The sequence below is a fragment of the Nonlabens dokdonensis genome (genome assembly GCF_002162835.1).
Taxonomy (GTDB): Bacteria; Bacteroidota; Bacteroidia; order Flavobacteriales; family Flavobacteriaceae; genus Nonlabens; species Nonlabens dokdonensis_B.
Map to the genome: position 1 here is coordinate 1 of NZ_MAAX01000154.1, position 57,280 is coordinate 57,280.

The window sequence follows — 57,280 nt, forward strand, 5'->3', positions numbered from 1 at the left end:
ATCGCAGCGACCATTACTTCTATTATCATTGCGTTTTTCTCTGGAGTTATTCCTGCCGTAAAAGCAGCAAAACTTGATCCTATCGAGGCGCTGCGCTATGAGTAGCATCATTACTTCTAGTTATAAAAGTCCTGTAGGAGAATTAATTTTAGGCGTTTATGAAAATAAACTATGCCTAGCCGACTGGAAATACCGAAAGATGCGAGATGCGATAGATACTAGGCTAGCAAAGCATTTAGCTACTGATTTTGCACCAGGGACGCATGATCTTCTTGACGAAGCTGCGAGACAACTTCACGACTATTTTAATAAGAGTTTAGAAAAATTTGATTTGCCTCTCTTGCTTGCTGGTACCAGTTTTCAAGTAAGTGTTTGGGAAGAATTGCAAAATATTCCCTATGGAACGACTTGTAGTTATATCTCGCTTTCGCGAAAGCTAAAAAATGAAAAAGCTATTAGAGCCGTTGCAAGTGCAAACGGTGCAAATGCCATTTCTATAATCGTTCCCTGTCATAGAATTATAGGAGCTGATGGTTCCATGACTGGTTATGCGGGCGGAATTAAAGCAAAGAAAAAGCTGCTGGAGCATGAAGGTGTAAATCTTCATAACGGCCAGCAACTTTTATTCTAATTTTTTAATAAAAATTACTATTTACTAGGCATAAGAACCGCTACTAAGTCTTCATTTTGTTCAAAAAGATTTGTAGTGTCTTTTAAGAATACTACATTTTTAATAGATGCGTTTCCTATTTGATCTGTATAACCTTCTTCTTCATTCCAGTTGTGAAACGACCAATTTGTGGCTACCGGAATGCCTTCTATGTTTTCTATCTTATTGTATTTAGCAAAGTGCGGCTCTTCCTCTGCTTTTTCAAGATCTTTACCATAGCTTACAATATACGCAACACCAGCAAGTACATTGGTATCAGGGTTTTTATAAACTACGTACCAGTCTTCTGAGGTATCTCCTACTCCATTTTCAAAAGTTAATCGAGATGTAGGAAATTCATTTTCTCCAAAACTGAGGTTTCTTTGATTACTCCACTGCGTCCCTGGATCGTTTAATTTATAGGGTAAGGCAAAGAAATAAGACCACGTATAAGCGTGAAATCGCGTCACGGCGTTATCAGCTATTTCAGGCGATGAAAAGACTTAATCTTGGTCGGCTAGGATCATAGTACCATCTTGATTATCAATACGTACCATAGAACCATCTGTTTTTTGAGTAATTTTCGCGTCCAATAGTACATTACCTCCAAAGCTTACCTGAAAATCATATTGAACCGCATCATTTTTAAGGAAAGTACTTTTATGGTGAGCTTCCTCAATGCTTTGAGTAAAAGCATTTTCTGTTACCGCTTTTTTAGTTTCGGTTGCCTCTATAGGCTTTTCTGTGACAACATTATCGGTTGTAACTTCTTTACAAGCAATGGATACAGTCAATACTAGTGATAATAAGAATATTTTTTTCATTGTACTATTGGGGTTTAAACGATTGTTGATGTAAACTTCTTTTTTGGATTATTGTTATTAAACAAAATTAGAATTAAGGATTTTAATAATCTGCTAATTTTAAAATCTATAACATTTAATAAGAGCTAAAGAATAATTATAACGCCTTACCTATTTCTATAAATGAAAGGAGTAAATTTTTAAGATTTTATAATTCACTATTTTCAAAACCTTACTTTTGAACATGCCTAACTTTTGTAATTATGCTTACTAACGTTATATGTTCCCAATGCAACACACCTATTACAATAGACATAGATCTATACTTAAAAGGCCAAGTTTATAATTGCTCTAATTGTAACCATAAAATAGGCGTGGAAGAAGAAACAGACCTTGAACCAGAAAAAATCTTACTTTTCAAAAAGTTTGCGAAAGAAAAAAGAGGTGATGCTACAAAAATACCTTGTCCTGACTGCCGTACAATGATAACTTTTCAGTCTAAGGACATAAAAAAAGGTAAAGAAGTCACATGTCCTAATTGTAAAGTAGTCGTTACTTATACTGGTTAGATCCAGATGTAAAAACGTCGTCGACAAGCTCAGACTGGCAATTTTATTCTTGTAAACATTGCGTAAACCTGAGCAATTCCATAAACTCGTTTCAGACTAGTCGGAGTTGGTTTTGAAATCAAAAAACAATTCTCTTTCAAAACTGCGCTGATCGCTGTTTAGTTATAATTCGACTTATAAAAAATAGAAACCCTTTCCCTAGCTACTTCGGTAAACTAAGCACAACGCCTAAAAGGTGAGATTTCTATACCGTTTATAACACTCGATATTCGGTATTCGGTATTCAATATTCGATGTTCACATTTTCAAGTTCAATTTCATGTTCATGTTCAACTCCTAATCTCTTCCCTACCATCGCTATGTAGAGCAAACCTTCCTTTATTGCGATCGTGAACTTGCTCTTGCTCTGGCCATGGCCAGCCACCGAATTGTGTTTGCTGGTAATCTGCAAAGGCTTCTCTTATTTCTTGTTGTGTGTTCATTACAAATGGACCATGTTGCGCCACTGGCTCGTTGATAGGTTTTCCTTGCAGTACAAGTAGAAAAGCTGCCTCTTTACTGGTATTTTTTAATTCTAATTCTTCAGTAGATTTTACCTCAATAGAATGATTTACAGTTACAGCAGTATGATCTATTTCAATAGTATTCCCACGATAAAAGTACAAAGTTCTTTTTGCCTCGCTGCTTACTGCTTTGGGTAAACGATATGATGCTCCTGCATCCATTTGTATAGTAGCTACCAGCACTTCGTTTTCTGGATGCGCCGCCCAAGAATTAGGTGTTGGCTCAAGGGATGTGTGCGATCCTAACATCCCAGCGATTAGATCTATAGTAGTTGTATTTCCTGATTCATTTGTATGAGTAATAACAGGAACATCTTCACTCCACAGCATTTTAAAATGTGGTGGCACCATTTTACTCACTCGAGGTAAGTTGAGCCATACCTGAAAAATTTCTAGAGTGTTTTTCTTATCGTTGTGTAACATAGGAAACATCTCACTATGCAAGATTCCTTTTCCAGCGGTCATCCATTGTACGTCTCCAGCTCCAAAACGTCCAGCGCCACCCAAGGAGTCAGAATGATCTACAATTCCTTCTTTATTAATGGTTATCGTTTCAAAACCACGATGCGGATGGTAAGGAAAACCTGGCACATGACTGCCATGATACATTCTAAAACCATCTTTAAGCATAAAATCTTGACCTATATTCCTACCAGACTTCAAATGATCAGGAATTCCCAATTGCTCATCTCCTGATGGATATAAATCCCTATGATGCGCACAAAATAAAAACGGATCTTGGGTTTGCCATGGGAAACCTAATTGCTGCAAACGTATAATTGTTGAACTCATAAACCTTATTTTTACTCAAAAATAATGATTTTAATCTCGCTTTCGCGAAAGCGGAACCTTCCATACATTCCTACTTATTAAACGTATTCTTAAGTTTAAATTAGGATACATCCATTTATTCCATATTACTATTAGGTTTATCTTTGACAAGATTATTGCAGTCCCTTAAAGTTCATGGAACAAATACGAGAATATCTAGAAAGCATCGCTCACATCTCTGACGACGACTGGGAATTTTTTACCTCAAAATTGTTTCAACAAACTGTTCCTAAGAAAGAGGTTTTTTTAAAATTAGGAGAGGTAGAAAATCACATCTCTTTTATTCAATCTGGTATTGTGCGATTATTTATCCCTAAAGAGAATGATGAAAATGATATTTCTTTTGGCTTTAGTTTTGAAAATCAGTTTATAAGCGCCTACGATTCCTTTCTAACCAGAACACCTTCTTTATACCAGCTGCAAGCACTTACAGAGACTACGTTATTGAGTATTACCTATGATGACTTGCAAGAGGTGTATCAAAAAACACAAATAGGAAATTTAATAGGAAGACTCACTGCAGAGCGTTTATTTTTATTAAAATCAAAACGAGAACAAAATCTTTTAACTCTCACTGCCGAAGAACGTTATCTCAAACTTTTTAAAGAAAGACCGCAACTCATACGCCTCATGCCATTAAAATATATCAGTTCTTATATAGGTGTTACTGCGCAAGCTTTGAGTCGTATAAGAAAGAGAATTTCTTGACTTAGGTTCATTTTTTAAGCTTATTACCGGCTTTACCTTTGTAAAAAAAAGTTCATGGCGGTTATTTTGTTCGTTTTAATATTGTGGTATGGAGGTTTATTCTTCCAGTCCTTCTTTTTACATAGATATGCTGCGCACCAAGTTTTTACTATGTCTAAAACTATGGAGCGCATCACTTTTGTACTTACTTGGATTTTTCAAGGTTCTAGTTATCTAAGTGCTTATGGATACGGAATTATGCACCGTATGCACCATGCTTACACTGACACTGAAAAAGATCCTCACTCACCTAAATACGATGACAATTTATTTGCGATGATGTGGAAAACAAAGACCATCTATCAAGATATCAATAAAGATCGTATAGCGGTAGACGCTAGGTTTACTAAAAATGTTCCGCAGTGGAAATCTTTTGACCGTTTTGCAAGTTCTCGCTTTTCACGTTTATTGTGGATTACATTATATATATTGTTCTTTGTGTACTTTGTAACAGCCTGGTGGCAATGGTTGCTTTTACCTATTACTTTTTTAATGGCTCCTATTCATGGCGTTATCATCAACTGGTTCGGTCATATTTATGGTTATGTCAATTTTCAAATGAAGAATACCAGTAAGAATTTGTTCCGTTTTGATTTCTTAATGATGGGTGAAGGTTACCATAACAACCATCACAAACATGCAAACCGAGCTAATTTTGGTGTGAAATGGTATGAAATAGACATCACATACCTAATCATTAAATTGTTGAATAGCGCAGGTTTGATACGATTAAAAAGAGCTTAAATTAAGTTGGTTGATTTAATTATATTTCCTCTTATAGAATGAGAATCTGTAAGAGGATTTTTTTTGCTTACTATAGCAACGAGGTAATTGAGAAACTTATAACCTAAGGCAATCTTTCAAAGGTCTAGCATAAGAAATCATTAAGGAATAGAGTGCCATTGTAGTATCGAGAACTACTACTTCTTCTTGCGACGTTCTTTTCTAGCTTTTTTCTTATTGTACTCTCTTATACGTTTTGCTCGAGCGGCTAGCTGTATGCTATCATATGTAGGTGGTAAGTTGCGCTCATAGTTTTTCCAGTTGCTGCGTGCTTTGAAATAATCAAACTCAATGGCTGGATCTTGATCTTCTAGCTTGTCATCAATAATGTGATGAAGTAAGATATCTTCTACATAAAAATCATCTACAACGGTCTCTGGTAAATATTCTTCTTTAAGAGATAAATCAAAGAGTCGTGCCGTCTTATCAAACCAGAACGCGCTCCAGCCACTACGCAATCTTTTTAAAAGCGCATAAGCGGTATCACCTGTTTGCCGGTGAATCAATTTAATAAGAATCTGGCCTTCAGTTTTGGTTAGCTTTTTGAGCTCTGCATTGAATTCATCTTCAATATACTTCTCCACCATCTTAGCATACTTTTTCTTTTCGTTTTTAGTACGCAATGTTGCTAGCCGTTGATCTAGAACTGTAAGCCGCTCAGCTGCCATTTTTGCATAAGGCCATACTTTTAAAACTTTGCGTTTTAATCTTAAGTACCTAATGCGCTCGTACCTGCTATCAAAATTGAGGTCTTGCAATAACATTACTTTGTCCAGCTCTATAGAGCTTACTGAGTCGCCATCTATATAGTAGTACTCTGCGGTGGCGTTTGAAATAGAGTCCTTTTTTTTGGATGAAGATGTAGGTGGTTGTTGCGCTTTCGCGAAAGCGAGAACACAAAAAACACTTAACAAAAAGCTGACTATTTTATTCATAAATAATGTAGTGCCAAAAGCGTTCCAAAAATAAGAAACCGCTCACAATACAAGCGTTTTTAAAAGCATATTATTATCTTCACATTCTAAATTTAATAACATGGCTGAAACTAGCATTTTAAATAAAAAATCACTCGATTTTCTTGAAGAATACCTTAATACTGCTTCTCCTACTGGATATGAATGGAATGGTCAAAAGGTGTGGATGGACTATCTAGAACCTTATGTAGACGACTTCATTACAGACAACTATGGAAGTGCCGTAGGAGTAATTAATCCTGATGCAAAATTTAAAGTAGTTATTGAAGGTCATGCAGACGAAATCTCGTGGTACGTGAATTACATTACTGATGATGGTCTTATTTACGTGGTACGCAACGGTGGCTCTGATCACCAGATTGCTCCTTCTAAAAAAGTAAATATACATACTAAAAAAGGTATTGTGACTGGTGTTTTTGGCTGGCCAGCAATTCATACACGTAGTAAATCAAAAGAACAACCACCTAAATTAGACAACATTTTCATAGACTGCGGTTGTGAGACTAAAGAGGAAGTACTAGAACTAGGTGTAGACGTAGGTTGTGTAATCACTTATCCAGATGAGTTCTTTGTATTGAACAAAAACAAATTTGTATGTAGAGCTCTAGATAACCGTATGGGCGGTTTTATGATTGCTGAAGTGGCCAGATTATTGAAGGAGAATAAAAAGGAATTGGATTTTGGACTTTATGTTACTAACTCTGTTCAAGAAGAAATAGGACTACGCGGTGCAGAGATGATCACTCAAACTATCAAGCCTAATGTAGCTATAGTGACTGACGTGACACACGACACGACTACTCCTATGATTGATAAAAAGACTAATGGTGACGCGGCGATAGGAAAAGGTCCTGTCCTAGCCTACGCTCCAGCAATACAAAACAACCTGCGCAACCTGATCATGGACGCAGCAGATGCTAACGAGATTCCATATCAAAAAAGAGCTACATCTCGTTCCACTGGTACGGACACAGATGCTTTTGCTTATTCTAATGGTGGCGTACCAAGTGCTTTGATATCACTTCCATTGCGCTACATGCATACCACCGTAGAAATGGTTCATAGAGACGACGTAGAAAACGTTATCAAAATGATTTATGAATCGCTTTTAAAAATTCAAAACAACCACGACTTCAATTATTTTAATAATAAAAACGAAGGATTGTTTTAAATGAAATTTGAATTTAAAAGTAATGGAAATCCCTGTTTACATTTTGTGAATGGGGATTTTTTAGTTAAAAACTAATTCTAGTTTGTATTTTTTACTAGTAAGCTATTGATTAATTCCACCAAATAAGGAATTATCAAATCTGGATTCTTCCAGGCGATTTCATGACCTCTTTCTGGAAATGATACAATTTTATGGTTAGGGAAATTCTTCTTAGTAAACTCTATATTTTGATAAGGTACAATATCATCCTTATCATCGTGCAAATGATAAACAGGAATTGTCATCTTAACCCAGTCGTCTTTAATTAAAGCTAGTTCTTGTGCGTGCACTTTTTTCTCATCACCAGCAACACGATAACTAGTTGGCACGAGCCATCTAGTCAGTTTCCATCGTGTAAATCGCGATGCCCAAATATCATTTTCATTTTCTGGATCTATGGCTGGTGAAATCATTACAATTGCTTTTACATTTTCATTTAAGTAACCTATTCTCGCGGCTAGTGGACCACCATAAGAAGAACCTATGGTTAACACGTTTTTCAATTCTTTTTGTTTTATCAAAGCGCTCATTATTTGAGCTTGTAATTGGATAGATGTCATTTCATTTCCAAAATCAGAATATCCGTAGCCTGGCCGGTCTATAGCATAAATATTAGCTTTTTCTCTCAAAGTCGAGTCTAAAGCATAAGCATCCCAAGCAGATAACGAACTGGGCGAACCATGAAAGAAAATAAGATTGATAGAGTTATCTGGCTCAGTAACAGCCTGAATTCTCACTTTCAGATTTAAACTATCAACTTTGAAATAAGAAATATCTGCATTTACATAACTCTCTTCAAACTTCTCTTTTATTTCTTGATCAGAACTGCGCCATTGAAGAACTGTACAAGAGCTCAGACAAAGTCCAAGAACAAGAAGAATAGAAATTTTAGTAAAAGTAACAGATTGTATTCTCATAGAATTGTAAAGTACATCATCTCTTCAACTTTACATTTATAATTTGTAAGATATTTACTTACATGAAAACCATTTAATTGTATATTGGTGTATATTTACACCAAATCGATTGTTATGTCTAGACAAAGTATCTCCTTTACCGAACCAAATGATGAATGGCTGAAGTCTCAAGTCGCTAGCAAAGAGTATTCTAGTAAAAGCGAAGTAGTTAATGACCTTATAAGACAAGCCAGAAATCAAAGAGCAGAAATTGATTTCATAAGAATGAAGCTCGAGAAAGCTGAAAAAAGTGGAATTTCAACAAAAACGAAAGAAGAAATCTTAGAAATAGCCAGAACTAGAGCAAATGTTAAGTTATAAGCTGACAACTATTGCAGAGGATGATATAATTAGAATATATGATTATGGTGTCTACCGATTTGGAATACCGCAAGCTGAAAGTTACTACGACAAACTATATGAATATTTTGATGCCATTGCTCGAAACCCCTATTCTTTTCAAGCAGCAGATGATATTAAATCAGGTTATCGCAAATGCGTTTGCGGCTCTGATGTCATTTACTACAGAATTATGATTGATTATATAGAAATTAGCAGCATTATCGGTTCTCAAGATTTTCAAAACTTTGAATAAACAAAACATAAACAATAGAATCCTCTTTGAAGACAATCACCTTATCGCCATCAATAAAGAGTCTGGCGATTTAGTGCAAGGTGATAAAACTGGTGATGAGACTCTACCAGATTTGATTAAAGACTACATTGCTGTAAAATACGATAAGCCCGGCGCCGTATTCCTAGGCGTGGTACACAGGCTGGATCGACCTACTAGTGGTGTCGTTATTTTTGCGCGTACTTCAAAGGCCTTACCTCGTATGAACAAGCTTTTTGCTGAGCATAAAACTAACAAAACTTATTGGGCAATAGTGGAAGGAAAAGTACCTGAAAAAAGTGCCCGATTAGAGCATTACTTAGTTCGTAATCCTAAACAAAATAAGAGCTATGCGCACGATCACGAAGTCCCTAATTCTAAAAAAGCAGCACTCTCCTACTCTGTTTTAAAAGAACTCGACCGTTACACATTGCTTGAGATACAACTGGCAACAGGACGTCATCATCAAATCAGGACACAGCTTGCAAAAATAGGCTGTGTAATAAAAGGTGATTTAAAATATGGTGCAAAACGCAGTAATAAAGACGGTAGCATTCATTTACATGCAAGGTCTTTAGCCTTTGTGCATCCAGTGAGAAAAGAACCTGTTAACATTATTGCTCCTGTAAATAAGAAAGATGCTATCTGGAAACTTGTAGCAGATTTATAAACCGATTTTAATTCTGAAATTTTTTTGCTTAGAGATTGAGCAACTAACGCGCAACTCATTCTAACATAATTTTTGGTGAATCTGCTGTGAAGTACGCTATTTTAGTAATTCTAAAAATAGCTTATTCATGACTTCACTTAAAATTGCTCTAGACTGGACACCTAATGCAAATCATATCGGTTTTTTTATTGCACAAGAATTAGGTTACTATACTGATGTAAATTTAAAAGTTGAAATTCTAGATCCTAGTGCCGATAACTACAAAACCACACCAGCTAAGAAGGTAGAACTAGGTCAAGTGGATATGGCATTAAGTCCTCTAGAAAGCATCATGAGCTATCAAACTAAGTCCAAACCTTTTGACCTTATAGCAATAGCTGCTTTATTTCAAGAAGACTTAAGCGCCATTGTGTGTAAAAAAAGTAAGAGAATCAGTTCTCCTAAAGAATTAGATCATACTACTTATGCTTCTTACGATGCGCGTTATGAAGATGCGATAGTAAGACAAATGATTAAAAATGACGGAGGCAAAGGAATTCTGGAATGTGTGTATCCTGATAAGTTAAAAATCTGGGAAGCGATGGAAGAAGGCATTGTAGAATCCACATGGATATTTACGAATTGGGAAGCTGTTCAAGCCCAACAAAATAATATGGACCTGGAATATTTTAAACTTAAAGACTACGGTATTCCCTATTCTTATTCTCCGGTAATTGCCTGTTCTCAAACTTTTATAGAATCTAATTCAAAAGCATTACAATCTTTTCTAGAAGCAACTAAAAAAGGTTTTTATTATGCCCAAGAACATCCTGCACACGCTGCAGAAATATTACAAGGACTAGTTCCGCAAAAAGATCAAAACATGGATTTAGAAACCGCTATCAACTTAACTTGTAAGGTTCTCGGTGATAAAGAACATTGGGGTAAAATGAATCCTAACGGTATTCAGACATTTTTACAATGGTTGCAAGACCAGAAACTAGAAAAACACCATTTAAAGTCAGAATCACTTTACACTAACAATCTATTATAACTCATGCAAGTCAAAGAACTCCATCAAACGCAAATAGATTTCTTTAAAAGTCGCACAACTATTGATATCAAATACCGTGTAGAAAGCTTGCAGCGACTTAAAAACACCATTGAGAAAAGAGAAAATGATGTTTATGCAGCTCTTGAAAACGATCTTGGTAAAAGTGAGTTCGAAGCATTTCTTACCGAATATAATGTGATTATAGCTGAGTTAAAGAAATTTATTTACCGCACTAAAAAGTGGTCGCAGCCCATTAAAGTTTCCTCTTCCATTCTTAATTTTCCTAGTAAGGCTAGAAAATATCCAGAGCCTTATGGCAACGTATTAATTATATCGCCTTGGAATTATCCATTCCAGTTAGCGCTGGCTCCTTTGATAGGTGCTGTTGCCGCTGGGAATACAGTAGTTTTAAAACCTAGTGAATTTTCCACCGCAACAAGTTCTTTACTTCAAGAAATTATTGAGGAAGCTTTTGACCAAGAACACGTTTCTGTGCAACTAGGTGATGCAAACGTAGCCCAAGAGTTAACTGCCTTATCATGGGACTATATTTTCTTTACAGGTAGTCCTGGCGTAGGTAAAAAAATCTATCAAGCCGCTGGAAAACATCTTACTCCAGTAACTTTAGAATTAGGCGGTAAAAACCCATGTGTGGTACATGAATCTGCAGCGATTAAAGTCACCGCAAAACGAATTGTTTGGGCAAAATTTCTTAATGCCGGACAGACTTGTATAGCACCAGATTATCTGCTAGTGCATCATTCTATCAAAGATCAGTTAGTTACTGAGATAAAAAAACAACTGAAAGAATTCTTTGGACAAGAAATTAAAAAATCTCCCGATTACCCTAGAATCATAAGAGAAGCACACTTTGACCAGTTGCTTGAAATGATATCTGGCGAGTCCATTTTAACCGGTGGTACTCATGATAAGGCATCGCTTTATCTTGCACCTACTTTGATTGATGAGCCATCACGAGATTCAAAAGTCATGCAAGACGAGATCTTCGGCCCTATTCTTCCAGTGATAAGTTACAAGACCCAGCAAGAATTAGAAACCTGGATCGAGAGCTATGAAAAACCATTAGGCGCCTATTGTTTTACTAATGATTCTAAATTTGAAGATTGGTTTGTACAGCGATTCTCCTTCGGTGGTGGCGTGATTAATGACAGCATTGTACAGTTCATTAACGATCGTTTACCCTTTGGTGGCGTGGGCAATAGCGGGATAGGGTCTTACCACGGTAAGCATAGCTTTGAAACTTTTTCCCATTATAAAAGTGTGGTGCATCGTGGCACGTGGATTGATCTACCAGTAAAGTACGCACCATATGCTAATAAATTAAAATGGGTTAAGAAGCTCATGAGCAAATTATAAGTAAAACAGGCTCAGCTCTTAAAGTTCTATTAATGTGAGGTTAATATGTTGTTAGCACGCTTTCGCGAAAGCGGTATCGCATCTATCTTTAAAGAAAAAATCATGATTAAAGAAGGAACAAAAGTTAAATGGAACTGGGGAAATGGAACTGCAGAAGGAAAAGTACAGTCTACATTTACTAAATCGGTAACCAGAACCATTGATGGAAACGAAGTGACTAGAAAGGGTGAAGAAGGCAACAAAGCCTTATATATCAAACAAGACGATGGTGATAGTGTTTTAAAACTTGAAAGTGAAGTAGAACGTGTAGATTAATCAATTTTATTGATTAAATTTATCAAATAAATAATCCCTCTTGAATTTATTACAGACCATATCTCAACAAGTATTACAATCCAGCATTAGTAACATGATAGGGATGATATTCCTTACTATTGTTGTAATTGCTGCATGGTACTGGTTTGTCAAGAATCACAAGTCAGATGCTGATGATGCAAAAAGCAGGCTTGCCATAAAGATAGATCGCAACGGTAAACACCGTTATGAGGTGATACCTAATTTTGGGAATAGTAATCTCAAATTTTGGATCAAGATTGTAATTGCAATTATTGCTTTATTATTTTTATGGTTGCCGTTTAAACTTTTATTCCAACCTCAATACTAGTTGCCATGGCAGAGCTTGTTAAGATTTACGAAGATAACCCCAATCAAAAAGAGTTAGCACGCATCGCCAAAGCCATGAAAAATGGTGCATTAGTCATTTACCCAACAGATACAGTGTATGGATTAGGTTGCGACATCACTAATAAAAGTGCTCTAGAAAAAGTAGCCCGTCTTAAAGGTGTAAAATTAGAAAAAGCCAACTTCTCTTTTATCTGTGAAGATCTAAGTAATTTGAGCGACTACGTAAGCCAGATAGATTCCAATACATTTAAAATTCTTAAACGCAACTTGCCTGGACCATATACTTTTATACTTCCAGGAAATAATAACCTACCTACAGTTTTTAAGAAAAAGAAAACGGTAGGTATACGTGTTCCCGATAACAAAATTGCTGTAGAATTAGTGAAATTACTCGGTAATCCTATTATCTCCACCTCTATTAAAGATGAGGATGAGGTAATTGAATACACCACAGACCCTAGTCTTATTGTTGAAAAATGGGAACACCTAGTAGATTATGTTATTGATGCCGGTTATGGTGGTAATATAGGTTCTACGATTATAGATCTTACTGGAGACGAACCTGTTTTAGTAAGAGAAGGAAAAGGATCAACTGAATTATAGATTTGCTATCTAAGTTTCATAAAATAGAGTTTTTTTCAAGTGCTATCTTTCTGTTTCTAAGCTTTTTTCTATTCTTGTACGTCTATGGCTATACATTGAGTTTAGCAGATTCTACTATAGATCTCAATATACATGATACTTACTTTGTAGTTGAATCCTACGATGCATTCAAAACTTTTTTAATCTGCGGAATCACTATAAGTGGCCTATTATTTTTTTTAAGTCAGAAGAAGTTCTCAAAATTCCATTTTCTTTATGCCATTCTGGTATTGTTGAAATTATTATGGGTATTTGCATACATTAAGACTTATACTTTTTTCTCTCCAGACCATTTTCCATCTAGGTATTATACCAATTCTGTTTTAGAATTAGAAATGGTTTATCAAACAGCTAGTATTCTCATTGTTCCTATTTTACTATTTCTAATATTGATCCTAGTTATTGTCAAGCTTTTTAGTTTAAGAAAAAGACATAAATTATAGTGATCTGATTATTTATTTGGTGAAACGATTCTCATCTAACTATAAGTCTTAATTTCATACTATTTCACATTTTCTTACCACACTCTTAAGTGGTAATGTTCTAAATTTATTGTGATTAAAAATTATAAAAATGCCATACTTGGAAAAAACAACAGCACAAAAAGACGCAGACGTTAATATATACTACGAAGACCACGGCAGTGGTAAACCTATCATCCTTATTCATGGATGGCCATTAAGTGGCGCTATGTGGGAATATCAAGTCCCAGCGCTCATAGAGTCTGGACATCGAGTGATTACTTACGACCGTAGAGGATTTGGAAAATCATCACGTCCTTATACAGGTTATGATTATGATAGTATGGCAGAAGACCTGCACGACCTGATCAAAAAATTAGACCTAAGAGATGTTATTCTTGCTGGTTTTTCTATGGGTGGTGGAGAGCTGGCACAATATGTAGGTACCTTCGGTACGAGTAGAATAAGCAAGTTGATTTTTATAAGTTCTATTGCTCCTTTCCTTTTAAAAACAGAAGACAATCCCGATGGTGCTCCTGACGACGTATTCAAAGGAATGGAAGACAATGTAAAAAATGACCGCTTGGGATTCTTAAAAGGTTTTGGTGAAGGTTTTGTAAATTATGAAGATAACAAAGACCGCATCTCTCAAGGGCAGCTGGACTATAATTTCCAGATTGCCGCAGCAGCAAGTCCTAAGGGAACTCTAGACTGTATCAATGCCTTTGGTAGAACAGATTTAAGAGACGCACTTAAGAAAATAGACGTTCCTACCCTATTTATTCATGGCGATGCCGATAATATCGTACCTATAGAACCTAGTTCTAAACAAGGTCACGAGCTGGTAGAAGACTCCAGATTAGAAATTATCAAAGACGCTCCTCACGGATTATATGTCACACATACTGAAGAACTGAATGAGATCTTACTCGATTTCTTGAAATAGACTCCTTTCCCTAAAGGTAAAAACCGCTTCATCTCTATTAATGAAGCGTTTTTTTTATGCCTTGAAACGTTGCGGTGTTGGTAGTGCATCCGCTTTCGCGAAAGCGCAATCACATCCATCATCCTGCCTTTATTTTGCATTTTACACAAATTAAAAATTATAGATTACTTGATTTGCGCAAATTGAAATCTGTAAGATGCTTATAGATTTGGTAGGACTTAAAAGGATGAATTATGAATATTCCAAAAGCTTTGATATTTTTTAGATTACTGCTAGCTCCTATAATTTTGAGCCTTGCTTATTTTATAGGCGACACTTCAAAAACAGTAATTGTGGTATTGATGTACTTAGGATTGATCTCTGATATCTTAGATGGCATCATTGCTCGTAAACAAGGTGTTTCAAGTGCTCAATTGAGAAGAATGGACAGCCAGACCGATATGGTGTTTTGGCTCTCGATAGGTTTTGCAACTTGGATCTTGTATCCAGAACTTATTGCAACTCATGCCACGGCTATTTATGCCATTCTCGCAATGGAAGTCGCTTGTTATGTGATAAGCATTGTCCGGTTTAAAAAAGAAACTTGTACGCATGCCTTTTTATCAAAATTATGGGGAATTACACTATTGATAGCTTTTACCTCGTTAATAGGTTTTAATCATGCTGGGATACCATTTACCATAGCTATAATTATGGGATTGATCTCTCACATTGATCGCATTTTGATCACGCTTATACTACCTAAATGGACGCATGATATTCCAAGTGCCTATCATGCTTATTTGATAAGAAAAGGAATAGATTTTAAAAGAAACGACTTACTTAACGGTTAATAAATGCTCGAATTATGAAAAAACTAGCCCAACAATACTACGCGATAATAAGTGATAAAGTATGTACAGCCACATATGCCACATTATGGACCGCATTGCAACACAAACTAGGTGTCACCTATCTTGATTTAAAAATGGAGCAATTTGACAAGCAGAAAAGAAGAGAATTGCTCTCCTTAGTTCCTAAACACATTAAAAAAGGAAAACAATCCATTTTAAGCATACAGCTTACTAATTCTAGAATCAAAGAACTAAGAGAGGTTCTTACTGAATCTGGATTATCAGTTATTAAATTAATACGAATTCCAGCAAATATGAAAGAACAAGAACTGGCGATTCCTTCTCACATTATGAGAGATTTGTTCTAACTATTCGGCTAGAAGTTCTTCTATAAACGAATAAAATTCTTGCTGAAACCTTTCATGCTTACTGCCTGTTGCAAGACCGTTATATCCAGTGTGAATGCGTCTTACCTTTCCTGTTTTATCTATATAAATACTTGTAGGATAAGATAATACATGATTGAGCATCGGTAACTTTTCATTTGCTGTTGTTTTATCTGTTGTACCATATTGAGCTAACAATATAGGATACGTGATATCTTCAGATTTTATTAATCGTTGAATAGAATTCATTGCCGCTTTTTCACTACGTGCATATTCAAAGGCAAGTCCTATAAATTTTACATCATTATTTTGCTGGTTCAAATATTCTTGATAAAACCTAGTTTCTTCTAGACAGTTAGGACACCAAGTTCCTAATAGTTGTACGATCACAACTTGATTCTGGAATTCAGAATCATTGATACTTACAACTTCTCCATCTACATTTTTAAAACTAAATTCTATGGTATCATATCCTTCTTTGAGATACGTCAATTCCTTTGCGTCAGGTAGTTCATAATTGTTGTTTAACCTTGCTTGAAAAGGTTCTTTCCAGTGATTACCGCTATAAAAATCTCCTATGATCGTACTATCGGTGATTGCTGCCTCAAAGAGAAAGGCGTGTGCACCATCAAAAGTGGATAGTTTTAAAGAATCATTTGTAACGATTCCTTCTAGAAACCTATAATCACCAGTAGTGGTCTCAAAAGTTCCTGTTACTTGATTACCTGTTTGAGTAAAAACACCTTTGGCAATGTAGCGATCGGTATCATTATTAGGACTGAAAACAGTCTCGTAGCTTCCGGTTATATTTTTAACGACAGGTTTAGAAGAGACATTTTCAAATCTCGCAGCCTTATTTGCTAGCATCTTAAAAGGTACTACTCGATCTAGACTAGGTTTGATATGAACGCCGGTAATCAAGTTCTTTGATTCAAATTTACCTTTAAAAACACCTTCAAAAACTGGTGGTTGAATAAATATAGAATCTTGTTTTATAGAAACTTCTGTCACGACTATTTCTTCACTAGCGTTTTTAATGGTAATGCTTTGATCTTTATTTACAATAACATTTACCGGTAATTGTTTACCAGATCCTAAGTCTAGTACTAAACGCCAATTTCCTTCTTCTAATTGATATGTAGCCGGTTGATTCTCGCAAGAGTATAAAAATAGAACCGAAAGTAGTAAGATGATCTTTTTCATAATGCAAGATTAAAATTAAATTATCACGTAATTATCATACATTATTTTATTAGTAATTATTTAGCACTTGTGTGATAATTCAAGACCTTTGCCACATGAGTCACCGACACTTTTTAATCTACAAACCTTATAAAATGCTCAGTCAGTTCATGACTAACGATAGGCATCAAAAAAACAAAAAGTTTTTAGGTGATTTACACGATTTTCCAGGAGGCAGCATGGCAGTAGGAAGACTGGACGAAACCAGTGAAGGATTACTACTCATCACTACCGACGGCCAACTGAGCAGCCATATCAACAAAAAAGGAAAAGTAGAAAAAGAATACTACGCTCAAGTAGATGGAATCATCACCGAAGAAGCCGTTCAAAAAATGACCTCTGGAATCGAGATCAGCATTAATGGTAGTTTATATCAAACTAAAGAGTGTAAAGCACAAATTTTAAAAGAGGTTCCCAATCTACCAGAAACGCATCAGCGTATTAGAGATGAGCGCCATGGTCCTACTTCTTGGGTTTCTGTAACATTAAAAGAAGGGAAATTTAGACAAGTGCGTAAAATGTGTGCTGCAGTTGGTTTTCCCGTATTGCGACTGGCTCGTGTACGGATAGGTGATTTTACTCTGGAAAGTTTGGATGACAAAACCGTAAAAGAGGTTACTAATCAAATGGATTGATTTGGTTTACAACCCAAAATAAGGATTTATCTACTTATCATTCTTTAAAATAATCAACGTAGCTCGTACACCAGATGCAAGATTCCAGATGTTTTGTTGCACTACTTTGCCTTTCATATCCATCACCTTAAACTCTGCAGTGTTGGGTCCTGAAGTCCCTTGATTTAAGGCTTCGATTTCTAGTTTATTAAATCCATCTTTCAGCGGTATTCCTACTCCTTGATAAGCGTTACGTAGATAGATTTTATCGACTAGGATTTTATCATCTTGCCAGATGCGCACCATATCGCCATCTTCAAATTGGTGATCTCTACAAACTAATCTTAGAATTTTCTCACCAGTTCTTATCTCACCTAAAAAGGTATCACTTCTAAAACCAGCACCTACCGGAGCATCTTTCTTGAACTTTTGATTTTTGTATTTGATGCCTGGATCTACAAGATCTGTCTCCATACGCATCTTGATCTCGTTATTTTCTTTAGGTCTCGTATAGGTCTTAGACTCGGTCTTTTCTGGAAACAGCATAGAACCGCCACTTTTAGTTTGTGGTACAGGTTCTATAGTTCTAGGTGTGGTTTTAGGCGTCTCTTGCGCCATGGAAACACCGAGTGAAAGCATAAAAATAAATACAACTAACTTTTTCATACTTGCAAGTTATCAAATTCCTTGCCCAAAGTGATCACAAAGAAGTTATTTTTAGTTAAAGCTTGTGTTCTAAGTACATCATCTTCAGCTTGCCTAACTTAAAATACAAGAGATGGCATCACTTTCTAAATTTGGAAATAGTGTTTTAAAATAAAAACACCTGTTATGGAGTGGCTACCATTACAGATGTTTCTATATATTCTTATGCTTATATGTATCTCGCTTTCGCGAAAGCGGAAACCTAAAACACTTAGTCTAAACGAGTGATCTTTGCTCCTATCGCCTGTAAACGCGTGTCTATGTTTTGATAACCACGGTCTATTTGCTCAATGTTGTGGATGGTGCTGGTACCTTTGGCACTTAAAGCAGCGATTAACAACGAGATTCCGGCGCGTATGTCTGGGCTGGTCATGGTTGTTGCTTTTAATTGCGACTGGAAATCATACCCTATAACACTCGCTCTGTGCGGATCACAAAGAATAATTTTGGCACCCATGTCGATCAGTTTATCAACGAAAAACAATCGGCTTTCAAACATCTTCTGGTGAATCAACACACTACCTCTAGCCTGCGTTGCTACTACTAGAACAATACTCAATAAATCTGGCGTGAAACCTGGCCATGGCGCGTCAGAAATAGTTAAAATAGAACCGTCGATGTAATTCTGGATCTCATAACCATCGGTATGTGCAGGAATATGAATATCATCGCCCTGACGCTCGATGGTGATTCCTAGCTTTCTAAAAGTCGCTGGGATAATTCCCAACTCGTCATAAGAAACATTTTTAATCGTGACCTCAGATTTAGTCATCGCAGCAAGACCTATCCAGCTACCTATCTCGATCATATCTGGCAGAATGCGGTGCGTGGTACCACCTAATTTCTCAACTCCTTCTATGATCAACATGTTAGAACCTATTCCAGAAATATTTGCGCCCATGCGCACAAGCATGTTACACAATTGCTGTAAATACGGCTCGCAAGCAGCGTTGTAAATGGTGGTTTTTCCTTTGGCAAGAACGGCAGCCATCACGATGTTTGCTGTTCCTGTTACTGATGCTTCATCGAGTAGCATGTAAGCACCATGAAGCTCGTCTGCTTCTACACCGTAGAAGTATTCTTCTTTGTTGTATCTGAATTTTGCACCTAGTTTGATAAAACCTTCAAAGTGCGTGTCTAGACGACGACGACCGATTTTATCACCACCAGGACGCGGAATATATCCTTTTCCAAAACGAGCCAGTAATGGCCCAACTAACATGATAGAACCACGCAAGCCACGACCTTGGATTTTATATTCTTCAGACTGTAACCAGTCCAAGTTGATATTATCGGCTTGAAAGGTGTAGGATTCTTTACCGTTTTTAGTCACTTTAACGCCTAGATTGTTGAGTAAAGCGATCAATTTATTGACATCTATAATGTCAGGAACGTTATTGATTTCTACTGGCTGGTCGGTTAATAAGACTGCACAAAGTATTTGAAGCGCTTCATTTTTAGCACCTTGAGGTTGAATTTCTCCTTTTAATTGATGTCCACCTTCTATGATAAATGTTCCCATGAATAATTTTAATTGTAATTTTTAAAAATAAAGAACTTGGAGTGGTTTGTAAAGCGATCTACTGTGAAGTATTCACAAGTAATGAACAGTTGAAAGTCTCAGTTTTTAGTGGCAGGATTTAGTATTCAGTTTTCAGTGGCAGTAGGCAGTAATTAGTAGTTAGTAGTCAGATTATTAAATTGTCATCATGCTGCATAGCGGAATCTCTTTGGGTCTTTCGCAAAATATTTAAGATGAAATGAATGCCGCTGTTTGTAAACCCTTTTTTAAGACGTATATCAACTAGATTTTAAACGCTTTACAACTACCTACTAATGGGTATTTCTACCCAATTTTTAATCAAACGTACGAAATACCGCTCTTATTCAATTTAATTGCTATAAATTTCAAGAATCATTTGCTGCTGCAATGCTCCTTATTACGGTTTCCCGTAAAGGATATGGATTTTGAGGTTGTACTTTGGGCGGTGGAATGGTGAGTTGAATGTGCGCCTATCCCGGTAATTGATATAGGATAAAGTGTACGTTTGGGATTGTATAACGATTTAGCAATAATTATAGACGAACATTGTAACTTAAGGATAAATCAATTTACAAAACAAATTATGGGATTATTAGATGATTTAATGAAAAGCACGGAAAAAATGATTGATGAAATGGATTCTGGTTCTGAAAAGAGCAGAAGTCAATCTTTTCTTGAAGAATTCTGGGACAAGCGAAATGAGTTGCAAGACGCAAAAGACACTAGTTACGGAAATGAAAAAAAAGGAATAAGCCAACTTCTTGATTTATTCAACAGAAAAGGAAGAGACAACGATATGGAACCATATTAGGAATTGACAAAAAGAAAAATGACTTTTAAATATTAAATATGGCAGAAGAAATAAATAAAGGAGTAATTATGAAAACTCTGGATTGGACTTACGATAAAGCCGTAAGTGGTTTTCCAGGAATAGATTCCGCCTATGAAATGGCTGAAAATTACTTAAAAAATCAACCAGACAAAATAAAGGCAGCGGATAGTTTAATCCGCTGGCAAAATACTAAATCCGGTACAAGTGGGTTTTTAGCAGGACTTGGAGGATTTATAACTTTGCCTGTAACTATTCCAGCAAATTTAGCAAGCATAATGTATATTCAAATTAGGATGATTGCTGCAATCGCAGTTATTGGTGGTTATGATTTGAAAGATGACAGAGTTAAGTCATTAATTTATGCTTGTATGACTGGTAACGCTGCTAAAGAAATTATTAAGGATGTTGGACTTGCAGCTGGTAAAAAATTTGCTATAGTTGGAATTAAGAACATATCAACCAAAACAATTATTGCTATCAATCAAAAGGTTGGTTTTAGATTGATAACTAAATTTGGCGAGAAGGGAGTTGTAAATTTAGGGAAAGCCATACCGATTGCTGGTGGAGTAATTGGTGGCGCAATTGATTCCTACACTACTAACGTAATTGGTAACATAGCGAGAAATACCTTCGTAGGAAAAAAAGTTAAGTATTATCCGTATGTCACTATTTTTGGATATGATATTACTTACTAGGCGAAAATAACTGTTGCTAAAAATGTATAAAAACAATAAGGCAATTGTAGCAAAACCGAATGGTTCGGAAACATTTGCAAGGTTGCCAAATTTTTAAATTTGGCTTATTCAGAAAAAAAAGATTATAAGAAAAATTAGAAATATGGCTTGTGCTAAACCGAGGTTTAGTGCTTCTTAATCGCCTACTTTTCATATACTAACCGTTGCCATTAATTAGAACTAACTTTATGAAAACAATATTTCTTTTTCTTTTTAGTCTGCTGATTTTTACCACAAATAATTTTGAGATTAATAATGGGGAAGTTCTCTGGCGCAAAGTTAATCAACAATCGATTTTAATTGAAACTCTTGAGGAAACTATGATTAAGTCTGGTAGATTTACTAATCTCACTATAACCGAAAATTTAATAACTGCTGAAATACAAAACTTACCAATAGATTACAAAGGTGCTGGCGAATCCGAAATGTCAATACCAATGTACATTGCTCGCAGTTCTATTAATGCTTACATAGTGATTGAAATAAAAGAAAACAGATACAGAGTAACAGTCAAAAACATAAAACTAGTTCAAAATTATTCAGATGCTTTGAGCGAGCAAGGCGAAATAACAGCTCTTGAAGTTTATGCGTTGCGAAAGAAAAATACTGAGTTCAAAAAAGGATTTATGAAAAAAACTTCCAGAATCCTAGATCATACTTTCGAAAAGCTAATAGTGTTTGAAAATGATAATGGTAAGTGGTAATTAATGAATGTGCTACAACAACATAAAAAAATAATAGGCAATAAGTGCTTAATCAAATGAAAAAGGCACTTTTACGAGATCGCCAAATTTTTAAATTTGGCTAAAGAAAGATTAAAATAAAGCGATAATAAGAACTGAAAATATTGAAAATAATAGTCAAAGAAATATCAAAAGGGTTAGATGACAATAATTGGTTTAAAGAAATCACAAATTCTTTACAAGGTTTAGATTGTAAAAAATATGTTGAAGGACTAATAAATTTTTCTCAAAAAAAACAGAAGAGAAAAGTCGCTAAATTGCAAAATTTTATATTAAAAATTCTAGAAGAACAGTTTGTAGACTTTCAATGGCAAACTGAATTTAAAGTTAGTGAAAAAAGAGACGCAATTGATATTTATGGAAAACGTGAAAATGATATTTTAATTATTGAATTAGATAAATGGAGAGCGGATCAAGTCGCAAAAAAACTAATTTCAAGAACTGCACTTTTAAAAGAAAATAATATAGGTTTTGTATCTTTATGTTATGCAGGAACACCAAGTATGAATAAGTCTGAATGTTTAAAATATTTTCAGTATGGAAATATAGTTTTAACTGAACTAAATAACTATTACGCTGGAATGATAATAGAATAACTAACGACTAAAACGTATTAATCAAATATATCGTTAGTCACATAGTCAAAGTTAAGGTCTAATTCAAAAGAAGCCAAATTTTTAAATTTACCGATTTTCAATAGAAAGATAAATAGTAAAAATTGAAAAATTCGGCTTGTGCTAAATCGAAAAGTCAGTACATTTTTAAAAGCTACGAGCCATATGCAGAGATGTTTTGCTTAAAACCTAAAATTATCAAATAAAACAATTGTGAGCGAAGAAAAAGATGAACTAATAGATAAACTAACCAAACTCAGTGAAAAACCTGGAGGAAAACAAGCTGTGAGATATATCCTAAATACATTAGGAGCAGTTCCATTTGCTGGTGGAGCAATTGCTGGAGCTGGACAACTTTGGGGAGAAAAAGAACAACAAAAATTTAATGACACATTGGCTGAATGGGCTGCAAAAACAGATAGTGATTTAAAAATAATCACTAACAATATTGATAAATTACTTCAGACACCGACTAGAGCTAAACTGAGTTTATTAATGGGAGAAATTTTAGGAGATGAATTAGCTAAAGGTTTTTTATCAAAACCAAATCAATACATACCAATTGCTTTACATAATCAAACTCTTAACGAATTAGAACCTTTTATTGAAAAGAGTTGGATTAAAATTCAACCTACTCACAGTACCGTTCAAATGGGCGGTGGAAATCGAGTTGGAAATAACATTGAAGAATTAAAAAGACCATATGGTTTTGGTAGTACTTTTAATATCCAAATTAACGAGTCATATTTTAATGATTAAAAAGAAAAAAACTTAAGCGCAATAATGGCGCGAAGTAATTGCTTGTTCTCGCCTACTTCTTAAAATCCTCGCGGATTTTCAGTTTGTTGCGTACTGGCTGAGTTTCGTGTTAACCCATGTAGCTACACATAGCCGAGACCTTTTAATGCAATTTTAAAGAAATATCGTGTATTTATGAAAGAGAAAATAATTTATTTGACCGTCATATTTGGGTTACTCATTTTTATAGGATTTTTGATAGAAGTTGTTTTTTACGTAAATACTGCCTTGAATGATTTTGTGAGATTTCTGTTTGTATTACCTTGGATTTTAATAATTGGATTTTTCGTATACCGATTTATTAACAAAATTGATGATATTACCATTGGTACATTTGCAGGGGCATCTGTTTTAATAGGATTGCTATTATCAATCGTTACATTGATTTTAAACTTGTCTTTAGGTCTTGATAAAATAATTGAAAAGAATTATGTGGCAGTTTATGGAATAACAACAGGTTTTGATAGCCGTTCTGATAGCGAACAAGACATCAAACATAAAACAAACGTATATAAAATTAACGATAGCAGAGCGAAAAGGGAAATTAATAAAATGGAATATGTATATGAAGATGCTTCGACAAAAGAATTCTTGTTTTGGCAGACAGCATTTGCAAGCGGATTTGAACCAATCAATATATCGGAATACAATGGCTCAAATTCCTTTGGTAAAATCATAACCTTATTTTTTACCGTAGGACCAATATTTATTCTTGAACTATTTATAAACGCTATTATGAGTTCTTGGATTTTATTTATAATACCGATTATAGGATTGTTTTTTAAGAGAATGCTTTTTGAAAAAGAATTGAAACCTTTTACAAACTACTTTACAAACAGTGTAAAAAAAACTGCATAGAACAATGTATCTAAAAAATAGCGCAAGAAATTACAAAAAAGGTAACATGCACATTTCCAAGGCAACCAAATTTAAAATTTGGCTAATTGAAAAAATGATAATAAGAAAAGTAAAAAATACCGCACGTGCTTAATCCTAAAATCATTTTATAATTTACACGCTACGAGAAATATACAAGACCTTTGTCATTAATAAACATCAAACATGAAACATCTTCTAACACTTTTGATTTTATTTAGCACTATTCCCATAATAGCAAATGGACAAAATTTTGTCTTTATTGGTGAGAACAGCTATCCAAGTACTAAAAAGTATACTTTAAAATCTAATTCCGATGATGAGAATATCAATGATTTAAAGCTTGTTTTCGCCAAGGATGGCGAAAAGGGACTTATCGTTGTTAGTTCAAAACTAACTGACGTTGTTAAAATCGCAAATAAACTAATTATATATCTTGATGATGGGACCGTAATCTCTTGTATTGACAGAGGTATTAATGACAATGTTGATGATATCGCAATTTCTGCATATAGTTTAACAAAAGCAGAATTTACTAAAATTAAATTTAGTAATATTAATACAATTAGATATCAAATTGTATGTTCTGTATGCGGACCATTTAATTCATGGGAAGGCACTTACTCAGCATCAAATAAAGGAAACTCGAAGACCGACTTTACTGTAGTTGTCTCTAAGTTTTATGAAAAATAAAATAATATGGGAAAGAAACTTACAGTTTACATGATTGACGGAACTGCTTATGGACCTCGTTTGAGCGAAATTGGTAATTGGGTCGGTAAAGCAATCTATTCACCTAGAGCATCAGTCAACAAAATAATGAATCGCCCTGAATTTGACAATCCTGGAATCTATTGTTTAAAAGGTGACCCAACAGACGATGCTTTTGATGAAAAAATATATATCGGCGAAGCAGAAAATATTAAGACAAGATTAAAGCAGCACCTAAGTGATTCTAATAAGGATTTTAAAGAGCTTATCTTTTTTGTAAGTAAGGACGAGCTGCTGACTAAAACTCAAATTAGATACTTAGAATCTAGACTTGTTCAAATTGCATTAGAGGCAAAAACGGCACAAATAGACAATGGCAACTCACCTAGTTTACCAACACTTCATGAAGCGGATATTTCTGACATGGAATATTTTCTTGAGCAGATCAAACTGATTCTTCCAGTAATGGGTTTTAAATTTTTAATTTCTTCAACTGTTTCTGCGAATAGTAAATTAGAATCAAATAGTAAAGGAGAAGTACATGAGACTTACTTGATTAAAACGAAAACGTTTAAAGCAACAATGATTGAAACGGATCAAGGATATATTGTCGCGAAAGGAAGTGAAGCTAAGAAAGACCTGTCCCCTTCTTGCACAGAAACTTATCGAAATATGAGAAGAAAGCTAATTGAAACCAAAATCATGATTGAAAATAAAGATAAAATGATTTTTACGGAAGATGCAGTTTTCAATAGTCCAAGTGCAGCATCAAATATGGTTCTAGGTCGTAATTCAAATGGTTTTACAGAATGGGTTACGAAAAAAGGGGAAACATTTAAGAAAGTTCAAGAAAAAATAAATAAATAATGCTTAACAAAGTACTATGGTAAAAAACAAATAAATCCTGATACGATACAAATAAGGAGCCGTTATTAAACATTAAAACAGAGATAAAAAAATGGGACTATTTAATAAATTGATGGGAAACGCCAGTGAAGTTTCTTCTGAGAAATTGAACGAAAAATACGGTAGACTCCTTATAGAAGGTGAAACTATAGAATTAGGTTTTAAGCTATTGCGTGATACGTTTATGTTTACCAATAAAAGGTTGATATTAATTGATGTACAAGGACTCACAGGAAGCAAAGTAGAGTATAAATCTTTACCTTATAAAAGCATTTCAAGACTTTCCTTAGAAACTGCTGGAACATTTGATCTGGACGCTGAGTTGAAAATTTATATCTCAAGTGAAAACATACCTTCTGTAAGTAAAAAGTTCAATAAAAGCATTGATGTTTATGAAGTCCAAAAATACCTAGCGTCGAAGATCATGTAGGGAATGAAAGGTGTGTTTAATTTATCCGTTTAGCAATTCATAATTAATTCATGCAGCACAAATCGAGCGAGTATTGTCCTTGTTGTGGTTATAACAGGTTTGACCTAGAAGACAGATTAAATTATTCTATTTGTCCCATCTGTTTTTGGGAAGATGATCCAGTTGCTTTTAAGGACATCAATTATAAAGGTGGAGCAAATAGAGTTTCATTAAGACAAGCACGAGAGAATTATAAAGCATTTGGAGCTTGTGAAGTTTCTATGATTCCTAATACAAGAAAAGTAACTGGTAAGGATATTTTAAATCCTCAATGGAAAGCTCAATAAAGCATCAATTTTTCTTCAAAAAGAACTATACCTTATCAAGATATAAATTACTAACAGTCCTAATAATCCAGTTGTGACGTAACCAAAAAAGATGCTTACTAAAAGCAGTAAGCACAATATCAAAGTAATGATTTTTAAAACTTTGCTGGTATTATTAGTAGAAGCAGTTTCATTTTTTTTAGGACTCGTCATTTGATTAAAAAACAACTCGTCAGATTTTTTAAGGTAATATTGAATTTGGGACTCCTCTACTCCATCTTCTTCCAGCTTTTGTCTTATCTCGCTAGAGCTTAATCCTTTCTTGCGCAATGACACGATATCGTTTAGTTGGCTCATGTAGCTCTAGAATTATGACAGGTAAAGAATAGCATTTGATTCAGTAGTATTACTGGCCTTAAGTAACTGCTGGTAACGTCTATCTGTCGCTAAAATAAACTTAAGTCTTGATAGGCACAAATTTGTTTATTATATTAAAGTTGTATTAATTCATTTTGACATATCGGTAATTATAGATATGTTTGCGGTATGAATTTAAAACACGCTACCGAAATAGGAAAATGTTTATCTAATCAAACGAGATTTCAGATTATGGAATGGCTCAAAGAACCAGAAAAGCATTTCCCACCACATGAAACTTTAAAACATTTTAATGATGGTGTTTGCGTCACATATATTCAAGAGAAGACAGGATTATCACAATCTACCGTATCAACCTATCTCACAAATATGGAAAAATGCGGTCTTCTCATTTGCACCAGACACGGTAAATGGTCGTATTTGAAAAGAAATGAAGAAACTATAAAGCTGTTTACAGAATTCTTAAAATAAAAAATTTAAATAAACATATCGATAATTCGCAATATAACAAAATATGAAACTACTTATTGATGTATTGGGTTGGTCAGGATCTTTATTTGTAATTATGGCTTATGCTTTAACCCTAATAGAAAACTAAAAATACTTAAATTATGCGAAGTATTTAAACTTGTTAGGTGGTTTATTTATAGCAATAAACTGTTATTACTACAATGCTATTCCATCTTTTGTAACTAATTTAATATGGAGTGTAATAGCAACTTTGACAATTTACAAAGCAAGAAACAAGAATCAACATTGCAATAAAAATCAATGTCTAACATAAAACAATAACAATGAAAATTTTAATAATAGGTGGAAATGGTACCATAGGTAAAACGGTAGCTGCACACTTCAAAGAAAAGAATGACATCTTAATTGCTGGACGTACTAATGGAGATGTTACGGTAGATATAGCTGACAGTAATTCTATAAGAAATATGTTTGAGAAAATCGGTAAACTGGATGCAATCATTTGCATCGCAGGAGAGGCAAAATGGGATGATTTTAATAACCTAACTGAAGATGATTACTATATAGGTTTAAAAAGTAAATTAATGGGACAGGTTAATCTTGTACGTATAGGACAAGATTTTTTGAACCCTAAGGGCTCGATCACTTTATCTACAGGTATTCTAGCAGATGATCCTGTAGTTAAAACAACAAGTGCATCAATGGTAAATGGCGGTATTCATAGTTTTGTACAAGCCGTTGCTCTAGAAATTGAGAATGGAATAAGAGTGAATGTAGTTTCTTCTGGTATGGTAGAAGATGCTTATGAAAAGTATAAAGACTACTTTCCAGGACACAATCCTATTCCTATGACTAAGGTCATTAATGGCTACGTAAGAAGCGTAAAGGGAAAAGGCAATGGAGAAGTCATCAGGATTTACGATTAAAACGCAATTACCTATATACATTAGATGCTTACAAATGACAAAAGCAACCTTAACTGATCAAAGAATTTAAAACCGTATTTCTCTTAAAATAGATGGTAGAGTGAAATGCTTATTTAGGTAAAATAGGTGATTATATTATAATTTTTGTAATAGAGCGGATTTAAAGTGCATTGAGACTTACGACTTATATTGAAAAGCAAATTGGATATAAATCTTTCGCGAAAGCGAAACTATTACCATAAAAAACGCCTCTATAAAAGAGGCGTTTTTTAAGTTAATGACTATAAATCAGTTTAATACTGCTCATCTTCATTAGGAAAGTCAACTGCTTTCACATCTTTAACATAACTAGCAACCGCATTACCCATATCTTCATAGAGATTCAAATAACGACGTAAAAAACGTGGGTTGAACTCGTGCGTCATCCCAAACATATCGTGAGAAACCAGTACCTGACCGTCTACATTTGCTCCTGCTCCTATTCCTATGACAGGAATGGTAAGCTGGTCTGCTACTTTTTTTGCTAGTGCTGCTGGCACTTTTTCTAGAACTAAGGCAAAACAACCCCAGCGCTCCAGCGCTAGTGCATCTTCTACTAGTTTTGCCGCTTCTTCTTCTTCTTTGGCTCTTACTGTGTAGGTACCAAATTTATAAATGGATTGAGGTGTAAGTCCCAAATGTCCCATTACCGGTATACCAGCATGCAGGATGCGTTTTATGGATTCCTTTACTTCTCTTCCACCTTCTAGTTTTACAGAGTGGCCACCGCTTTCTTTCATGATACGTATCGCACTGCGCAATGCTTCCTTAGGGTCACTTTGATAACTACCGAAGGGTAAATCTACCACTACAAGAGCACGCTCTACAGCACGCACAACACTACTGGCATGATAAATCATCTGGTCCAGCGTTATAGGTAAAGTGGTCTCGTGTCCTGCCATTACATTACTGGCACTATCGCCTACAAGAATGACGTCTATTCCTGCGCTATCGATAATCTTTGCCATGGTATAATCATAGGCAGTTAACATCGATATCTTTTCATCGTTGCCCTTCATTTCTACAAGGGTTTTAACGGTCACTCTTTTATATTGCTTCTTTGCGGTAGACATAAAACTTATTTTAAGTCTAGCAAAAGTACTAATATTACAGTTCAAATTAATTGAAACCCTATGAGACTTCTATTTACTGTTATTTGTGTTCTCGCTTTCGCGAAAGCGTACTCACAACAACCTATCGCACAAGATTCTACCGTTGTAACTATTAAAAAACCTAGTCCTGTAGATGCGGTGAAGACCTTTTTTAAGAATTTTCACGCACAAGATACAGTGGCGTTAAAAGAGTCCATTCTAGCAGATATAACACTCACGTCGCTATCAATAAGAGGAGATGAGCGCAGGATAAGCAACACTCAAATAGCTGGATTTTTAAAAGGCATTGCGAGTATACCTGATAGTATTCCTTTTGAGGAGCGCCTTATTGAGATAGATTACAGTAATGATACTCAGGTAGCAACGGTTTCTACCACCTATGAATTTTATTACAATAATAAATTATCGCACATAGGAACAAATAAGTTTACCCTATTTTTTATAGATGATAAATGGGTGATCGTAGGTATTGCAGACACGCGTATTTATGGGTCGTAATTTAAATTTAAGTTTAAACTTAAGTTGAAGTTGAAGCTGAAGTCTAAGTCTAAGTCTATGCTAAAAATCAAGTTGAAGTTGAAGTTGAAAATTGCCGTGCAAGCAGATTCAAGGCTTCTTTCCTTAAAATATTCTGTAAAGCGCTTTTATTACTTGCAGCAATGCGCATTGCAAATTCAATTAGTTTCAACGTAGCACAGATGTGCTCGACATAAATCGTAATTTAAATTTAAGTTTAAACTTAAGTTGAAGTTGAAGCTGAAGTCTAAGTCTAAGTCTATGCTAAAAATCAAGTTGAAGTTGAAGTTGAAAATTGCCGTGCAAGCAGACTCAAGGCTTCTTTCCTTAAAATATTCTGTAAAGCGCTTTTATTACTTGCAGCAATACACGTTGCAAATTCAATTAGTTTCAACGTAGCACAGATGTGCTCGACATAAATCGTAATTTAAATTTAAGTTTAAATTTAAACCTCAACTTAAGTTAAAGTTTAAGCTGAAGTCTAAGTCTATGCTAAAAATCAAGTTGAAGTTGAAGTTGAAAATTGCTTTGTAAACAGATTCAAGGCTTCTTTCCTTAAAATATTCTGTAAAGCGCTTTTATTACTTGCAGCAATGCGCATTGCAAATGCTCAACTAGTTCAACGTATGACTAATAAAGTCAACTTAGTAAGAATTAAAAATGTCTTTAGAATTCAAAAATTTCAGGAGGAATTTATAATAATATCTAAATAAAGTATTTCCCTTCAGATGAAGGGAAAAAAGTTAAGTAGCTAGCTACTAACGAAAAGGGTTTGACACGTTGCTAGTTCATGATCTAAGAGCTTAACTACATAACCCTAAAGAATCTTTATTTCTTAATAAACTTCAACGTCTCCTGACCTTGATCGCTTTTTACAATAAGAAAATAAACACCTTTACTTAACTTTACGATAGAAATAGGTGATTCAAAATCAGTTGTTGAGGCATCATATTGAGACTGCAGTCTTCCTTGAACGTCGTATATCTCAAGAGAATTAATCGCGTAAGAGCTATTAAGTTGTATCAAATCTTGAGATGGATTAGGAAATAGCAAGATGCTATTTTCAGTAGGATCAGCAACACTTGCTGTAGTTGAAATAGTTACTGTCTCTGTATTAGTAATAATAGGAAAGTTGAAGTCAAAATAGATTTCGGCTGTATTATCAAAGCTATCGCCTACTGTTAGAGAGTTTAAGGTTTTGATTTTAAATAGAACATAACCATCATTAGTCGCATCATTAAAATCTAAGTTAATGTCGTCAAAGTAAAATTCAATTTCGTTACCATTTGTAATGCTAGCATAATACTCATGACTTGAGCTAAGAGGAACAAAACTATCTATATCAAACTTTGATGTATCAATAACATCTTTGACTCTTACATTAATCGCGCTTGCCGTTCCTGTGTTTTCAAAACGTATCATATAATCCAGGTACTCGCCTATCATATCGGGCGCAATCGTCTTGCCTTCTAGACAGGTTTTATCATTGGGATCGTAGCTGTTTACAAGGGTTTGGTATAAGTTGTCTGTATTGTTTAATAAATTCACATCGGCTCCTGTGAGATATGTAGACGCGCTTAAATTAATTACATCACCTGCATTAAGCGGAAAATTAGGGTCAGTAGGCGTGTTTAGATTAAAGCTAAGTTCGTAGGTAAGTGTTTGTAAAGGTTGTAAAGAATAGGTCCAGCTCAAAGTATTTGCCGTTGATGCAGTTACCGCAGGAACAGCTGTAAGCAATGTCATTAGATCGTTAGGATAGGTAAATTGAAGCGCATCTGAAACTGGTACCGTTCCTTGATTCATAACTCTAACGTCATAACTAACATCAAATCCAGGCCTTGCTTGAAGTAATGGGATGATACTTACTGCTATATCTTGTGCTACAGCGATAGGTGTTAAACAGAAGTCTTGTACTGCGCTGTTAGAAGGATTGGGAAAATTAATAGTGGCAGAAACTGGTGATGAAGTGATACTAGAAGTTAACATCGTGCTGCTTACATCAAAAATACCATCAGGAACATATAAACTATAAGCACCGTTAACATCGGTAACTGCTTGAAAAGCTATTCCTGAAGATGAGTCTGTAGCGGTTATTTGTAAACCTACAGCCGCAGGATCAGTAGTAGTGCATCCATTCATATCAACATCATAGGAAACATTTCCTGAAATAAAATTATAATTTCCTGGAACATACAAAGGTCCTGTAAATACAGATGATTGATTACCACATATAGATCTTATATAAAATTCATATTGAACACCAGGAGTTAAACCTGATATAATCATATTGTTTGCCGCTGTGGCAATTATAACTCCGCCAGAACCTTGTGTATAGGGAGCAACACCGAATTCAACTTCCCAAAATGTGGCTGATCCTGTACTCTGCCAGTTTAACTGCACAGAAGTTCCTGTAAAATTAGAAAACTCAAATTGAGTTGCTGGTGTACACTGGGATTGCGCAAATTGAAAACCTAACGTAATAAGAATTAAAAGTAAAAATCTAGACATAGGAATTGTTTAAATGTTCAATAAAGATAAGGAAATATTTCACAATCAATATTTTAGAAACAAAAAAAGCGCAAATCATGAGATTTGCGCTTTCTATATTATCAATACTATTTTTTACTGATTTCCTAAAATAATCGGTAAACCGCCGCTCTCGCCACCACCTACAACGATGACTTTAGAATTAGGAGATTCTGCTAATTTTAAAGTTGCTTCAATTCCTTTTTCAGTAAGAATTTTGTCTGTTAAAGAAGCGCTCAAAATTTTGTTGGCTACCGCTTTACCTTCAGCATCAATTTTTTGTCTCTGTGCTTCTTTAGTTGCTCTAGCAAGACGGAATTCATATTCTAATGCTTCTTGCTCTTGCTCTAATTTACGTTCAATAGCGTCCTTAATTTTAGGTGGTAAGGTCACATCTTCTACAAGAACTCTGTTTACTTGTATGTATTGAGCAGATAGTTCTTTTTGAACCTCGTCTAGAATTTCGTTTTGAATCACATCTCTTTTACTAGAATATAATTGCTCCGGCGTGTAACGACCTACCACACTTCTGGCTGCTGCACTTATTGCTGGTGCAAGGATTTGCGATTCATACTCGCGTCCTTTTTCTTGATGTAAATAAGGTAATTTATCATATTCTGGCTGGTACCATACGGTTCCATCTACAGTTACTTCAAGACCGTTTACAGAAAGTACTCTCATTTTATCGCTTACAGATAACTGTCTTACTGGATAAATGATCATATCATTCCATGGTGCGATGATGTGAAACCCTTCACCATACGTATTCTCTCTATCGACACCGTTACTTAATGTCTTAAACAGCACACCAGCCTGACCAGACTCGATCACAACCGAACTTTTAATAATAACAATAGCAAGTATCACTAGTCCTATTAAGGATAATACTGCTGCTTTGGGTAATTTTTCCATAATTCTCTTTTTAAACTAATCCGTTATATTTTCTTAAAAACCACTCTAGTCCTAATAGTAGTAATATAAGGCCTAAAAGGTATTCCCAGTCTATTAAACTGGTTTGTTTTACAATCGCTCTCTCAATTGTTTGTAATAATGGGTTCTTCTTAAGATCGGCAATCAATTCTTCTGTTTCACCTTGATAATAGACACTAGAACTACCGACTAACTTTTTCATGCCGGCGTCACTCGCACTTACCTGTTGCTTTTCTATATCATATTCTAGTATGCTAAAAGAGCCACTGCGTGATAATTGATCATTTTCTACTTGCACTGTAAATTTATAATCGCCCGCTTTGAGACCACTTAAATCCACAACATAAGAATTACCACTCAAAACAAATGGCCTTGTGATCAATTCTTTACTTTCTGTATGAGTCACATTCAAATTCAAGATACCATTATCTTCAAACTCATAATTCTTGTCTAGGTATTGAGCGTTTATTAGAATGCTTTTATTTTGATAATAGAACGGCTCGTAAGATAACTCTAGCCTATTGCGCTTTTTATTACTTGCTAGATATTGCACCTGACTGCTCACTAAATCATCAAAATTTTTAAAATCTTGTTGATCCAGATAGCTTTGAGCTCTCCATCTCCATAAACCACTTGCTAGCGTTACTGCATGTTTAGTGTCGCCATCTTCATAATTGAACCATATAGGTTGTGTAGTCGTAATGGTACCTATTTTCTTATAAAAAAGTACATCAACATTGGTATTAAAAATCAATTCACCGAAAGGTACTTGCACTGGTGGATAATCATCAAAACTTATTTGATCTAGATTAAAGGTAGTATAAGACGTATTAAGAATGGGCTGTGCTTCATCAAAATCATTACTATCTTCTAAGTTAAAGCTTTGGTACTTGCCATTCAAGTAATCAATATCTGGATCGCTACCAGTAATTACCCAAGTATTTTTGTTGAGTTGGCTAATTTGTGCGTACGCTTTCGCGAAAGCGGAACTTACCCCATACATCACGACTAGATTGTACTCGTTGAGATTATAATCTTCACTAGTACTTTTAATAGTTACTTTGCGCTGCTGGTTAGACTCAATTGCTTTTTTCAAAGCACCGATATCTGGATGAACTTGATCAGATAAAATAAGTACATTAGTTTGCTGATCTATTACCTCAACAGCAAAACTTCGGTAATTGTTTTGAGTATTCTTTTCGTTAGGAAGTGGTTCTATAGAAGCCACCATAGATTGAGTTCCTACAGCGGTACTGGTAAGGTTAAAACTTACGATTGCAGCTCTTTCCTTTTCATTAAAGGAGAGCGTCTCTGAGTACAAGGTGCGATTACCTTGTGTGACTTTAAATATACGAGACTCTTGTTCCTGACCTTGATAAGCTACAAAAACCTCTACCGGAAACTCATTATTGAGGTAAGAATACCTGTTAACATTGATGTTAGTAATCTTTAAATCTGCATACTGTGTGGTGTCGCCATAAATTACAGGATACAGACTCGTTTTCTCATTAATTTGCGTATAAGAATAACTACTACCTGTGGTTTGATTACCATCTGTAAGGACAACCACCGCTTTATTTCTATTCTTAAATAACTCTTGTGGTTCACTTATAGCAATATTTAAATCTGTCTCTGTAGCTTGAAAACTTAAAGAATCAAGCGGCGCTATGGTTTCAGAAAATTTAAATGTCTGGATTTCAAATTTAGAATTTAAGTCTGAATCGTTAACGATCAATGCCAAATCTCTTTTTACAGCATCACCAGATTTTAAATAGTCAATAGACTTAGAATCATCTACTAGCACTACTAACTGCGGCAAAAGCGTTTCATAGGTTTTTGAATCAAACCTAGGGGCAATGAAAAGTAATAGAATAGAAAAAACCGTGAGAAAGCGCAATAACGCAAACCACGGTTTTTTTCTTGTACTTTTTGAGGTACTGATATAACCATACTGATAAAGAGCTATTAAGGCAGCAATACCTGCAGCTACAATCATCAAAACTACGGTCATAAAAGTATTGTTTATTAGGTTAGCATTCCGCCATCTACGTTGAGTGTTTGACCAGTAACATAAGTGGAAAGGTCGCTAGCTAGAAATACACATGCATTTGCTACATCTTCTGGAGTACCACCGCGTTTTAATGGAATGGCATCTCTCCAGCTTTGAACTGTTTCTTCATTGAGCGCTCCAGTCATCTCTGTTTCTATGAAACCAGGAGCGATAGAGTTGCAACGTATATTACGAGAACCTAATTCTAGAGCTACTGATTTACTGAATCCTATGATACCAGCTTTACTTGCTGCATAGTTAGTCTGTCCTGCGTTTCCTTTAACACCTACTACACTACTCATGTTAATAATGCTACCACTACGTTGTTTTAACATAGTACGTTGCACAGCTTTAGTCATGTTAAAAACAGACTTTAAATTTACCTCGATTACCTTATCAAAATCTTCCTCGCTTATTCTCATCAAAAGATTGTCTTTTGTAATACCTGCGTTGTTGATCAACACATCGATACTGTCAAAGTCTTTAGTCACTTCGGCAATAAGATCTTGCGCTTCTTGAAAATTTGCCGCGTTACTTTTATAAGCCTTTGCTTTGATACCTAGAGTAGAAAGTTCTTTCTCTAATTCAAGGGCTGGACCTTCAGAACTGGCATATGTAAATGCTACATTTGCTCCGTGTTTTGCAAACACCTCAGCAATACCTTTACCTATCCCACGGCTACCACCAGTAATGATGACATTTTTACCTTCTAATAATTTCATAAATAGTTGGTTTATATAAAATATCCAGAACAAACACCCATTTTAATGGGTATTTGTTCTGGATGTAGAAAATTTATCCTAATACTTCGGCAACTTTCTTACCGATTTCAGCTGGAGAATCCACTACATGAATTCCACATTCTGACATAATTGCTTTTTTGGCTTGAGCTGTATCTTCAGATCCTCCTACGATTGCACCAGCGTGTCCCATAGTTCTTCCTGCAGGAGCAGTTTCACCAGCGATAAAACCTATAACAGGTTTTTTGTTACCAGTTTCTTTGATCCATTTTGCAGCATCAGCTTCTAGTTGTCCACCTATTTCACCTATCATCACAATAGCTTCTGTTTCTGGGTCGTTCATAAACAATTCAACAGCTTCCTTTGTAGTTGTACCGATGATAGGGTCACCACCTATACCTATGGCAGTAGAGATACCGTATCCTTGTTTTACTACCTGGTCAGATGCTTCATAGGTAAGTGTTCCAGATTTAGAAACAATACCTACTTTACCTTTTTTAAATACAAAACCTGGCATGATACCTACTTTTGCTTCTCCTGGAGTAATGACACCTGGGCAGTTAGGACCTACAAGTCTACAGTCTTTATCTTTGATATAGTCTGCAGCTTTTACCATATCAGCCACTGGAATTCCTTCAGTAATTGTGATAATTACTTTGATACCAGCGTCCGCAGCTTCTTTAATCGCGTCAGCAGCAAAAGCTGGTGGCACAAAAATGATAGTTACATCAGCTCCTGCTTTTTCCACAGCTTCTTGAACCGTATTGAATACTGGTTTACCTAAGTGTTCTTGTCCACCTTTTCCTGGAGTCACACCACCTACTACGTTAGTTCCGTAATCGATCATTTGACCTGCGTGAAAAGTTCCTTCACTACCGGTAAAACCTTGTACTATAATTTTAGAATCTTTGTTTACTAAAACGCTCATTTTTTATATTTTATTTGTGGAGTATTTTTATTATTTAATCTTGAGAAGGATGACTGGATTGATGCACTTCGATAATTTTCTCGTCCTCTATTTTAAAAATAGAAACAAAATAACCTACTGGCACTTCTTCTCTAGGGTTTTCATTAGTTCGCACGTAAACTGTAAATCTAGCGGCAACTTGTTTTTTATCATTAAAAATATGAGAGATTTCTGTTCTCATACTCTCATACGATGCAGATGTAGACTGGCAAAGTCTAAAGTAATCGTCATAATCAAACTGTCTGTAACCAGAGCTTGCATGCCAGTTTACTTTTAAGTCCTTATGCATGTATTTATCAAAGTGTTGTGAATTTACAAACACATCAGAATCTAAAAAATCCTTTACAATTTTCTTTGCTGAAACAGCCATTTATCAACTAGTTTAATTTTGTGCTAAACTAGGTAAGATTGAAATGTTAACCTAGTTTTAAATTCTATCTTTTCGTTAAAATATTAACGTTTATTATTTATATCCTTAATCAATTGCATCATCTCAGGTACTTGCTTGATAGCAGCAATTTCTTTGTATTTACTCCTGAAGTCGTCTGCAGGAATACCAAAGTAATGCTTATTACCTTCTAGCGATTTACTAACACCAGACTTTGCAGATATCACAGCTTTCTTACCTATAGTAATCCCACTTGTAATCCCTACTTGTCCCCATATGGTCACCTCGTCCTCAATGACTACACAACCGGCAATTCCCGTCTGACTAGCTATCAAGACATGTTTACCAAGTACGGTATCGTGCCCTATTTGCACCTGATTATCTAGCTTTGTACCATAGCCTATAGTAGTGTCTCCAGTCACACCACGATCTATAGTACTGTTTGCTCCGATCTCTACTTGATCATGAATTACTACCCTACCATTACTCAATAATTTATCATATCCTTCTGGTCTACGTTTGTAATAAAATGCATCTCCACCTAGGACCACTCCAGCATTTATAATCACATTATTACCTATAATCGTACGATCGCCTATACTAACATTTGCATGAATTATAGTATGATCTCCTATAACCACATCTTTACCTATACTAGCAGTAGGATGAATGTGTGAATTCTTTCCTATGCTTTTAGGAAGTTCCGCTTTCGCGAAAGCGGAAAAAGGATTAAAGTATTGAGTTAATTTATTGAAATCTTTAAAAGGATCGTCTGAAATGAGTAATGCTTTTCCTTCAGGAGATTCCACCTCTTTATTAATTAAAACAATGGTAGCAGCGCTTGCCAATGCTTTATCATAGTATTTTGGGTGGTCTACAAACACAATATCACCAGGTGTAACCACATGGATCTCGTTCATTCCCAAAACTGGAAAAGAAGCGTCACCTACATAGTTGCAATCAATGATAGATGCTATCTGGGAAAGTGTATGTGCCTTAGGAAACTTCACTATTGCTTCATTCTCTCGTGGTAGTTCCCTTTTTCAGTATCTATACGGATGATATCACCTTCATTAATGAATAGTGGTACCATTACCTCAGCACCAGTTTCTACCGTTGCAGGCTTAGTTGCATTTGTTGCCGTATTTCCTTTTACTCCAGGTTCTGTGGCTGTTACTTCTAGAACTACATATTGAGGCATGTCTACTGATAATGGTGAATCATCTTCTGTATTGATTTGGATTTTTACAATCTCACCTTCTTTAAGCAATCCAGGTGCATCAAGAACAGACTCTTGCAAACGTATTTGCTCATAAGTCTCTGTGTTCATGAAATGATATCCTTCTGGATCTTGATATAAAAATTGAAAAGCTTGAGTTTCTACTCTTATATCTTCAATTTTATGTCCTGCAGAAAAGGTGTTATCTATAACTTTACCAGAAGTTACCGATTTTAACTTTGTTCTTACAAATGCAGGTCCTTTTCCTGGTTTTACATGTAAAAATTCAATGATTTTGTAAATATCATTATTGTAACGGATGCATAATCCTTTTCTGATGTCGCTTGTGCTTGCCATATTCTATTGTTTGCTGATGTATCCTCTCATGATACCTCGCTTTGTGTTTTTAATAAATTCTAATATTTCGTCTCGTTCTGGAGTGGCACTCATCTCTGCCTCTATAATTTCTACCGCTTGAGAAACATTGTAATTCTTTTGATAAAGGATGCGGTAAATATCTTGTATTTCTCTAATCTTTTCTAATTCAAAACCTCTTCTACGCAGCCCAACTGAATTGATACCTACATAACTTAAAGGTTCTCTACCAGCTTTTACATAAGGAGGAACGTCCTTACGCACTAATGAGCCACCAGATACAAATGCGTGACTTCCTACCTGACAAAATTGTTGTACTGCAGCCATTCCTGCCAGTACTACATGATCACCTACGGTAATGTGTCCGGCTAGTGTGCTGTTATTTGAAAAGATACAATTATCTCCTACTATACAATCATGAGCTATATGACAGTAAGCCATTATCCAGCAATTTTTACCGATAACTGTCTTCATCCTGTCTGAAGTACCTCTGTTAATAGTTACACATTCTCTAATAGTAGTATTATCACCTATTATAGTTACCGTGTCTTCATCTTCAAATTTCTTATCTTGAGGAATAGCGCTTATAACAGCACCAGGAAAAATACTTACGTTTTTACCGATGCGAGCACCTTCCATTATGGTAACGTTAGATCCTATCCATGAGCCTTCACCTATTACTACATCATTGTGTATGGTAGTAAATGGTTCAATGACCACATTTTTGGCGATTTTTGCGCCAGGATGTACGTATGCGAGTGGTTGATTCATTACTTTACTTTTGAAATTTGTGCCATTAACTCAGCTTCGGCACAAAGAATACCATTTGCATAAGCATAAGCTTGCATGTGACATATACCTCTTCTTATAGGCGATATAAGGTCACATTTAAATATAAGTGTGTCTCCTGGAGAAACTTTTCTTTTGAATTTTACATTATCCATTTTCATGAAAAATGTCAAATAATTTTCTGGATCTGGTACTGTACTTAATACTAAAATACCACCAGTTTGCGCCATTGCCTCTACTATTAAAACTCCGGGCATTACTGGCTGTCCAGGAAAATGTCCTACGAAGAATGGCTCATTCATCGTAACATTTTTTAAACCTACCACATGTGAGTCTGACAATTCAAAAATCTTATCGATAAGAAGAAATGGTGGTCTATGTGGAAGTACGTTCATTATTTGAACAACATCCATTAGAGGCTCTTTGTTGATATCTACTTGAGGTACATTATCTTTTATGTCCTTCTTGATAATCTTTGATAACTTCTTTGCAAATTGCGTATTTACAAAGTGTCCCGGTTTAGTCGCAATGACTTTACCTCTTATTCTATAACCTATTAAAGCTAGGTCACCTATAACATCTAGCAATTTGTGTCGTGCAGCCTCATTAGGGTGATGCAACTCTAGGTTATCTAGTATACCGTTAGGTCTTATAGTAATATTATCTTTATCAAACGCTTTTTTAAGACTTTCGGTTGTTTTCTCAGACAGCTCTTTATCTACATAGACAATAGCGTTATTTAAATCACCACCTTTAATAAGCCCATGTTCTAATAACATTTCAATCTCATGTAAAAAACTAAACGTTCTTGAACTAGAGATTTCATCTTTAAAATTGCTCAGTTTTTCTAGAGTGGCATTTTGAGTACCTAAAACTTTAGTACCAAAATCTACCATCGTAGTAATCTGATAGGAATCTGACGGCATCACAATAATCTCACTACCAGTTTCTTCATCTTTATAAGAAATAACTTCCTTAATGACATATTCTTCTCTAAACTGATCTAGCTCTACTTTACCTGCTTTTTCTAATGCTTCTACAAAAAACTTTGATGAACCATCCATAATAGGTGGCTCGCTACTATCTATCTCAATCAAGCAGTTATCAATTTCTAAACCTACTAAGGCTGCAAGAACATGCTCACATGTATTTATTTGAACACCTCTTTTATCTAAAGTAGTTCCTCTTTTAGTATCAGTTACGTAGCTGGCACTTGCCTCAATAATCGGACTTCCTTCTAGATCAACTCTTTGAAAGGCGTATCCATGATTTTCTGGAGCTGGCTTAAAGACAAGGGTAACTTTATTACCAGTATGCAATCCTACTCCAGATAGGGTTACTTCGTCTTTTATCGTCGTTTGTTTGAATTCTGTTACCGTCATTTCACCTTATTTTTTTCTCAAGATCAGTGATTCTCGATTCAATTTTTCTTAAATTTTTAAATAAAACATAGCTTCTATTCCAGTCTCCAAAATCAAATGCTGGAGAACCTTGAACTATAGCGCCGCTTTTTAATTTCCTTCCTATCCCACTTTGGGCTTGTATTCCTACGTTATCTTCTATTTCTATGTGCCCAGCGATCCCTACTTGTCCACCTATTCTACAGTTTTTACCAATTTTTGCAGACCCAGCAATACCAGTCTGTGCTGCTATGACTGTATTCTCTCCTATTTCTACATTATGAGCTACTTGAATCTGGTTATCTAATTTCACCCCAGATTTAATTATAGTACTACCTAAAGTGGCCTTATCTATAGTAGTAAGTGCACCAATATTTACATTATCTTCAATAATTACATTACCGGTTTGTGGAATCTTTGAATAACTACCATCTTCTTTAGGAGCGTATCCAAAACCATCTGCACCTATAACGCTACCAGAGTTGATAGAAACTTGATTACCTATAACAGTATCTGCCATTATTTGTGCTCCAGATTGAATAATACAATTACTCCCGATGGTAACATTATCACCTATAGTTACGTTAGGATATATTTTTACATTATCACCTATGCTTACATTTTCTCCTATGTAACTAAATGCTGCCAAATAAAAGTCTGCACCGTAAGAAGCACTATCATGAACAAAAGAAGGTTGCTCAATTCCCGTCTTATTATTTTTGGCCATTTGATAATACTCGAGCAACTTTGAAAAAGCAAGGTAAGCGTCTTCCACTCTTATTAAGGAACAGTCTACATCTTGATCTAAGGTAAAATCTTTATTTATGATAACAGCACTTGCCTTTGTAGTATACAAGTAAGGTGTGTACTTTGCATTAGATAGAAAACTCAAACTTCCTGATTCACCTTCTTCTATTTTAGAGAGTTTATCAACTTCAATAGATGGGTCACCTACAATGGTTCCGTCTAAGATGTCTGCAATTTGTTTAATGGTAAATTTCATTATCGCAAAAGTACTAATTTATATCAATCTTGTAGCTTAGGATAGCAACAGTAATATTTTTTCACTTCTTTGAGCAATGCTTTGAAGCTATCTTCTTTTCCAGCTTTGATAAGTTCTATCAATTTACCTTTTTTATTAAGTATTTGTATGGGTTTTGCTTTCGCGTAAGCGAGATTAACAACATCACCAGAAAAAACAAAATAAGATGCTTCCTGCTCTGTCAATTGATATGATTTCTGGAGTTTTTTCAAGTGTTTATCCACTTTTCTTTGCGGAATAGGCTTGTCTGAAAATTTAATCTTGAGCAATTGTCTATTTAAAATCATCTTACAAAGCTCGCTTAAGACAAAATCACGATGCGCGCTACCTAGTTTAAGTGTATATATAATATCAGAATCGTCTAGGAAAGAAAAGCGTTCTAGATCTTTAGAATCAGCCTCAAAGCTGAAGAAATCTTTATTAAAAAAGTATTTCAAGTTATCAGGCAACTTTACTTCTACACCATTATCTAACAGTTCTTTTATACGTTTTATTACGGACTGCAAGAGATGCTCTGCACCTATTCCTGTTTTATGAAGGTACACTTGCCAATACATTAAACGACGTCCAGACAAGAAGTTCTCCACGCTATAAAGCCCTTTTTCTTCTACGACTAATTGATCATCTACCACATTGAGCATGGTTATTAATCGCTGGCTATTTATGTTACCTTCTGCCACGCCCGTGTAAAAACTGTCTCGTTTCAAGTAATCTAAACGATCCATATCTAACTGGCTAGAAATTAATTCTAACATAAACGGACGGTGGTATTCACCTTTGAAAATTTGAATAGCGAGCGTTAAACTACCGTTAAACTTACGATTTAATTCATTCATAAAATGACATGAAAGTTGCTCGTGAGTGACGTTTTTAATGATTTGATATTCTAATGCATGAGAAAATGGACCATGCCCTATATCGTGTAGCAGTATAGCCTTATAAAGCGCGTCTTCTTCATCCTCAGATATTTCAACTAACTTAGATCTAAGTACTTGTACGGCTTTTTGCATTAAATGCATACAGCCTAACGCATGGTGAAATCTGGTATGATGAGCACCTGGATAAACTAAGTAGCTTAGACCCATTTGTGTAATCCTACGCAGGCGTTGAAAATAAGGATGTTCTATGATACTAAAAATCTCTTCTGAAGGAATCGAAATAAAACCGTAGATAGGATCGTTTAATATTTTAAGTTTGTTCTGTTGTTTCAAGGGAACAGCATTTTAATACAAATATACTGATATGGCAGAGATCAAAATACTTTGGGTAGATGATGAAGTGGATTTATTAAAACCTCACATAATTTTTTTAGAGAAAAAAGGTTATAAGATAGATACTAGAATAAGCGGTACTGAAGCTCTCGAAGCGATTGAAGAGACTAATTATGACCTGATTTTTTTAGATGAAAATATGCCTGGACTTACTGGTCTAGAGACCTTGCATGAGATTAAAGAGAAGCAAGCTCAACTACCGGTGATTATGATCACTAAGAGTGAAGAGGAATATATCATGGAAGAAGCAATAGGTTCTAAAATAGCCGATTACTTAATTAAACCAGTTAATCCTAATCAAATTTTACTCGCTGTAAAGAAAAATCTAGATCATTCTAGACTTATTAATGATAAAACTATAAGCGATTACCAGCGAGAATTTAGAAAGATAGCTATGGACATGTCCATGATCAATAGTTATGAAGAATGGGTGCAACTATATCAGAAATTAGTTTATTGGGAAATAGAACTAGAAGATGTGGACGACTCTGGTATGTTTGAAATTTTGCAGGCCCAGAAAAATGAAGCAAATCAGCAATTCTGCAAATTTATAGATAGGAACTATCCAGAGTGGTTTGATGGTGATGAAGACAACCCTATATTAAGTCATAATTTATTTAAGGAAAGAATAGCACCACATTTAAAAAAAGATCAACCTGTACTGTTAGTTGTCGTAGACAATTTGAGATATGACCAATATAGAGTATTTGAAAATTTGATCAATAATTATTACAAAAAAGTAGAGGAAGAGACCTATTGTTCCATTCTACCTACCGCAACACAATATGCGAGAAATGCTTTGTTTTCTGGTCTAATGCCAGAAGACATGAAGAAAAGACATCCTGATTTGTGGCTAGATGACACTGATGAAGGCGGAAAGAACATGCATGAAAATGCATTTCTAACGGCTCAATTAAAACGACTGAATTTAAATATCACTCATCAATATCATAAGATTACTAATGAAAACAAGGGTCGTAAACTAGCTGACAATTTTAAAAGTCAAAAGGACAATGACTTGACGGTTGTGGTATACAATTTTGTAGACATGCTTTCCCATTCTAAAACGGAAATGGAAGTAATCAAAGAACTAGCCAGCAACGACAAGAGCTACAGATCTTTAACCTTGAGCTGGTTCAAGAACTCTCCACTGTTTGATATTATACAAAAAGGTCAAGAACTAGGTTTTAAACTTATCCTTACCACTGACCATGGAACTATAAATGTAACTTCACCTAGCAAAGTAATAGGTGATAAAAACACCAGTTTAAATTTAAGGTATAAAACTGGTAGAAGCTTGTCTTATGAAGATAAGGACGTACTTGCCGCAAAAGATCCTAGTAGTATTAAATTACCAAAGATTAACATGAGCAGCAGTTTTATTTTTGCTAAAGGAGATTTGTTCTTTGCCTATCCTAATAATTATAACCACTACGTTAGTTACTATAGAAATACTTACCAGCACGGAGGTGTTTCTTTAGAAGAAATGCTAATACCTTTTGTCATATTTGAACCAAGATAATGGAGTTTACTTATAAATTATCAGAAATAGATAATGCAGCTGCAAAAATTCTAGCACATTTAAAATCACAAGTACTATTATTCAATGCTCCCATGGGAGCAGGCAAAACAACCCTGATTAAAGCGCTGTGCCATCAATTAGGTGTTACAGATGAGATCACCTCACCTACTTTCAGTCTAGTAAATGAATATAAGGGTAGTAAAGTTGACGTTATGCATTTTGATTTATACAGAATAGAACATACCGAGCAGCTATACGATATAGGATTTGAAGATTATCTAATAAAAGATGCATTTCAACTAATTGAATGGCCAGAGCTTGCCATGCCTTTTCTATCTGAATATCAGGAATTAACTATTGAAATTATCGATAGTAGCACAAGAAAACTTAGTTTAAAACCGGTGCAAAAAGATTGAAATTTTTAACTCCTGAAATGATTACTATACCTATTTAGTAGATTTATGTAGTTTAACATACGGTTATAGAATTTCATCGAAAAGGTGAAAAATTACTGCTAAATTTATGGTTGTTGTTTGTAATTTAGTATCACTTATTTACTTAAACCCTTTTATTATGAACAACAAATCTATTAAAGCGTTAGCTTTATTGGCTATCTTCGGTGTATCCCTTGCTAGCGCAGCAGTACAATTTCAACCAGAAGAAACAAAAACTTCAAAAATTGAAAAGAAATTACTTGCAAAATTTAAGCCACCAGTAACTGGTTAAAATAAATTTGATATAATTAAAAAAGCTCACTACATTTACTTGAAGTGAGCTTTTTTCATTCTAAAAATTATCTATGACTACGAGAAGACAGCCTAGTAAAGGAGCCAAAGCATTAGCAATAGGTAGCGCTGTTGCTGTGATTATGGCAGTTTTACCTTATGCTTTCTATTATTATGAAGCCTTACCTGACTGGTTATGGGATACTAAGTTATTCAATTCTCTATCTAAATCTTTTGATGATAATCGACTAATGGCATCGTGGATCCTTTTTCAAAAGTTAGTGCCATTAATTTTATTGATCATTTGGTTCTTGACATGTAAGCATTGGTGGTACCATGTTATCATAATTCCTATCAGTCTGTACGCTTTTCAACTTTATAACTTGTTTGACTTCTCTTCTACCTATATTGATTCTGGAGAGCTTTATTTCATAGTTCCAGTTGTGATTATATCACTATCTCTTACTTATCTCGCGCGAATCAAAGTATTTGATCGTATTCATGGTATAGACATAAGTGAGATTGAAGACGATATCAAAAAACCAAGTGATCGCTGGTTCAAGTAGTCTATTTTTTAAATAAGAAAATATAAATTAAGTAATGTCTTCATTCTCCACACCATTTACTAAAGACCAACTTATTCCTCAAGAAGAGCGACTAGAGGTGACCATTACAAAGAAAGAATTATTCATAGGAATCCCTAAAGAAACGCAGCATCAAGAAAAACGTATATGCTTAACGCCTGATGCAGTTGCGGCAGTTTGTGCGCACGGACATCGCATTTTAATTGAAAAAGGAGCTGGGATAGCAAGCAATTTTTCAGACAAAGACTATGCTAATGCAGGTGCTGAAATGACATCAGACACTTCTAAAGTATTCTCATGCCCTACCATTCTCAAAGTAGCACCGCCTTCTTTGAAAGAAATAGAAATGATAAAGCCGCAATCTGTTCTTATATCCGCACTACAGCTAAAAACACAAAACCAACAATATTTTAAAAAACTAGCTGAGAAAAAAGTTACTGCACTCGCTTATGAATTTATAACTGATGACGAAGGTCAATTTACAGCAGTTAACGCTTTAAGCGAGATCTCAGGTGTAGCTTCAGTATTAATTGCTTCAGAAATCTTATCTAGTGGAGAAAATAGAACCGGTCAGTTATTCGGTAATATTACCGGTGTTCCACCTATAGATGTAGTAATTCTAGGCGCTGGAGTAGTCGGTGAGTTTGCCGCTAGAACAGCTATAGGTCTAGGTGCCAATGTTAAAATATTTGATAATTCCATTTCAAAGCTGCGCAATGTGCAGAACAAAGTAAATCAACAAGTTTACACATCTACCATACAACCTAAATATCTATCTAAAGCATTGAGAAGGTGTGATGTGGCTATAGGAGCACTCACTGGTGAAAATAGAACTCCTGTTGTAGTCTCACAGCAAATGGTAGAGAATATGAAAAGCGGTGCTGTAATCATTGATGTAAGTATAGATATGGGAGGTTGTTTTGAGACCAGTGAAGTTACAAATCATGATAAACCTACCTATAGTAAATTAGGTGTGACACATTATTGTGTACCTAATATACCATCTAGGTATTCAAAAACAGCTAGTGTTGCATTAAGCAATATGTTTACACCATACATCATGAATATTGCAAATGATGGAGGAATTGAACACGCCATACGCATGGATCAAGGTCTCAAATGTGGTATTTATCTATATCATGGAATTGTTACAAACAAATCAGTAGGTCAATGGTATGATTTATCGCATACCGATGTAAATTTGCTCATATTTTAAAACAATATGAAGTTTATAAAAAGACTAGGTTTTTACGGTGGTGGTTTTGCGATAGGTATGGTGTTCTTGATATTTTTTCTAACAGGAAAAAGAACACAATGCACCTGGTTACCTGAAGATCGTGTTCTAAATGATATACGTAGGAAAAACTTTGTACGCTTCTCTCCAGAAATGCGTACTATGCTAGAAGAAAGAAAAATCGATACTTTAGATATTCAACTTATTCTCAAATATGGAAATGTAGATTTTTCAAAATCTAATACAGATACAATTCCTTGTAATTTTTATCATATTTCTGGAAAGAAAGAACTCAAAAACACCTCACTTTGGGTTCAAAATTGCGAGCGATACGTAAAAGTCGTGAAAGTCTTAAGTCAATAAAAGCACAAAAAGAAGAGGAATTTAAATTCCTCTTCTTTTCATTTCTTGTTTTATAAGTGTTAATTCTCTACCAGTTTGCCCTGCTACTGAAGTATTCTCTTGAGCTCTTCTTATAAGATAAGGCATCACATCTTCTATAGGTCCAAAAGGCAGAATCTTGAACGTACGATGTCCTAAAGCAGCAAGATTAAATGTAAGGTTATCACTCATTCCATATAATTGACCAAACCATACGTCTTCAGTATTAGGTTCTAGACCCTTATTTTCAAGAGTTTTCATAGCATCTAGTGTGCTGGCTTCATTATGAGTTCCTATGCATAATTTTATGACATCTAGTCTGTCCAGAATGTAATGCATTACATAGTTAAACATCTCATCTGTAGCCTCTTTGTCTTTACAAATAGGGCTATCGTATCCATATTTAATAGCTCGCTCGCGCTCCTTTTCCATGTATGCACCTCTTACAATTTTTGCGCCTACTATATAATTATTTGCTTTTGCATCTTCATATAATTCCATGATATAATCTAGACGATCATGTCTATAACACTGGATGGTATTATAGATGTATGCCTTTCCATGGTTATATTTCAACATCATCTCGCGTATTAAATCATCAGCCGCATCTTGCATCCAGGTTTCTTCACCATCAAATAAGAGCGCGATATCATTATCTACAGCAGTTTTGCACAGTAAGTCTACTCTATTATAAATACGCTCCCATTCTAGCTCTTCAACTTCGGTAAGAGGCTTTTTTTCAGTAATCTTTTGCCATATATAAAAACGTCCTATACCAGTAGGCTTCACTACTTCAAAGGGCAATGCATTATTTTCACTTGCCATATGAATAAGTGTTAATTTTTTACCTACCACAGCATCAAAATCTGCCTCATTTTCTTTACCTTCTACAGAATAATCTAGAATGGAACTCACACCTTTCTCAAACATTTTTTCTACTAGCGGCATACACTCCTCGTCAGTCGTACCACCGCAAAACTGCTGGAATACAGTGTCCTTTATTACACCTTTGACCGGTAGATTCCATTTTAAAGCCAGCATGGTAGCCTTTGATCCTAGATCTACCAGCCATGGCTTAGACATAGAACTAAAAATAAAATGAGCCTTCTTAAGTTCTTTGTCAGACTTTAAAGAAAAAGCGTTTGCTGTATTATTAAAAGGGTTTTCGTTCATATCACAAATATAATTGCATATATATTTATTTTAATCATATAGACGCTACTTTTGGGGTTTCATAACAAGATCTATTTTGAATCTCGCTTTCGCGAAAGCGGAACAAATATAATTTTTACAGTTACTATTCTATGGACTCCATTATTAATGACAATTACACTATACATTTTAATTCTAACGCCTATTCTGAGCTGAATAATTTTATAGCTACTAAAGAACCTAGTTGTATTTTCATATTAGTTGATGAAAACACTATGGAGAATTGTTATCCTTTATTTATGCCTCAATTAAATACTACTGCTCGCATAGAAGTAATTGAAATTGATGCTGGTGAAGAATTTAAAAATATAGAGACGTGCAGCGGCGTATGGAGCGCAATGGTAGAACTAGGTTGTGATCGCAATAGTTTACTTATAAACTTAGGTGGTGGCGTTATTACTGACCTAGGAGGTTTTGTGGCATCTACTATTAAAAGAGGTATTGCGTTTATTCATATCCCTACTACAGTTTTAGGTATGGTAGACGCTGCTATAGGAGGTAAAAATGGTGTGGATTTAGGTCATCTTAAAAATCAAATAGGAGTTATTGCTCCACCACAAATGACTTTAATAGATACAAGATTCCTAAAAACTTTAGACCAAAGACAATTACTTAATGGCTCTATTGAAATGTTTAAACACGGATTAATCGCAGATCGTATTTACTGGGATAACATGGTAGAGATTGAGGATAATTATTTTTCAGAATTATTTGAAAGTCTAATTTATCAAAGCGTGGTTATTAAAAATGATGTGGTGAAAAGCGATCCTTTTGAAAACGGAGCTCGTAAATCTCTTAACTATGGGCATACTATAGGACATGCAATTGAATCCTACTGTTTATCAAGTGAAAATCAACCTCGTTTATTACACGGTGAAGCTATAGCTGCAGGTTTGTATCTTGAGTCATATTTAAGTCATTTACATACTGGCTTAAGCAAGAATGAGTTTCAAGAAATAGAAAGCTGGTATAAAAACTTAAATTTAAAACTTTCTTTTTCTCAGTCAGAAGTCTCTAAAATGTTAGAATTAATGACACATGACAAGAAAAATGTAAATGGACAGATACGTTTTGTTCTACTACAGTCAATAGGCAATTTTGTTACAGATCAAGTGGTGCCACAGGAAGATGTAATAGCAGCCTTTAAATTGCTATAATTTAATAATTATACCCTTTTATTTGTTTTGTAAATTAAAAAAAAGCATCTACTTTCGGTAGGAATAATACGTGTTTACAATGAGAAATATAATTGTTGATTACAAAAAACTTACGCCAGAAGTTCTGGCTTTATTAGTAGAAAAATATCCTGATGGATATGGTGATGATGATGTGATATCATTTAAAAACCATAAGTATGAAACTATAGAAGCAGTAGAAGTCATTACTGAAGACACAAAATATTTAGTAAAAATTTCTAAACGTCTTTCTATGCAAATGGAATCCTTTGATGAAGATGATTATTCTGAAAAAGAAATGGCAGATCCTGATGCTCTTCCTGAAATAACTGTCGAGGACATTAAAAAAGCTGAACAGGACGAGGATTAAAAATACTGACCTTGATGACAATCTTCGATTATTTCATTCAATTTGCGTCTTAGTAAAAGCAACAGTACTTATGAAAAAGGCGCCTTATAAGATTTTGGTAATTATCGCTATTATCACAATGCTTATCGCTAGTTTATTCTACTTGAGTGACATTCATTTTCAACTGCAATATTTTAAATGGAAAAACTTTTTAAGTGAAGTAATCATGATAAGCCTACCTATAATTTTAAGTACTGCTATAACGATTTACATGAGCTACAAAGCTCAAAAGAATAGGGAGACAAATGATACCTTAGTATAAAAATCAAACATTAGTTTAATTCAAACCGTTTCTAGACAAACAAAAAAAGCCACGCAAATTGCGTGGCTTTTTTACTATAAATAGTGTTATCTAATTATTTATTCAATACTGCTTGAACTTTGTCAGCCGCTTCTTGAAATTCTACAGCACTTTGAACATCTAGTCCTGAGCTGTCGATTAATTCTTTTGCGATTTCGGCATTTGTACCTTGTAATCTTACGATAATAGGCACTTTGATTGCATCACCCATATTTTTATAAGCATCTACAATACCTTGTGCAACACGGTCACACCTTACGATACCACCAAAAATGTTTACAAGAATTGCCTCTACTTTATCATCTTTAAGAATGATACGGAACGCTTCTTCTACTCTCTTAGCATCTGCAGTACCACCTACATCTAAGAAGTTTGCTGGATCACCACCAGCTTGTTTAATAAGGTCCATTGTTGCCATAGCAAGTCCTGCTCCATTTACCATACAACCTACGTTACCATCTAGATCTACATAGTTCAAGCCTACCGCTTTTGCCTCTACTTCAGTAGGGTTTTCTTCACGAGTGTCTCTTAACTCAGCAAGATCTTTGTGGCGGAATAATGCATTCTCATCTAGAGTGATCTTACAATCTACTGCTATAATAGTATTATTAGACGCTTTTAAAACTGGGTTGATTTCAAATAACGCGCTATCAGATCCTACGTATGCATTGTATAGAGAGTTAACAAATTTAGTCATCTCTTTAAATGCTTTACCGCTTAAACCTAAGTTAAAAGCAATGCGTCTTGCTTGAAAACCTTGTAATCCATGAGCTGGATCAATAGTTTCAGTAAAAATTAAATGTGGCGTTTCTTCTGCAACAGTTTCAATATCCATTCCACCTTCAGTAGAATACATAATCATGTTTTTACCTTGAGCACGGTCTAGGAGAACAGACATGTAAAATTCTTCTATTTCTGCCTCTCCAGGCTCATAAACATCCTCTGCTACAAGTACTTGATGTACTCTCTTACCTTCGGCACTAGTTTGTGGCGTTACAAGATCCATTCCTATAATCTCACCAGAGATTTCTTTTACTTGATCAAGGTTTTTTGCTAGTTTAACTCCACCGCCTTTACCACGTCCACCTGCATGAACTTGTGCTTTAATAACGTGCCATCCTGTACCGGTTTCCTCAGTTAGTGCTTTTGCTGCGGCAACTGCCTCGTCTGATGTGGTTGCGACTTTACCTCTTTGTATGGTTACTCCATAACTAGCGAGAATTTCTTTACCTTGATATTCGTGAAGATTCATAAATGTTCTTTAAAGTTCAATTTAAGTAGAGCAAAAATAAGCAAGTGAGTCATTAAAGAAAAAGAATTCTTTCTAAAAGAATGTTTAAATCGAGATATAAAATAATCGATTTCATTATTTCTATTTCTATTGAAAAACTTTAAGATTTTATTCACTTTTATTTTTCACACTCTAGTACTTTTGTAGGCTTAAGTTTTTAACATGAATAATCAAGATTTATTAAGCATAGCTCGAGAACACGGTAGTCCGGTCTATGTCTATGATGCAAATGTCATTGTAGCGCAGTATGAACGTTTAGTTTCCGCTTTCGCGAAAGCGAAAAACCTAAGAATACACTATGCTGTAAAAGCACTGTCTAACATCTCCATCTTGAAACTTTTTAAACAGTTAGGCGCTGGACTCGATACCGTGAGTCTACAAGAGGTAGAATTAGGCCTAGCCGCTGGTGTAGATCCTAAAAAAATAATTTTTACACCTAATGGAGTATCTCTTGAAGAGATTGAAAAGGTGGCAGAAAAAGGAGTGCAAATAAATATTGATAATCTATCCATCCTAGAACAATTCGGCTCTAAACATCCTAGAACGCCAGTTTGTATTAGAATCAATCCTCATGTAATGGCTGGTGGTAATGCAAATATTTCTGTAGGACATATAGATAGTAAATTTGGTATTTCAATTCACCAGATACCTCATATTTTAAGAATTGTAGAGAATACAGGTATGACGGTAAACGGTGTGCATATGCATACTGGTAGTGATATCTTAGATATAGGTGTGTTTTTATATGCTACAGAAATTCTTTTTGAAACTGCGGCTAAGTTTAAAGATCTAGAGTTTATAGACTTCGGTAGTGGATTTAAAGTACCTTATAAAGAAGGTGATGTTTCTACAGACATAGAAGATCTAGGCGAGCAGCTAAGCGAGCGCTTTAATGCTTTTTGTAAAAGTTATGGTCGTGATATAACTATGGCGTTTGAACCTGGTAAATTTCTTGTAAGTGAAGCTGGTCATTTTCTAGCACAAGTAAATGTTGTGAAACAAACTACATCTACCGTGTTTGCAGGAGTTGATTCTGGTTTTAATCATTTAATTAGACCTATGCTCTATGGCTCTTATCATGGGATTAAGAATATTTCAAATCCAGGAGGTAAAAATAGATTTTATAGTGTGGTAGGATATATTTGTGAAACAGATACTTTTGCAAACAACCGTCAGATCTCAGAAATTACAGAAGGCGACATACTTTCATTTTCAAATGCTGGTGCCTACTGTTTTTCTATGGCGAGCAATTATAATTCCCGATATCGTCCTGCAGAGGTGCTATGGTATGATGGAGCGGCTCACCTTATAAGAGAGCGAGAAACTATGAAGGATATTTTAAAAGGTCAACATCAACTAAACTTTGAAGAGCTAGTTATTTCTTAATTAGTATCTATTTCTATTATAATCAAGCTCAACTAAAACGTTGGGCTTTTTTATTTTTCTATGGTCCTGCTTACTTCAAGTTTTCATGGTCTACCCATTGAAATAAATTACTTTTGTTTCTTAATCAATAATAAATAATTAATGGCTTCAGGATTTTTTGCTTTACTAGATGATATAGGTGTTCTCATGGATGACGTAGCCTCGATGAGTAAAATTGCTACTAAAAAAACTGCTGGTATTCTAGGAGATGATCTAGCTGTAAATGCTGAAAAAGCCTCTGGTTTTGTTTCTTCGAGAGAAATTCCTGTTCTATGGGCAATTACTAAAGGATCATTTTTAAACAAATTAATTATTTTACCTGTCGCTTTCTTGCTGAGTGCATTTGTCCCTATAGTGGTAACAATTATTTTGCTATTAGGTGCTATCTACCTGGCTTTTGAAGGAGCCGAAAAAATTTATGAATGGATCATCCCGCATGAAAAATCTGAAACAGCTATTGCTGCTCCAGAAATGACAGAAAAAGAAATTCTTGAACTAGAAAAGGATAAAATAAAGAGCGCCATCGTGACTGATTTCATACTGTCAGTTGAAATAGTAATCATCGCCTTAAGCACTGTAACTGAAGAACCTATACTAAATCAAATTTTAGTGGTTTCTGTGGTTGCCATAATTGCTACTATAGGAGTTTATGGAATAGTTGCTGGAATAGTAAGAATGGACGATCTAGGAATACGGTTAATAAGATTAAGTAACGGTAAAAAAGGTTTTTCAAAAATTATTGGAACCTTTCTAGTAAATGCGTTACCATGGATCATCAAGAGTCTTTCGGTAATAGGTACTATCGCCTTATTACTAGTCGCTGGTGGCATCTTTTTACATAACATACATATGATCGAAGAATTATTGCATGGCCTTCCATCTATAGTCGCAGAGTTCTTGACTGGACTAGTTGTAGGAATTATTTCTCTAGGAGTTTTTAAACTTTTTAAAGCTATATTCTTGAGAGGTAGAGCAGCAAGTCATTAAAATTTTAGCTATCTATTTATTTAAGGATGTCGGTTATGATCTCGCTTTCGCGAAAGCGGAACTACTATAGAGCATTTAACAGATGAACTAATGTCTGTACGGACCAACTTACCTTTAATCAAATAGGAGCTTTAATCTAGCCCGTACTAAAATACTTTTCTTAAGAAGCTTAACGTATCATATAGTAAGTGCACACCTAAAGGTAAGAAAAAAGAAAGCCTGCTTTAAATAGCAGGCTTTTTTTTGTTAAGATAAAAAGTGATTACTATTACTCAATAATAACTTTTCTAGTTATCACACCGAGATTAGAATTCAACTTTACAATGTAATTACCACTTGCGATCTGTGATATATTTACGTTGATAATAGTGTCGTGATTAGCAACATCATAAGTTTTTACTTGCTGTCCTAACATATTGATGAGAGTTAAGTCTTCTAACAAAATGGTGTTTGATGTTTTTACATGAAGTTCTTTTAAACCTCTAGGCGTGTAAAATATAAGATCACTATCACTTACTTGAGTCGTTTCTGTACTCAATGTACCTTGTTGAGAGAATGTTATATAGAAACGATCATTATAATTCCCAGCGCTAAGCATAGGACTTGTATAAGTCGTGTCCTTGATATTAACATAGGTATTTAATAAGGCATCTTTTACAAATATATCTTGATCTACAGGAACATTCTTTAACTCGTCTATCACGATATTAAATGTGCTGTTATTATTTAATTTAATAAATAACGGTAGCTCTGTTTGATCTCCTATAGCTGGAACTCCTTGAATAGTCAGTTTTTCGTTAGCTGTTTTCCATGCCATATCATCAATTTGCTCATCAAGTAGTTTACCGTCAAAACCTCTATCTATTCCAAAAGTTGCATTATTATCCACGGTTACTAACAACTGTCTATGTATTAAGTTTGAAGAGTCAAAACCTAATCTAATTTTCATACGTGGATCGCTAGGTGTATTTATATCACCAGCCGCTGCAACAGGAGTAGCTCCAGGAGCTGAAACAAAGAGACTCTGTCCACTAGATTCTTTTACAAACTGTCTTTGATCATTTCTAAAACGTATCTGACCATTATCATTAATTCCTGTCACAAAGAAACCTTGACCTACAGGAATGTATTGCTCTGGTCTCTTAGTAGGAATTCCTCCTTGGTTAACGTCTGGATTAGAAGTTCCAATTGTAGCATTACCTACTCCGCCAGAAAAATTATAAGTAGCATATCCACCTTGATAGTTTGCAAGAATATGCGTGTTTCCACCCCAATGTTCCCAGAAATATACAGTACCATCAGTATCTGGATTATCGCTGATAAACTCGTGAGCATCTAATGCACTAGGATACGGATTACCTACTAAATAATCGTTACCACTGTCTATATCTAAATTGATATTACCATTATTAGGTTTACCAACGAAAACATAGTTTTGAATGGTACCAGTTGCTCCTGTTCCTTTCATAGTCCATCCTTCTCCAGAAACCTGATTACCATTAGGCCCAGCATATTCCCAGTTTGCATAGGTATTACTAGTAGTATTACCATATTTAAATAACCATCTTCCAGAGATAGTAGCTGCGGTAGTAGCGTCTCCAGGCGCTCCATCACGAACATTTCGAGATGTAAAATTCAAATCTCTAGGATTATTTACCAAAGTACCATCCTTTAACACCTCAGCAATAGAGAATCCATTGTTGTTAGAATTATTACTAATTCTACTTACAGGTGAACTCCAGTAGTTATAATCATATTTGTTTGAAGTTCCTTGTTGATCGATCTCAATTTTACCAGTAGTTGAAGAAACTAAATCACTATTATTATGTTGAATAAGCTGAGACTCTCCAACTAAATCAATTATTCCGTCTAGTTTGAGCTGGTGAGTAAGTGTTAAACCTCTATCGTTTTCTACCAGAAGTTTTCCAGGGTTACCGACCTCTAAACTTAGAAGCGTATAATTTCTATTATTTGCAACAATCTCGTGATTAACCACCGCAATATTCCAATTTATTGCTCGATTCCTACCATTTATTAATCTAGGAGTACCAGGCATGAATAAAGAATTTCCATTTTGCCATGCTGCAGGAGAATTCCAGTTTGCGTCAC

66 protein-coding genes (1 of these 66 cut by a window edge) are annotated in these 57,280 nt (G+C 35.0%); 41 read left to right on the forward strand and 25 right to left on the reverse strand.

The window, feature by feature from the left end:
• The first annotated feature begins 97 nt into the window (after positions 1-97).
• The gene (locus A9Q93_RS09795) at positions 98-631 is read left to right on the forward strand and encodes a methylated-DNA--[protein]-cysteine S-methyltransferase (RefSeq protein WP_303687212.1); all 534 of its coding nucleotides are present in this window, start codon (positions 98-100) and stop codon (positions 629-631) included.
• 17 nt (positions 632-648) lie between these two features.
• On the opposite strand, the gene A9Q93_RS09800 is transcribed toward A9Q93_RS09795, so the two are convergent.
• A complete protein-coding gene (locus A9Q93_RS09800) occupies positions 649-1,119 on the reverse strand; it encodes a DUF6503 family protein (RefSeq protein WP_303687213.1) in 471 nt (156 codons plus the stop codon).
• A 33-nt stretch (positions 1,120-1,152) separates the two neighbouring features.
• Positions 1,153-1,473, reverse strand: a complete 321-nt coding sequence (locus A9Q93_RS09805; RefSeq protein ID WP_303687214.1) for a hypothetical protein — start codon at positions 1,471-1,473, stop codon at positions 1,153-1,155.
• A gap of 242 nt (positions 1,474-1,715) precedes the next feature.
• Here A9Q93_RS09805 and A9Q93_RS09810 point away from each other — a divergent pair, with 242 nt between their 5' ends.
• Positions 1,716-2,021, forward strand: coding sequence for a hypothetical protein (locus tag A9Q93_RS09810; protein ID WP_303687215.1), 306 nt, complete (start codon positions 1,716-1,718; stop codon positions 2,019-2,021).
• Positions 2,022-2,350: 329 nt separating this feature from the next.
• Here the strand turns inward: A9Q93_RS09810 and A9Q93_RS09815 are convergent, their stop codons facing one another.
• Positions 2,351-3,376, reverse strand: a complete 1,026-nt coding sequence (locus tag A9Q93_RS09815) for a pirin family protein (RefSeq protein ID WP_303687216.1) — start codon at positions 3,374-3,376, stop codon at positions 2,351-2,353.
• A 174-nt stretch (positions 3,377-3,550) separates the two neighbouring features.
• Here A9Q93_RS09815 and A9Q93_RS09820 point away from each other — a divergent pair, with 174 nt between their 5' ends.
• On the forward strand, positions 3,551-4,123 hold the full coding sequence (locus A9Q93_RS09820) for a Crp/Fnr family transcriptional regulator (RefSeq protein ID WP_303687217.1): 573 nt from the start codon (positions 3,551-3,553) through the stop codon (positions 4,121-4,123).
• A gap of 54 nt (positions 4,124-4,177) precedes the next feature.
• Positions 4,178-4,906, forward strand: coding sequence for an acyl-CoA desaturase (locus A9Q93_RS09825; RefSeq protein WP_303687218.1), 729 nt, complete (start codon positions 4,178-4,180; stop codon positions 4,904-4,906).
• 176 nt (positions 4,907-5,082) lie between these two features.
• Here A9Q93_RS09825 and A9Q93_RS09830 read toward each other — a convergent pair whose 3' ends face one another.
• A complete protein-coding gene (locus A9Q93_RS09830; RefSeq protein ID WP_303687220.1) occupies positions 5,083-5,880 on the reverse strand; it encodes a DUF4294 domain-containing protein in 798 nt (265 codons plus the stop codon).
• Between the two features lie 100 nt (positions 5,881-5,980).
• Here A9Q93_RS09830 and A9Q93_RS09835 point away from each other — a divergent pair, with 100 nt between their 5' ends.
• Complete coding sequence (locus tag A9Q93_RS09835; RefSeq protein ID WP_303687221.1) at positions 5,981-7,090, forward strand: M42 family metallopeptidase; 1,110 nt, start codon at positions 5,981-5,983, stop codon at positions 7,088-7,090.
• Positions 7,091-7,167: 77 nt separating this feature from the next.
• Here A9Q93_RS09835 and A9Q93_RS09840 read toward each other — a convergent pair whose 3' ends face one another.
• Entirely contained in the window at positions 7,168-8,046 is an 879-nt protein-coding gene (locus tag A9Q93_RS09840; RefSeq protein WP_303687222.1) for an alpha/beta fold hydrolase, read from the reverse strand.
• Between the two features lie 114 nt (positions 8,047-8,160).
• Here A9Q93_RS09840 and A9Q93_RS09845 point away from each other — a divergent pair, with 114 nt between their 5' ends.
• The 11 genes from A9Q93_RS09845 to A9Q93_RS09895 all read left to right on the forward strand — a co-directional run bounded on the left by A9Q93_RS09845 (position 8,161) and on the right by A9Q93_RS09895 (position 15,712).
• Entirely contained in the window at positions 8,161-8,406 is a 246-nt protein-coding gene (locus A9Q93_RS09845; protein WP_303687223.1) for a type II toxin-antitoxin system ParD family antitoxin, read from the forward strand.
• On the forward strand, positions 8,393-8,680 hold the full coding sequence (locus A9Q93_RS09850) for a type II toxin-antitoxin system RelE/ParE family toxin (protein WP_303687224.1): 288 nt from the start codon (positions 8,393-8,395) through the stop codon (positions 8,678-8,680). Before A9Q93_RS09845 ends, A9Q93_RS09850 begins: the two co-directional genes overlap by 14 nt.
• A complete protein-coding gene (locus A9Q93_RS09855) occupies positions 8,673-9,368 on the forward strand; it encodes an RluA family pseudouridine synthase (protein ID WP_303687225.1) in 696 nt (231 codons plus the stop codon). The genes A9Q93_RS09850 and A9Q93_RS09855 overlap by 8 nt, the downstream gene beginning before the upstream one ends.
• Positions 9,369-9,495: 127 nt before the next feature.
• The gene (locus tag A9Q93_RS09860; RefSeq protein WP_303687226.1) at positions 9,496-10,401 is read left to right on the forward strand and encodes an ABC transporter substrate-binding protein; all 906 of its coding nucleotides are present in this window, start codon (positions 9,496-9,498) and stop codon (positions 10,399-10,401) included.
• 3 nt (positions 10,402-10,404) lie between these two features.
• Positions 10,405-11,778, forward strand: a complete 1,374-nt coding sequence (locus A9Q93_RS09865) for an aldehyde dehydrogenase (RefSeq protein WP_303687227.1) — start codon at positions 10,405-10,407, stop codon at positions 11,776-11,778.
• Between the two features lie 102 nt (positions 11,779-11,880).
• Positions 11,881-12,093: a DUF2945 domain-containing protein gene (locus tag A9Q93_RS09870; RefSeq protein WP_303687300.1), complete on the forward strand. Its 213-nt coding sequence runs from the start codon at positions 11,881-11,883 to the stop codon at positions 12,091-12,093.
• A gap of 40 nt (positions 12,094-12,133) precedes the next feature.
• Positions 12,134-12,442 (forward strand): hypothetical protein, encoded by a 309-nt coding sequence (locus tag A9Q93_RS09875; protein WP_303687228.1) that lies wholly within the window; start codon positions 12,134-12,136, stop codon positions 12,440-12,442.
• A 5-nt stretch (positions 12,443-12,447) separates the two neighbouring features.
• Positions 12,448-13,065 carry an L-threonylcarbamoyladenylate synthase gene (locus tag A9Q93_RS09880; protein ID WP_303687229.1) on the forward strand — a complete coding sequence of 206 codons (618 nt, stop codon included), beginning with the start codon at positions 12,448-12,450 and terminating at the stop codon, positions 13,063-13,065.
• A gap of 612 nt (positions 13,066-13,677) precedes the next feature.
• Complete coding sequence (locus A9Q93_RS09885; protein ID WP_303687231.1) at positions 13,678-14,511, forward strand: alpha/beta fold hydrolase; 834 nt, start codon at positions 13,678-13,680, stop codon at positions 14,509-14,511.
• Positions 14,512-14,744: 233 nt separating this feature from the next.
• On the forward strand, positions 14,745-15,344 hold the full coding sequence (locus A9Q93_RS09890; protein WP_303687232.1) for a CDP-alcohol phosphatidyltransferase family protein: 600 nt from the start codon (positions 14,745-14,747) through the stop codon (positions 15,342-15,344).
• Positions 15,345-15,358: 14 nt separating this feature from the next.
• The gene (locus A9Q93_RS09895) at positions 15,359-15,712 is read left to right on the forward strand and encodes a hypothetical protein (protein WP_303687233.1); all 354 of its coding nucleotides are present in this window, start codon (positions 15,359-15,361) and stop codon (positions 15,710-15,712) included.
• Here the strand turns inward: A9Q93_RS09895 and A9Q93_RS09900 are convergent, their stop codons facing one another.
• Positions 15,713-16,933: a TlpA disulfide reductase family protein gene (locus A9Q93_RS09900; RefSeq protein WP_303687234.1), complete on the reverse strand. Its 1,221-nt coding sequence runs from the start codon at positions 16,931-16,933 to the stop codon at positions 15,713-15,715.
• 95 nt (positions 16,934-17,028) lie between these two features.
• Here A9Q93_RS09900 and A9Q93_RS09905 point away from each other — a divergent pair, with 95 nt between their 5' ends.
• Positions 17,029-17,607, forward strand: coding sequence for a pseudouridine synthase (locus tag A9Q93_RS09905; RefSeq protein ID WP_303687235.1), 579 nt, complete (start codon positions 17,029-17,031; stop codon positions 17,605-17,607).
• Positions 17,608-17,637: 30 nt separating this feature from the next.
• Here the strand turns inward: A9Q93_RS09905 and A9Q93_RS09910 are convergent, their stop codons facing one another.
• Positions 17,638-18,252, reverse strand: a complete 615-nt coding sequence (locus A9Q93_RS09910) for a hypothetical protein (RefSeq protein WP_303687237.1) — start codon at positions 18,250-18,252, stop codon at positions 17,638-17,640.
• A 250-nt stretch (positions 18,253-18,502) separates the two neighbouring features.
• A complete protein-coding gene (murA, locus tag A9Q93_RS09915) occupies positions 18,503-19,813 on the reverse strand; it encodes a UDP-N-acetylglucosamine 1-carboxyvinyltransferase (RefSeq protein ID WP_303687238.1) in 1,311 nt (436 codons plus the stop codon).
• 604 nt (positions 19,814-20,417) lie between these two features.
• Between murA and A9Q93_RS09920 the strand changes: the two genes are divergently transcribed.
• The 10 genes from A9Q93_RS09920 (at position 20,418) to A9Q93_RS09965 (ending at position 26,804) form a co-directional block, all read left to right on the forward strand.
• Complete coding sequence (locus A9Q93_RS09920) at positions 20,418-20,645, forward strand: hypothetical protein (RefSeq protein ID WP_303687239.1); 228 nt, start codon at positions 20,418-20,420, stop codon at positions 20,643-20,645.
• 38 nt (positions 20,646-20,683) lie between these two features.
• Positions 20,684-21,361, forward strand: a complete 678-nt coding sequence (locus A9Q93_RS09925; protein ID WP_303687240.1) for an EcsC family protein — start codon at positions 20,684-20,686, stop codon at positions 21,359-21,361.
• Positions 21,362-21,588: 227 nt separating this feature from the next.
• Complete coding sequence (locus A9Q93_RS09930; RefSeq protein WP_303687241.1) at positions 21,589-22,104, forward strand: hypothetical protein; 516 nt, start codon at positions 21,589-21,591, stop codon at positions 22,102-22,104.
• A gap of 143 nt (positions 22,105-22,247) precedes the next feature.
• Entirely contained in the window at positions 22,248-22,739 is a 492-nt protein-coding gene (locus A9Q93_RS09935) for a hypothetical protein (RefSeq protein WP_303687243.1), read from the forward strand.
• Between the two features lie 231 nt (positions 22,740-22,970).
• A complete protein-coding gene (locus tag A9Q93_RS09940) occupies positions 22,971-23,516 on the forward strand; it encodes a hypothetical protein (protein ID WP_303687245.1) in 546 nt (181 codons plus the stop codon).
• Positions 23,517-23,690: 174 nt separating this feature from the next.
• Entirely contained in the window at positions 23,691-24,413 is a 723-nt protein-coding gene (locus A9Q93_RS09945) for a hypothetical protein (protein ID WP_303687247.1), read from the forward strand.
• Positions 24,414-24,617: 204 nt separating this feature from the next.
• A complete protein-coding gene (locus A9Q93_RS09950; RefSeq protein ID WP_303687248.1) occupies positions 24,618-25,124 on the forward strand; it encodes a hypothetical protein in 507 nt (168 codons plus the stop codon).
• Positions 25,125-25,130: 6 nt separating this feature from the next.
• The gene (locus tag A9Q93_RS09955) at positions 25,131-26,009 is read left to right on the forward strand and encodes a GIY-YIG nuclease family protein (RefSeq protein ID WP_303687249.1); all 879 of its coding nucleotides are present in this window, start codon (positions 25,131-25,133) and stop codon (positions 26,007-26,009) included.
• Positions 26,010-26,100: 91 nt separating this feature from the next.
• The gene (locus A9Q93_RS09960; protein WP_303687250.1) at positions 26,101-26,478 is read left to right on the forward strand and encodes a PH domain-containing protein; all 378 of its coding nucleotides are present in this window, start codon (positions 26,101-26,103) and stop codon (positions 26,476-26,478) included.
• 50 nt (positions 26,479-26,528) lie between these two features.
• On the forward strand, positions 26,529-26,804 hold the full coding sequence (locus A9Q93_RS09965) for a CPCC family cysteine-rich protein (protein ID WP_303687251.1): 276 nt from the start codon (positions 26,529-26,531) through the stop codon (positions 26,802-26,804).
• A 15-nt stretch (positions 26,805-26,819) separates the two neighbouring features.
• Here the strand turns inward: A9Q93_RS09965 and A9Q93_RS09970 are convergent, their stop codons facing one another.
• Positions 26,820-27,140 (reverse strand): hypothetical protein, encoded by a 321-nt coding sequence (locus A9Q93_RS09970; protein ID WP_303687252.1) that lies wholly within the window; start codon positions 27,138-27,140, stop codon positions 26,820-26,822.
• Between the two features lie 189 nt (positions 27,141-27,329).
• Between A9Q93_RS09970 and A9Q93_RS09975 the strand changes: the two genes are divergently transcribed.
• Together A9Q93_RS09975 and A9Q93_RS09980 are read left to right on the forward strand one after the other, a co-directional pair.
• A complete protein-coding gene (locus tag A9Q93_RS09975; protein WP_303687253.1) occupies positions 27,330-27,632 on the forward strand; it encodes a helix-turn-helix transcriptional regulator in 303 nt (100 codons plus the stop codon).
• A gap of 323 nt (positions 27,633-27,955) precedes the next feature.
• Positions 27,956-28,558: a short chain dehydrogenase gene (locus A9Q93_RS09980; protein WP_303687254.1), complete on the forward strand. Its 603-nt coding sequence runs from the start codon at positions 27,956-27,958 to the stop codon at positions 28,556-28,558.
• A 293-nt stretch (positions 28,559-28,851) separates the two neighbouring features.
• On the opposite strand, the gene panB is transcribed toward A9Q93_RS09980, so the two are convergent.
• A complete protein-coding gene (gene panB / locus A9Q93_RS09985; RefSeq protein ID WP_303687255.1) occupies positions 28,852-29,670 on the reverse strand; it encodes a 3-methyl-2-oxobutanoate hydroxymethyltransferase in 819 nt (272 codons plus the stop codon).
• A 60-nt stretch (positions 29,671-29,730) separates the two neighbouring features.
• Between panB and A9Q93_RS09990 the strand changes: the two genes are divergently transcribed.
• Positions 29,731-30,207 (forward strand): hypothetical protein, encoded by a 477-nt coding sequence (locus A9Q93_RS09990; RefSeq protein WP_303687256.1) that lies wholly within the window; start codon positions 29,731-29,733, stop codon positions 30,205-30,207.
• 846 nt (positions 30,208-31,053) lie between these two features.
• Here A9Q93_RS09990 and A9Q93_RS09995 read toward each other — a convergent pair.
• The 12 genes from A9Q93_RS09995 to A9Q93_RS10050 all read right to left on the reverse strand — a co-directional run bounded on the left by A9Q93_RS09995 (position 31,054) and on the right by A9Q93_RS10050 (position 43,865).
• Complete coding sequence (locus A9Q93_RS09995; RefSeq protein ID WP_303687257.1) at positions 31,054-32,736, reverse strand: T9SS type A sorting domain-containing protein; 1,683 nt, start codon at positions 32,734-32,736, stop codon at positions 31,054-31,056.
• A 114-nt stretch (positions 32,737-32,850) separates the two neighbouring features.
• Complete coding sequence (locus tag A9Q93_RS10000) at positions 32,851-33,666, reverse strand: prohibitin family protein (RefSeq protein ID WP_303687258.1); 816 nt, start codon at positions 33,664-33,666, stop codon at positions 32,851-32,853.
• Positions 33,667-33,676: 10 nt separating this feature from the next.
• On the reverse strand, positions 33,677-35,695 hold the full coding sequence (locus A9Q93_RS10005) for a hypothetical protein (protein ID WP_303687259.1): 2,019 nt from the start codon (positions 35,693-35,695) through the stop codon (positions 33,677-33,679).
• A 14-nt stretch (positions 35,696-35,709) separates the two neighbouring features.
• Positions 35,710-36,456, reverse strand: coding sequence for a 3-oxoacyl-[acyl-carrier-protein] reductase (gene fabG / locus A9Q93_RS10010; protein WP_303687261.1), 747 nt, complete (start codon positions 36,454-36,456; stop codon positions 35,710-35,712).
• Positions 36,457-36,529: 73 nt separating this feature from the next.
• A complete protein-coding gene (gene sucD, locus A9Q93_RS10015) occupies positions 36,530-37,402 on the reverse strand; it encodes a succinate--CoA ligase subunit alpha (RefSeq protein WP_015363507.1) in 873 nt (290 codons plus the stop codon).
• A gap of 34 nt (positions 37,403-37,436) precedes the next feature.
• Complete coding sequence (locus A9Q93_RS10020; RefSeq protein WP_303687262.1) at positions 37,437-37,811, reverse strand: nuclear transport factor 2 family protein; 375 nt, start codon at positions 37,809-37,811, stop codon at positions 37,437-37,439.
• Positions 37,812-37,894: 83 nt separating this feature from the next.
• Positions 37,895-38,839, reverse strand: a complete 945-nt coding sequence (locus A9Q93_RS10025) for a UDP-3-O-(3-hydroxymyristoyl)glucosamine N-acyltransferase (protein WP_303687263.1) — start codon at positions 38,837-38,839, stop codon at positions 37,895-37,897.
• Positions 38,839-39,405 carry an elongation factor P gene (gene efp / locus A9Q93_RS10030; protein WP_303687264.1) on the reverse strand — a complete coding sequence of 189 codons (567 nt, stop codon included), beginning with the start codon at positions 39,403-39,405 and terminating at the stop codon, positions 38,839-38,841. Before efp ends, A9Q93_RS10025 begins: the two co-directional genes overlap by 1 nt.
• Before the next feature lie 3 nt (positions 39,406-39,408).
• Positions 39,409-40,194 carry an acyl-ACP--UDP-N-acetylglucosamine O-acyltransferase gene (gene lpxA, locus A9Q93_RS10035; protein WP_303687265.1) on the reverse strand — a complete coding sequence of 262 codons (786 nt, stop codon included), beginning with the start codon at positions 40,192-40,194 and terminating at the stop codon, positions 39,409-39,411.
• Positions 40,194-41,594 carry a bifunctional UDP-3-O-[3-hydroxymyristoyl] N-acetylglucosamine deacetylase/3-hydroxyacyl-ACP dehydratase gene (locus A9Q93_RS10040; protein ID WP_303687266.1) on the reverse strand — a complete coding sequence of 467 codons (1,401 nt, stop codon included), beginning with the start codon at positions 41,592-41,594 and terminating at the stop codon, positions 40,194-40,196. Before A9Q93_RS10040 ends, lpxA begins: the two co-directional genes overlap by 1 nt.
• A gap of 1 nt (position 41,595) precedes the next feature.
• Positions 41,596-42,615 (reverse strand): UDP-3-O-(3-hydroxymyristoyl)glucosamine N-acyltransferase, encoded by a 1,020-nt coding sequence (gene lpxD / locus A9Q93_RS10045; protein ID WP_303687267.1) that lies wholly within the window; start codon positions 42,613-42,615, stop codon positions 41,596-41,598.
• A gap of 23 nt (positions 42,616-42,638) precedes the next feature.
• Positions 42,639-43,865, reverse strand: coding sequence for an HD domain-containing protein (locus tag A9Q93_RS10050; protein WP_303687268.1), 1,227 nt, complete (start codon positions 43,863-43,865; stop codon positions 42,639-42,641).
• 31 nt (positions 43,866-43,896) lie between these two features.
• Between A9Q93_RS10050 and A9Q93_RS10055 the strand changes: the two genes are divergently transcribed.
• From A9Q93_RS10055 to A9Q93_RS10080, 6 genes are all read left to right on the forward strand, one after another.
• Positions 43,897-45,447 (forward strand): response regulator, encoded by a 1,551-nt coding sequence (locus tag A9Q93_RS10055; protein WP_303687269.1) that lies wholly within the window; start codon positions 43,897-43,899, stop codon positions 45,445-45,447.
• The gene (gene tsaE, locus A9Q93_RS10060; RefSeq protein WP_303687270.1) at positions 45,447-45,863 is read left to right on the forward strand and encodes a tRNA (adenosine(37)-N6)-threonylcarbamoyltransferase complex ATPase subunit type 1 TsaE; all 417 of its coding nucleotides are present in this window, start codon (positions 45,447-45,449) and stop codon (positions 45,861-45,863) included. Before A9Q93_RS10055 ends, tsaE begins: the two co-directional genes overlap by 1 nt.
• A gap of 157 nt (positions 45,864-46,020) precedes the next feature.
• Positions 46,021-46,173 (forward strand): hypothetical protein, encoded by a 153-nt coding sequence (locus A9Q93_RS10065; protein ID WP_303687271.1) that lies wholly within the window; start codon positions 46,021-46,023, stop codon positions 46,171-46,173.
• 73 nt (positions 46,174-46,246) lie between these two features.
• Positions 46,247-46,738, forward strand: a complete 492-nt coding sequence (locus A9Q93_RS10070; protein ID WP_303687272.1) for a hypothetical protein — start codon at positions 46,247-46,249, stop codon at positions 46,736-46,738.
• Between the two features lie 34 nt (positions 46,739-46,772).
• Positions 46,773-47,972: an alanine dehydrogenase gene (locus tag A9Q93_RS10075; protein ID WP_303687273.1), complete on the forward strand. Its 1,200-nt coding sequence runs from the start codon at positions 46,773-46,775 to the stop codon at positions 47,970-47,972.
• Positions 47,973-47,978: 6 nt separating this feature from the next.
• On the forward strand, positions 47,979-48,353 hold the full coding sequence (locus A9Q93_RS10080) for a DUF4258 domain-containing protein (protein ID WP_303687274.1): 375 nt from the start codon (positions 47,979-47,981) through the stop codon (positions 48,351-48,353).
• Positions 48,354-48,374: 21 nt separating this feature from the next.
• Here A9Q93_RS10080 and A9Q93_RS10085 read toward each other — a convergent pair whose 3' ends face one another.
• Positions 48,375-49,544, reverse strand: a complete 1,170-nt coding sequence (locus A9Q93_RS10085) for a proline dehydrogenase family protein (RefSeq protein WP_303687275.1) — start codon at positions 49,542-49,544, stop codon at positions 48,375-48,377.
• 131 nt (positions 49,545-49,675) lie between these two features.
• On the opposite strand from A9Q93_RS10085, the gene aroB reads away from it, so the two are divergent.
• From aroB to A9Q93_RS10100, 3 genes are all read left to right on the forward strand, one after another.
• A complete protein-coding gene (gene aroB, locus A9Q93_RS10090; protein WP_303687276.1) occupies positions 49,676-50,740 on the forward strand; it encodes a 3-dehydroquinate synthase in 1,065 nt (354 codons plus the stop codon).
• Positions 50,741-50,819: 79 nt separating this feature from the next.
• Entirely contained in the window at positions 50,820-51,128 is a 309-nt protein-coding gene (locus A9Q93_RS10095) for a hypothetical protein (RefSeq protein WP_303687277.1), read from the forward strand.
• 70 nt (positions 51,129-51,198) lie between these two features.
• Positions 51,199-51,429 (forward strand): hypothetical protein, encoded by a 231-nt coding sequence (locus A9Q93_RS10100; protein ID WP_303687278.1) that lies wholly within the window; start codon positions 51,199-51,201, stop codon positions 51,427-51,429.
• 94 nt (positions 51,430-51,523) lie between these two features.
• Here the strand turns inward: A9Q93_RS10100 and sucC are convergent, their stop codons facing one another.
• The gene (gene sucC / locus A9Q93_RS10105; protein WP_303687279.1) at positions 51,524-52,720 is read right to left on the reverse strand and encodes an ADP-forming succinate--CoA ligase subunit beta; all 1,197 of its coding nucleotides are present in this window, start codon (positions 52,718-52,720) and stop codon (positions 51,524-51,526) included.
• Positions 52,721-52,921: 201 nt separating this feature from the next.
• Between sucC and lysA the strand changes: the two genes are divergently transcribed.
• Both lysA and A9Q93_RS10115 read left to right on the forward strand, forming a co-directional pair.
• Positions 52,922-54,145: a diaminopimelate decarboxylase gene (gene lysA, locus A9Q93_RS10110; protein ID WP_303687280.1), complete on the forward strand. Its 1,224-nt coding sequence runs from the start codon at positions 52,922-52,924 to the stop codon at positions 54,143-54,145.
• 141 nt (positions 54,146-54,286) lie between these two features.
• Entirely contained in the window at positions 54,287-55,171 is an 885-nt protein-coding gene (locus tag A9Q93_RS10115) for a DUF808 domain-containing protein (RefSeq protein ID WP_303687281.1), read from the forward strand.
• 268 nt (positions 55,172-55,439) lie between these two features.
• Here A9Q93_RS10115 and A9Q93_RS10120 read toward each other — a convergent pair whose 3' ends face one another.
• Positions 55,440-57,280, reverse strand: the 3' end of a protein-coding gene (locus tag A9Q93_RS10120) for a LamG-like jellyroll fold domain-containing protein (protein WP_303687282.1). It continues 2,815 nt past the right edge of the window; the window shows 1,841 of its 4,656 coding nt (coding positions 2,816-4,656); the start codon falls outside the window, past its right edge — the gene reads right to left on this strand; the stop codon is at positions 55,440-55,442.

Bases quoted from the DNA above. Each gene is read 5' to 3' on its own strand.
- A9Q93_RS09795 (WP_303687212.1), top strand. From the start codon at position 98: ATGAGTAGCATCATTACTTCTAGTTATAAAAGTCCTGTAGGAGAATTA.
- A9Q93_RS09805 (WP_303687214.1), bottom strand. From the start codon at position 1,473: ATGAAAAAAATATTCTTATTATCACTAGTATTGACTGTATCCATTGCT.
- A9Q93_RS09810 (WP_303687215.1), top strand. From the start codon at position 1,716: ATGCTTACTAACGTTATATGTTCCCAATGCAACACACCTATTACAATA.
- A9Q93_RS09815 (WP_303687216.1), bottom strand. From the start codon at position 3,376: ATGAGTTCAACAATTATACGTTTGCAGCAATTAGGTTTCCCATGGCAA.
- A9Q93_RS09820 (WP_303687217.1), top strand. From the start codon at position 3,551: ATGGAACAAATACGAGAATATCTAGAAAGCATCGCTCACATCTCTGAC.
- A9Q93_RS09825 (WP_303687218.1), top strand. From the start codon at position 4,178: ATGGCGGTTATTTTGTTCGTTTTAATATTGTGGTATGGAGGTTTATTC.
- A9Q93_RS09830 (WP_303687220.1), bottom strand. From the start codon at position 5,880: ATGAATAAAATAGTCAGCTTTTTGTTAAGTGTTTTTTGTGTTCTCGCT.
- A9Q93_RS09835 (WP_303687221.1), top strand. From the start codon at position 5,981: ATGGCTGAAACTAGCATTTTAAATAAAAAATCACTCGATTTTCTTGAA.
- A9Q93_RS09840 (WP_303687222.1), bottom strand. From the start codon at position 8,046: ATGAGAATACAATCTGTTACTTTTACTAAAATTTCTATTCTTCTTGTT.
- A9Q93_RS09845 (WP_303687223.1), top strand. From the start codon at position 8,161: ATGTCTAGACAAAGTATCTCCTTTACCGAACCAAATGATGAATGGCTG.
- A9Q93_RS09850 (WP_303687224.1), top strand. From the start codon at position 8,393: ATGTTAAGTTATAAGCTGACAACTATTGCAGAGGATGATATAATTAGA.
- A9Q93_RS09860 (WP_303687226.1), top strand. From the start codon at position 9,496: ATGACTTCACTTAAAATTGCTCTAGACTGGACACCTAATGCAAATCAT.
- A9Q93_RS09865 (WP_303687227.1), top strand. From the start codon at position 10,405: ATGCAAGTCAAAGAACTCCATCAAACGCAAATAGATTTCTTTAAAAGT.
- A9Q93_RS09870 (WP_303687300.1), top strand. From the start codon at position 11,881: ATGATTAAAGAAGGAACAAAAGTTAAATGGAACTGGGGAAATGGAACT.
- A9Q93_RS09880 (WP_303687229.1), top strand. From the start codon at position 12,448: ATGGCAGAGCTTGTTAAGATTTACGAAGATAACCCCAATCAAAAAGAG.
- A9Q93_RS09885 (WP_303687231.1), top strand. From the start codon at position 13,678: ATGCCATACTTGGAAAAAACAACAGCACAAAAAGACGCAGACGTTAAT.
- A9Q93_RS09890 (WP_303687232.1), top strand. From the start codon at position 14,745: ATGAATATTCCAAAAGCTTTGATATTTTTTAGATTACTGCTAGCTCCT.
- A9Q93_RS09895 (WP_303687233.1), top strand. From the start codon at position 15,359: ATGAAAAAACTAGCCCAACAATACTACGCGATAATAAGTGATAAAGTA.
- A9Q93_RS09900 (WP_303687234.1), bottom strand. From the start codon at position 16,933: ATGAAAAAGATCATCTTACTACTTTCGGTTCTATTTTTATACTCTTGC.
- A9Q93_RS09905 (WP_303687235.1), top strand. From the start codon at position 17,029: ATGAGTCACCGACACTTTTTAATCTACAAACCTTATAAAATGCTCAGT.
- A9Q93_RS09910 (WP_303687237.1), bottom strand. From the start codon at position 18,252: ATGAAAAAGTTAGTTGTATTTATTTTTATGCTTTCACTCGGTGTTTCC.
- murA (WP_303687238.1), bottom strand. From the start codon at position 19,813: ATGGGAACATTTATCATAGAAGGTGGACATCAATTAAAAGGAGAAATT.
- A9Q93_RS09920 (WP_303687239.1), top strand. From the start codon at position 20,418: ATGGGATTATTAGATGATTTAATGAAAAGCACGGAAAAAATGATTGAT.
- A9Q93_RS09925 (WP_303687240.1), top strand. From the start codon at position 20,684: ATGGCAGAAGAAATAAATAAAGGAGTAATTATGAAAACTCTGGATTGG.
- A9Q93_RS09930 (WP_303687241.1), top strand. From the start codon at position 21,589: ATGAAAACAATATTTCTTTTTCTTTTTAGTCTGCTGATTTTTACCACA.
- A9Q93_RS09945 (WP_303687247.1), top strand. From the start codon at position 23,691: ATGAAAGAGAAAATAATTTATTTGACCGTCATATTTGGGTTACTCATT.
- A9Q93_RS09950 (WP_303687248.1), top strand. From the start codon at position 24,618: ATGAAACATCTTCTAACACTTTTGATTTTATTTAGCACTATTCCCATA.
- A9Q93_RS09955 (WP_303687249.1), top strand. From the start codon at position 25,131: ATGGGAAAGAAACTTACAGTTTACATGATTGACGGAACTGCTTATGGA.
- A9Q93_RS09960 (WP_303687250.1), top strand. From the start codon at position 26,101: ATGGGACTATTTAATAAATTGATGGGAAACGCCAGTGAAGTTTCTTCT.
- A9Q93_RS09965 (WP_303687251.1), top strand. From the start codon at position 26,529: ATGCAGCACAAATCGAGCGAGTATTGTCCTTGTTGTGGTTATAACAGG.
- A9Q93_RS09970 (WP_303687252.1), bottom strand. From the start codon at position 27,140: ATGAGCCAACTAAACGATATCGTGTCATTGCGCAAGAAAGGATTAAGC.
- A9Q93_RS09975 (WP_303687253.1), top strand. From the start codon at position 27,330: ATGAATTTAAAACACGCTACCGAAATAGGAAAATGTTTATCTAATCAA.
- A9Q93_RS09980 (WP_303687254.1), top strand. From the start codon at position 27,956: ATGAAAATTTTAATAATAGGTGGAAATGGTACCATAGGTAAAACGGTA.
- panB (WP_303687255.1), bottom strand. From the start codon at position 29,670: ATGTCTACCGCAAAGAAGCAATATAAAAGAGTGACCGTTAAAACCCTT.
- A9Q93_RS09990 (WP_303687256.1), top strand. From the start codon at position 29,731: ATGAGACTTCTATTTACTGTTATTTGTGTTCTCGCTTTCGCGAAAGCG.
- A9Q93_RS09995 (WP_303687257.1), bottom strand. From the start codon at position 32,736: ATGTCTAGATTTTTACTTTTAATTCTTATTACGTTAGGTTTTCAATTT.
- A9Q93_RS10000 (WP_303687258.1), bottom strand. From the start codon at position 33,666: ATGGAAAAATTACCCAAAGCAGCAGTATTATCCTTAATAGGACTAGTG.
- A9Q93_RS10005 (WP_303687259.1), bottom strand. From the start codon at position 35,695: ATGACCGTAGTTTTGATGATTGTAGCTGCAGGTATTGCTGCCTTAATA.
- fabG (WP_303687261.1), bottom strand. From the start codon at position 36,456: ATGAAATTATTAGAAGGTAAAAATGTCATCATTACTGGTGGTAGCCGT.
- sucD (WP_015363507.1), bottom strand. From the start codon at position 37,402: ATGAGCGTTTTAGTAAACAAAGATTCTAAAATTATAGTACAAGGTTTT.
- A9Q93_RS10020 (WP_303687262.1), bottom strand. From the start codon at position 37,811: ATGGCTGTTTCAGCAAAGAAAATTGTAAAGGATTTTTTAGATTCTGAT.
- efp (WP_303687264.1), bottom strand. From the start codon at position 39,405: ATGGCAAGCACAAGCGACATCAGAAAAGGATTATGCATCCGTTACAAT.
- lpxA (WP_303687265.1), bottom strand. From the start codon at position 40,194: ATGAATCAACCACTCGCATACGTACATCCTGGCGCAAAAATCGCCAAA.
- A9Q93_RS10040 (WP_303687266.1), bottom strand. From the start codon at position 41,594: ATGACGGTAACAGAATTCAAACAAACGACGATAAAAGACGAAGTAACC.
- lpxD (WP_303687267.1), bottom strand. From the start codon at position 42,615: ATGAAATTTACCATTAAACAAATTGCAGACATCTTAGACGGAACCATT.
- A9Q93_RS10055 (WP_303687269.1), top strand. From the start codon at position 43,897: ATGGCAGAGATCAAAATACTTTGGGTAGATGATGAAGTGGATTTATTA.
- tsaE (WP_303687270.1), top strand. From the start codon at position 45,447: ATGGAGTTTACTTATAAATTATCAGAAATAGATAATGCAGCTGCAAAA.
- A9Q93_RS10065 (WP_303687271.1), top strand. From the start codon at position 46,021: ATGAACAACAAATCTATTAAAGCGTTAGCTTTATTGGCTATCTTCGGT.
- A9Q93_RS10070 (WP_303687272.1), top strand. From the start codon at position 46,247: ATGACTACGAGAAGACAGCCTAGTAAAGGAGCCAAAGCATTAGCAATA.
- A9Q93_RS10075 (WP_303687273.1), top strand. From the start codon at position 46,773: ATGTCTTCATTCTCCACACCATTTACTAAAGACCAACTTATTCCTCAA.
- A9Q93_RS10080 (WP_303687274.1), top strand. From the start codon at position 47,979: ATGAAGTTTATAAAAAGACTAGGTTTTTACGGTGGTGGTTTTGCGATA.
- A9Q93_RS10085 (WP_303687275.1), bottom strand. From the start codon at position 49,544: ATGAACGAAAACCCTTTTAATAATACAGCAAACGCTTTTTCTTTAAAG.
- aroB (WP_303687276.1), top strand. From the start codon at position 49,676: ATGGACTCCATTATTAATGACAATTACACTATACATTTTAATTCTAAC.
- A9Q93_RS10095 (WP_303687277.1), top strand. From the start codon at position 50,820: ATGAGAAATATAATTGTTGATTACAAAAAACTTACGCCAGAAGTTCTG.
- A9Q93_RS10100 (WP_303687278.1), top strand. From the start codon at position 51,199: ATGAAAAAGGCGCCTTATAAGATTTTGGTAATTATCGCTATTATCACA.
- sucC (WP_303687279.1), bottom strand. From the start codon at position 52,720: ATGAATCTTCACGAATATCAAGGTAAAGAAATTCTCGCTAGTTATGGA.
- lysA (WP_303687280.1), top strand. From the start codon at position 52,922: ATGAATAATCAAGATTTATTAAGCATAGCTCGAGAACACGGTAGTCCG.
- A9Q93_RS10115 (WP_303687281.1), top strand. From the start codon at position 54,287: ATGGCTTCAGGATTTTTTGCTTTACTAGATGATATAGGTGTTCTCATG.